50 protein-coding genes and 1 pseudogene are annotated in these 48,563 nt (G+C 63.2%); 13 read left to right on the top strand and 38 right to left on the bottom strand.

Annotated features, from left to right (window positions below; genetic code table 11):
• Nucleotides 1-120: 120 nt before the first annotated feature.
• From CCR94_RS25610 to CCR94_RS03590, 3 genes and pseudogenes are all read right to left on the bottom strand, one after another.
• Nucleotides 121-272: pseudogene (locus tag CCR94_RS25610) on the bottom strand (transposase); the annotation flags it as partial.
• A 429-nt stretch (nucleotides 273-701) separates the two neighbouring features.
• A complete protein-coding gene (locus CCR94_RS03595; RefSeq protein WP_104506506.1) occupies nucleotides 702-944 on the bottom strand; it encodes a LysR family transcriptional regulator in 243 nt (80 codons plus the stop codon).
• Between the two features lie 117 nt (nucleotides 945-1,061).
• Complete coding sequence (locus tag CCR94_RS03590) at nucleotides 1,062-2,114, bottom strand: acetoacetate decarboxylase family protein (protein WP_244593929.1); 1,053 nt, start codon at nucleotides 2,112-2,114, stop codon at nucleotides 1,062-1,064.
• Between the two features lie 340 nt (nucleotides 2,115-2,454).
• On the opposite strand from CCR94_RS03590, the gene CCR94_RS03585 reads away from it, so the two are divergent.
• Nucleotides 2,455-2,934, top strand: a complete 480-nt coding sequence (locus tag CCR94_RS03585) for a nuclear transport factor 2 family protein (protein WP_146089848.1) — start codon at nucleotides 2,455-2,457, stop codon at nucleotides 2,932-2,934.
• Between the two features lie 363 nt (nucleotides 2,935-3,297).
• Here the strand turns inward: CCR94_RS03585 and CCR94_RS03575 are convergent, their stop codons facing one another.
• The 4 genes from CCR94_RS03575 to CCR94_RS03560 form a co-directional block, all read right to left on the bottom strand.
• Nucleotides 3,298-4,101, bottom strand: coding sequence for a cytochrome b (locus tag CCR94_RS03575; protein WP_104506503.1), 804 nt, complete (start codon nucleotides 4,099-4,101; stop codon nucleotides 3,298-3,300).
• A gap of 218 nt (nucleotides 4,102-4,319) precedes the next feature.
• A complete protein-coding gene (locus CCR94_RS03570) occupies nucleotides 4,320-4,751 on the bottom strand; it encodes a cytochrome c (protein WP_206605768.1) in 432 nt (143 codons plus the stop codon).
• A 168-nt stretch (nucleotides 4,752-4,919) separates the two neighbouring features.
• Nucleotides 4,920-5,411 (bottom strand): DUF6644 family protein, encoded by a 492-nt coding sequence (locus tag CCR94_RS03565; RefSeq protein ID WP_104506501.1) that lies wholly within the window; start codon nucleotides 5,409-5,411, stop codon nucleotides 4,920-4,922.
• 56 nt (nucleotides 5,412-5,467) lie between these two features.
• The gene (locus CCR94_RS03560) at nucleotides 5,468-5,965 is read right to left on the bottom strand and encodes a DUF6644 family protein (protein WP_104506500.1); all 498 of its coding nucleotides are present in this window, start codon (nucleotides 5,963-5,965) and stop codon (nucleotides 5,468-5,470) included.
• Between the two features lie 307 nt (nucleotides 5,966-6,272).
• Here CCR94_RS03560 and CCR94_RS03555 point away from each other — a divergent pair, with 307 nt between their 5' ends.
• Nucleotides 6,273-6,926: a TetR/AcrR family transcriptional regulator gene (locus tag CCR94_RS03555; RefSeq protein WP_104506499.1), complete on the top strand. Its 654-nt coding sequence runs from the start codon at nucleotides 6,273-6,275 to the stop codon at nucleotides 6,924-6,926.
• Nucleotides 6,927-6,962: 36 nt separating this feature from the next.
• Here the strand turns inward: CCR94_RS03555 and CCR94_RS03550 are convergent, their stop codons facing one another.
• The 4 genes from CCR94_RS03550 to CCR94_RS03535 form a co-directional block, all read right to left on the bottom strand.
• Nucleotides 6,963-8,174, bottom strand: coding sequence for a hypothetical protein (locus CCR94_RS03550; protein WP_158254604.1), 1,212 nt, complete (start codon nucleotides 8,172-8,174; stop codon nucleotides 6,963-6,965).
• Nucleotides 8,175-8,521: 347 nt separating this feature from the next.
• Entirely contained in the window at nucleotides 8,522-9,370 is an 849-nt protein-coding gene (locus tag CCR94_RS03545; RefSeq protein WP_104506497.1) for a fumarylacetoacetate hydrolase family protein, read from the bottom strand.
• Between the two features lie 42 nt (nucleotides 9,371-9,412).
• Nucleotides 9,413-10,678 carry an MFS transporter gene (locus CCR94_RS03540; protein ID WP_104506496.1) on the bottom strand — a complete coding sequence of 422 codons (1,266 nt, stop codon included), beginning with the start codon at nucleotides 10,676-10,678 and terminating at the stop codon, nucleotides 9,413-9,415.
• Nucleotides 10,679-10,738: 60 nt separating this feature from the next.
• On the bottom strand, nucleotides 10,739-11,683 hold the full coding sequence (locus CCR94_RS03535) for a VOC family protein (RefSeq protein WP_104506495.1): 945 nt from the start codon (nucleotides 11,681-11,683) through the stop codon (nucleotides 10,739-10,741).
• A gap of 172 nt (nucleotides 11,684-11,855) precedes the next feature.
• On the opposite strand from CCR94_RS03535, the gene CCR94_RS03530 reads away from it, so the two are divergent.
• Nucleotides 11,856-12,560 carry an FCD domain-containing protein gene (locus CCR94_RS03530; protein ID WP_104506494.1) on the top strand — a complete coding sequence of 235 codons (705 nt, stop codon included), beginning with the start codon at nucleotides 11,856-11,858 and terminating at the stop codon, nucleotides 12,558-12,560.
• Nucleotides 12,561-12,572: 12 nt separating this feature from the next.
• Here CCR94_RS03530 and CCR94_RS03525 read toward each other — a convergent pair whose 3' ends face one another.
• The 11 genes from CCR94_RS03525 to CCR94_RS03475 all read right to left on the bottom strand — a co-directional run bounded on the left by CCR94_RS03525 (nucleotide 12,573) and on the right by CCR94_RS03475 (nucleotide 23,271).
• Nucleotides 12,573-13,118, bottom strand: coding sequence for a VOC family protein (locus CCR94_RS03525; RefSeq protein WP_104506493.1), 546 nt, complete (start codon nucleotides 13,116-13,118; stop codon nucleotides 12,573-12,575).
• The gene (locus CCR94_RS03520; protein ID WP_104506492.1) at nucleotides 13,115-14,824 is read right to left on the bottom strand and encodes a thiamine pyrophosphate-binding protein; all 1,710 of its coding nucleotides are present in this window, start codon (nucleotides 14,822-14,824) and stop codon (nucleotides 13,115-13,117) included. The genes CCR94_RS03525 and CCR94_RS03520 overlap by 4 nt, the downstream gene beginning before the upstream one ends.
• 64 nt (nucleotides 14,825-14,888) lie before the next feature.
• Entirely contained in the window at nucleotides 14,889-16,385 is a 1,497-nt protein-coding gene (locus CCR94_RS03515) for a benzaldehyde dehydrogenase (RefSeq protein ID WP_104506511.1), read from the bottom strand.
• A 41-nt stretch (nucleotides 16,386-16,426) separates the two neighbouring features.
• Entirely contained in the window at nucleotides 16,427-17,284 is an 858-nt protein-coding gene (locus CCR94_RS03510; protein ID WP_104506491.1) for a fumarylacetoacetate hydrolase family protein, read from the bottom strand.
• A gap of 34 nt (nucleotides 17,285-17,318) precedes the next feature.
• Nucleotides 17,319-18,143 (bottom strand): SDR family oxidoreductase, encoded by an 825-nt coding sequence (locus CCR94_RS03505; RefSeq protein ID WP_104506490.1) that lies wholly within the window; start codon nucleotides 18,141-18,143, stop codon nucleotides 17,319-17,321.
• A 106-nt stretch (nucleotides 18,144-18,249) separates the two neighbouring features.
• A complete protein-coding gene (locus tag CCR94_RS03500; RefSeq protein ID WP_104506489.1) occupies nucleotides 18,250-19,116 on the bottom strand; it encodes a hypothetical protein in 867 nt (288 codons plus the stop codon).
• Nucleotides 19,113-19,541, bottom strand: a complete 429-nt coding sequence (locus CCR94_RS03495) for a DUF6152 family protein (protein ID WP_146089844.1) — start codon at nucleotides 19,539-19,541, stop codon at nucleotides 19,113-19,115. Before CCR94_RS03495 ends, CCR94_RS03500 begins: the two co-directional genes overlap by 4 nt.
• Before the next feature lie 279 nt (nucleotides 19,542-19,820).
• The gene (locus tag CCR94_RS03490; protein WP_104506487.1) at nucleotides 19,821-21,032 is read right to left on the bottom strand and encodes an MFS transporter; all 1,212 of its coding nucleotides are present in this window, start codon (nucleotides 21,030-21,032) and stop codon (nucleotides 19,821-19,823) included.
• A 93-nt stretch (nucleotides 21,033-21,125) separates the two neighbouring features.
• Nucleotides 21,126-21,317: a hypothetical protein gene (locus tag CCR94_RS24395; protein WP_146089843.1), complete on the bottom strand. Its 192-nt coding sequence runs from the start codon at nucleotides 21,315-21,317 to the stop codon at nucleotides 21,126-21,128.
• Nucleotides 21,318-21,537: 220 nt separating this feature from the next.
• On the bottom strand, nucleotides 21,538-22,395 hold the full coding sequence (locus CCR94_RS03480; RefSeq protein WP_104506485.1) for a VOC family protein: 858 nt from the start codon (nucleotides 22,393-22,395) through the stop codon (nucleotides 21,538-21,540).
• A gap of 108 nt (nucleotides 22,396-22,503) precedes the next feature.
• Nucleotides 22,504-23,271, bottom strand: coding sequence for an IclR family transcriptional regulator (locus tag CCR94_RS03475; protein WP_104506484.1), 768 nt, complete (start codon nucleotides 23,269-23,271; stop codon nucleotides 22,504-22,506).
• 463 nt (nucleotides 23,272-23,734) lie between these two features.
• Here CCR94_RS03475 and CCR94_RS03470 point away from each other — a divergent pair, with 463 nt between their 5' ends.
• Entirely contained in the window at nucleotides 23,735-24,877 is a 1,143-nt protein-coding gene (locus CCR94_RS03470; protein ID WP_146089842.1) for a hypothetical protein, read from the top strand.
• Between the two features lie 47 nt (nucleotides 24,878-24,924).
• Here the strand turns inward: CCR94_RS03470 and CCR94_RS03465 are convergent, their stop codons facing one another.
• From CCR94_RS03465 to CCR94_RS03455, 3 genes are all read right to left on the bottom strand, one after another.
• On the bottom strand, nucleotides 24,925-25,650 hold the full coding sequence (locus tag CCR94_RS03465; protein WP_104506482.1) for a response regulator transcription factor: 726 nt from the start codon (nucleotides 25,648-25,650) through the stop codon (nucleotides 24,925-24,927).
• 319 nt (nucleotides 25,651-25,969) lie between these two features.
• Nucleotides 25,970-27,331, bottom strand: coding sequence for an ATP-binding protein (locus CCR94_RS03460; protein WP_104506481.1), 1,362 nt, complete (start codon nucleotides 27,329-27,331; stop codon nucleotides 25,970-25,972).
• 26 nt (nucleotides 27,332-27,357) lie between these two features.
• Nucleotides 27,358-27,825, bottom strand: coding sequence for a response regulator (locus CCR94_RS03455; protein ID WP_104506480.1), 468 nt, complete (start codon nucleotides 27,823-27,825; stop codon nucleotides 27,358-27,360).
• A 213-nt stretch (nucleotides 27,826-28,038) separates the two neighbouring features.
• On the opposite strand from CCR94_RS03455, the gene CCR94_RS03450 reads away from it, so the two are divergent.
• From CCR94_RS03450 to CCR94_RS03430, 5 genes are read left to right on the top strand one after another with little or no spacing between them, the layout of a single operon-like run.
• Nucleotides 28,039-28,710 (top strand): energy-coupling factor ABC transporter permease, encoded by a 672-nt coding sequence (locus CCR94_RS03450; protein WP_104506479.1) that lies wholly within the window; start codon nucleotides 28,039-28,041, stop codon nucleotides 28,708-28,710.
• The gene (locus CCR94_RS03445) at nucleotides 28,707-28,988 is read left to right on the top strand and encodes an energy-coupling factor ABC transporter substrate-binding protein (protein WP_104506478.1); all 282 of its coding nucleotides are present in this window, start codon (nucleotides 28,707-28,709) and stop codon (nucleotides 28,986-28,988) included. Before CCR94_RS03450 ends, CCR94_RS03445 begins: the two co-directional genes overlap by 4 nt.
• Nucleotides 28,975-29,700 (top strand): cobalt ECF transporter T component CbiQ, encoded by a 726-nt coding sequence (gene cbiQ / locus CCR94_RS03440; RefSeq protein WP_104506477.1) that lies wholly within the window; start codon nucleotides 28,975-28,977, stop codon nucleotides 29,698-29,700. Before CCR94_RS03445 ends, cbiQ begins: the two co-directional genes overlap by 14 nt.
• A complete protein-coding gene (locus tag CCR94_RS03435) occupies nucleotides 29,697-30,551 on the top strand; it encodes an energy-coupling factor ABC transporter ATP-binding protein (protein WP_104506476.1) in 855 nt (284 codons plus the stop codon). Before cbiQ ends, CCR94_RS03435 begins: the two co-directional genes overlap by 4 nt.
• A complete protein-coding gene (locus tag CCR94_RS03430; RefSeq protein ID WP_104506475.1) occupies nucleotides 30,538-32,565 on the top strand; it encodes a heavy metal translocating P-type ATPase in 2,028 nt (675 codons plus the stop codon). Before CCR94_RS03435 ends, CCR94_RS03430 begins: the two co-directional genes overlap by 14 nt.
• A 342-nt stretch (nucleotides 32,566-32,907) precedes the next feature.
• On the opposite strand, the gene pobA is transcribed toward CCR94_RS03430, so the two are convergent.
• Nucleotides 32,908-34,080 (bottom strand): 4-hydroxybenzoate 3-monooxygenase, encoded by a 1,173-nt coding sequence (gene pobA / locus CCR94_RS03425; protein ID WP_104506474.1) that lies wholly within the window; start codon nucleotides 34,078-34,080, stop codon nucleotides 32,908-32,910.
• Between the two features lie 103 nt (nucleotides 34,081-34,183).
• Here pobA and CCR94_RS03420 point away from each other — a divergent pair, with 103 nt between their 5' ends.
• From CCR94_RS03420 to CCR94_RS03405, 4 genes are all read left to right on the top strand, one after another.
• Nucleotides 34,184-35,077: a helix-turn-helix domain-containing protein gene (locus tag CCR94_RS03420; RefSeq protein WP_104506510.1), complete on the top strand. Its 894-nt coding sequence runs from the start codon at nucleotides 34,184-34,186 to the stop codon at nucleotides 35,075-35,077.
• Nucleotides 35,078-35,155: 78 nt separating this feature from the next.
• On the top strand, nucleotides 35,156-36,337 hold the full coding sequence (locus tag CCR94_RS03415) for a cytochrome P450 (RefSeq protein ID WP_104506473.1): 1,182 nt from the start codon (nucleotides 35,156-35,158) through the stop codon (nucleotides 36,335-36,337).
• An 82-nt stretch (nucleotides 36,338-36,419) separates the two neighbouring features.
• Nucleotides 36,420-36,743: a 2Fe-2S iron-sulfur cluster-binding protein gene (locus CCR94_RS03410; RefSeq protein ID WP_104506472.1), complete on the top strand. Its 324-nt coding sequence runs from the start codon at nucleotides 36,420-36,422 to the stop codon at nucleotides 36,741-36,743.
• A complete protein-coding gene (locus tag CCR94_RS03405; protein ID WP_104506471.1) occupies nucleotides 36,743-37,975 on the top strand; it encodes an NAD(P)/FAD-dependent oxidoreductase in 1,233 nt (410 codons plus the stop codon). Before CCR94_RS03410 ends, CCR94_RS03405 begins: the two co-directional genes overlap by 1 nt.
• A gap of 95 nt (nucleotides 37,976-38,070) precedes the next feature.
• Here the strand turns inward: CCR94_RS03405 and CCR94_RS03400 are convergent, their stop codons facing one another.
• From CCR94_RS03400 to CCR94_RS03345, 12 genes are all read right to left on the bottom strand, one after another.
• Nucleotides 38,071-38,925 carry a class III extradiol dioxygenase family protein gene (locus CCR94_RS03400; RefSeq protein ID WP_104506470.1) on the bottom strand — a complete coding sequence of 285 codons (855 nt, stop codon included), beginning with the start codon at nucleotides 38,923-38,925 and terminating at the stop codon, nucleotides 38,071-38,073.
• Between the two features lie 25 nt (nucleotides 38,926-38,950).
• The gene (locus tag CCR94_RS03395; protein WP_104506469.1) at nucleotides 38,951-39,310 is read right to left on the bottom strand and encodes a protocatechuate 4,5-dioxygenase subunit alpha; all 360 of its coding nucleotides are present in this window, start codon (nucleotides 39,308-39,310) and stop codon (nucleotides 38,951-38,953) included.
• Nucleotides 39,311-39,427: 117 nt separating this feature from the next.
• Nucleotides 39,428-40,438 (bottom strand): aldo/keto reductase, encoded by a 1,011-nt coding sequence (locus tag CCR94_RS03390; protein WP_104506468.1) that lies wholly within the window; start codon nucleotides 40,436-40,438, stop codon nucleotides 39,428-39,430.
• 68 nt (nucleotides 40,439-40,506) lie between these two features.
• On the bottom strand, nucleotides 40,507-41,457 hold the full coding sequence (locus CCR94_RS03385; RefSeq protein WP_104506509.1) for a Gfo/Idh/MocA family oxidoreductase: 951 nt from the start codon (nucleotides 41,455-41,457) through the stop codon (nucleotides 40,507-40,509).
• Between the two features lie 8 nt (nucleotides 41,458-41,465).
• Nucleotides 41,466-42,323 carry a class III extradiol dioxygenase subunit beta gene (locus CCR94_RS03380; RefSeq protein ID WP_104506467.1) on the bottom strand — a complete coding sequence of 286 codons (858 nt, stop codon included), beginning with the start codon at nucleotides 42,321-42,323 and terminating at the stop codon, nucleotides 41,466-41,468.
• A complete protein-coding gene (ligA, locus tag CCR94_RS03375; protein WP_104506466.1) occupies nucleotides 42,324-42,803 on the bottom strand; it encodes a protocatechuate 4,5-dioxygenase subunit alpha in 480 nt (159 codons plus the stop codon). It abuts the gene before it with no gap.
• 1 nt (nucleotide 42,804) lies between these two features.
• Nucleotides 42,805-43,743, bottom strand: a complete 939-nt coding sequence (locus CCR94_RS03370; protein WP_104506508.1) for an amidohydrolase family protein — start codon at nucleotides 43,741-43,743, stop codon at nucleotides 42,805-42,807.
• An 11-nt stretch (nucleotides 43,744-43,754) separates the two neighbouring features.
• Complete coding sequence (ligK, locus tag CCR94_RS03365; RefSeq protein ID WP_104506465.1) at nucleotides 43,755-44,438, bottom strand: 4-carboxy-4-hydroxy-2-oxoadipate aldolase/oxaloacetate decarboxylase; 684 nt, start codon at nucleotides 44,436-44,438, stop codon at nucleotides 43,755-43,757.
• Nucleotides 44,439-44,462: 24 nt separating this feature from the next.
• Nucleotides 44,463-45,491, bottom strand: coding sequence for an amidohydrolase family protein (locus CCR94_RS03360; RefSeq protein ID WP_104506464.1), 1,029 nt, complete (start codon nucleotides 45,489-45,491; stop codon nucleotides 44,463-44,465).
• Nucleotides 45,492-45,563: 72 nt separating this feature from the next.
• Nucleotides 45,564-46,682 (bottom strand): 4-oxalomesaconate tautomerase, encoded by a 1,119-nt coding sequence (locus tag CCR94_RS03355; protein ID WP_104506463.1) that lies wholly within the window; start codon nucleotides 46,680-46,682, stop codon nucleotides 45,564-45,566.
• A 10-nt stretch (nucleotides 46,683-46,692) separates the two neighbouring features.
• A complete protein-coding gene (locus CCR94_RS03350; RefSeq protein ID WP_158254603.1) occupies nucleotides 46,693-47,505 on the bottom strand; it encodes a DUF1932 domain-containing protein in 813 nt (270 codons plus the stop codon).
• 218 nt (nucleotides 47,506-47,723) lie between these two features.
• Complete coding sequence (locus tag CCR94_RS03345; RefSeq protein WP_170068929.1) at nucleotides 47,724-48,359, bottom strand: hypothetical protein; 636 nt, start codon at nucleotides 48,357-48,359, stop codon at nucleotides 47,724-47,726.
• Nucleotides 48,360-48,563 lie beyond the last annotated feature (204 nt).

The raw sequence follows: 48,563 nt of genomic DNA, 5'->3' as shown, positions 1-48,563 counted from the left end.
GCTGGAGCCGATCGGCAACATCCCGCCAGCCGAGGCCGAGGCGCGTTACTACGCCTCGCTAAATCAGACCGCCATCGCGGCCTGATTTGAACAAAATGGCCTCCGGCAAACCCGGCGCGGTTCAATAGCCTGACGCTTCCAAGCCGCAATCATGGTTTGGTGGATGCCATCTTGGCCCCCAGTTCGGCCAGCGTCTGCTCGCCCCTCACAGCCTCCAAAGCCACTTTCGCCTTGAACTCGGCCTTATGCCGTTTGCGTGTAACCTTGCCCATTTTGTCCCGTCATTCTCAGATCGGGAATAGCTTATCGCCCTGTCCGAATTTCCGGGACCACCTCATCCGAATCCCCCGCCTGCATCTCGTCGGTCGCCCATGCGACGCGGGAAGTGTGCGTCATAGCCGAAGCGATCGCCTCATCTGTCGGCATGCAAAATGAAGCGACCGGGGAAATTGCGAGAAGCGTTCAGCAATCTTCGGACCGCACACAAGCGCTTTCCGAGATGGTGGACACCGTGCGCGCGGCTGCGCAAACGTCAGGCGTCGCCGCCGAGGACGTGCTGCGATTGGCGTCGGAACTGGCTTGCCAGACACAGCGGCTTCAGGATGAGTGCAACGGCCTCCTTGCGCGCGTGAGGGCGGCATGACCGGGGTGTTGAAGCGCTCAGCCTTGCGCTTTTGCCGCCCCTGCGCCTTGAGATTTTCTTAAGAGGCGCCCAACTCGTCGAGCATGGCTCGCGCACGCGGCAGCAGTTCCGTCCTCGCCGGGGTAAGCGGCGCCTTGCGCGTGGTGCGGGCGAATAATTTGACGCCGAGCTCCGCCTCGAACTTGCACAGCCGATGACTGAGCGGCGTTTGCGAAAGGTTGAGATGGGTGGCGGCGCCATTGAAGCCGCCCCGGTCCGCGATGCTCAGGAAAGCTTCGACGCCAAGGAAATCAATGCGCATTGAAGGGTCCGCTGATCACGCCCGAATCAACCGTAGTTCAGCGCGCCCGCATAAGGCGAAGCAACAAGAAATACGGAAAGGCCGCCGCGAGACAGAGCGCTCGCGGCGGCAGCGCGATCAAGCTGGCTCGATGGCGCGCATGGAGTTGAGTGTAACGCCAATCGCAGGGCCGGAGAAGGACACGAATTCGGCGTCGACGAATTCGATGAAATCGAGATCCGCCATGCCGTTAACGATATGGAACGACAAGGGCAGTTGCTCGAACGTCGCGCGACGCCAATTCAGATCGCCTTTGCCGACCCACTTCCGAAATTCGAACGCATCGAAATTGATGTTGGCCGCTTCGCCGCCCTTGCTGGGCGGCGGCGCGGCCGTGGTGGCATAGGCCACGTCCGGCCGCTCCTTGCCAAACGGACTCGTGCGCGGAAAATACTTGTAATAGAGCTGCGCGCCGCTCGAACCCGGAAGCCGCTTTTCGAACGCCGTCAGCTCCACGAGTCCATGCAGTTCGATGTCGAAGAAGGTGTGCTCGAACCAGGATGCCGAGCAGCGCGCCGTGCCCGCCTTTTCGTTCCAATCGATATCGGTGAATTTGGCGAACATTTTGGGGAAGCCGAGTTCTTCGCGTCCGGTCATGATGGCGTCGGGGCTTCCCTCCCAGATGATGGGGCAGAAGGAGCCATCGAGTCGCTCGGTCTTGCCCTGGTACGTCACCGGAAAGTCGATCGAGAGAATGCCGTAACCGCGCCCCGCCAGCCAAAACAGGTTCTTGAACCAGGCGCAGGAGACTGAAACGATGGGCTCGCCCCGAAGCGAAAACCCCGGCGGCAGCAGCCGCTCCAGCTTCTTCGGATCCGTCCGATAGCTGATTTTCATCCAGTCCGAATTCATCCGGCCGGCCTCTTCCGGCGTCCAGGGCCTACCCTCAGGATGTTGGCGCGGTCCGGGGGTCGGGCCGAATACGGCCGGCATCCTGTAACGCACTCCGGGCAAGATGTTCGCGGGCATTCCATGCTCCTGATCTATGAAATCGGACGATTGTCGACGCTTTGAAGCGGGGGGAGCGGCGTCTTGTGCAAAAACCGCGCTAACGCTACCGACTGTCAAGAAATCATGCGCGGTATCGCGAACAGAAACTAGCTTACTCATTTCCCCGCCAGTCCGTTGCAATGCCGCCGGAGGGGGGCGGCGACCGCCGCGCTAATGAGGCAGCTTTTTGCTGCGTCAGAAAAAAGTACACATGCCAATCGGAAGCTCGCGGAATGGATGAGACGGCGCCTCCGGCGAGGCAGGCGTCACTGGAGTTCCCGCCGCAAACGGATCTGGCAGACATGGCCTCGCGTTTAAACGGTGGCGCCAGCCTTCAAGCGTCGGCATTTCTCCCGACCGCGCGCCGTTTCAAGCCCCTGGGTGCTGCCTCCCCACACCCAGGGGCGACCACACAGATTTGTGCGACGAGACAGGTGGGAAGGATCAGGACTGAAAGACAGGGGGAAAAATGAACAAAGGCATGATCACACAAGCCATCGCCGCCGGCGTGGCCGCCGCGACACTTGGCTTGGCCACGCCCGGCTTTGCCCGCGACGAAGCCAAGGAATACGCCAACGCCAAACTTGTGCAGGACTTTTATGCCGAGCTTGAAACGGCGACCGCCTCCGGCAAGATAAAAGATCAGGTCGACGCAATTGCGGTGAAATATCTTGCGCCGAATTACATCCAGCACATGGAAGGCGCGCCAAGCGGGAGGGACGGCTTTGTCCAGCTTTTAGGCAGCATGCAGCCCGGTCCGCCCCTGCCGCCCGCCAAGCTTTTGGCCCTCATGGCCGACGGCGACAAGGTGATCCAGGTCACCTCGCGCGACCTCCCCAACCCAGTCACGCATACGCCGAAAGCGACGCTGATCTGGAACATGTTCCGCATCGAGAACGGTCAACTGGCGGAACATTGGGATTCCACGCCGGGCTTCGGTTTGCCGCCAGCGAAGCCTTGATTTGGTTCTGGCGCCGTCCCGGACGACGCCAGCCTCTTTTGTGCGCCCTACAAACGCTTGTCGCCGGGTGTTCCCTGAGCGGCTTTGGCAAGCGCTGCAGTTCGGCCAATTCGTCCGGATCGAGGCGCGACGTATCCCGCCCGCCGAGCCGATAGGCGCAGGAGGTCGGCCAAGTCAAGGCAGCCGATAATGTTCATCAGCGTCGATTTGCCAGAGCCGGACGGGCCCGATGATTTCGACATATTCCTCCGGATATATGTCGAAATCGACGGCCCTGAGCACGCAGACGTCATCCTCGCCCGAAGGATAGTCGCGGCCCACGCCGCGAAGCTCGATTAAGGCGCCGCGTCCATCCGGAACGGTTCAGACTTTCTTGTCGCGGCCGCCGACGCCCATGCGCTGAAGTTCAGGCTCCTTGTCGATGTACTGATGCTTCAGGGCTCCGGCGATGTGCATGCCCAGCACCAGAAGCAGCAGGTAGGCGCCGATCGAATGCCAGCCGACGAATTCCTCGTGCAATTCGTGCTGCGGCTCGTAGCCACCCGCCGTTTCTCCTATGTCCTGAACAGGCTTGATCGACGAGAACGGGATGAAGCCCCAAAGCTTGATCTCGCGCCGCGGCGGCGCGCCCGTAGCCGCGGCGGGGGCGCCAGGAGCGCCAGACATGGCGGTCGTTTCGGCGCCCGGCGCGCCGGGCGTCGCCTGCGCCACGGTCGGCGCTCCTGGCACAGGTTGGGACGCGCCAGCGGGCCGCCCTGGAATTGTGTTCGGTCGAACGCGCGCCTGCTCCGCGGCGCCGGCGGAGCCCGGACGCGGATGAGCCGAGACGATGGCCCATCCGGTCAGCGGCATCCCGACCATCGCGACATAAAGCAGGACATGAGCCGTGCGCGCGAGTCGGTGCTCCCAAAATTTCAAACTGACGAGATGCGGCGGCGGCTCATGCGTCATCCACCAGATGAGCCGCACGACCGTCAGCGCCAGGACGGTCATGCCCGAGGAGACATGAACCAGAACCATGGGGAAGCGTACCGGCGGCGGAAAACCCTCCATGACGAAGCCGATCGCCAGATTGAAAATGATCAACCCCGCAATGGCCCAATGCAGGATGATTGCGACGCGGGAATACCGGCTTCGGTCGGTCGTCTTTTCGGCTGTCGCCGCCATTGAAACATCGGAAGTTGTCATATGCCACCCCGTGGGAAACCTGGCGGCAGCTTGCGCGGCTCACCGTCGCGCCAATGTGAAGAGAGAACGCCTGAAAAAATAAGCTGTCGATTTCAATGTCTCGCGAGCGGTCAGCGCCACAAAGCAAAAAGGCGGGAACAAGCGCGGGGAGGATCAAGCGCCGGTTCCCGCAGCAATGACAGACGCTCAGCCCGCCATCACTTGAGGTTCGGATACCAATACTGCTTGTGGCAATCCTCGCAAAGGCCGTCGATTTGGCTGGAGCCGTCCTGAACCGCCTGCCCATTACGCGCCTTCGCCCCGGCGACCGTCGCGTCGAGCGCGGTGGCCAGCTTCATCGCCAGCTCCTTGAATCCGCGCGGATCGGCATCGATCGCCTTCTGCACGTCGGCCGCGCCCCAGGCGCCGGGGTTTCCCTCGCTCTGGATCTTGACGCCCGGCTGCGCCGCCTTCAGGCGATCGGCGCCTGCCAAAGCCTTGAGACTTGCGCTGACCGCACTGCCGCCCTCGATGATTTGTTTCCAGTCGTCGTCAGCGAGCCTGGAGGCGTCCGCCTCGCCTTTGTCGTTCATCGCCTTGTTGCCAACGTCCCAAACGATCTGCGTCTTGGGCGCGACCACGTCCTTCATGGCGTCGTTCAAGGTCACATCGGCGGCGCAGGCGGGCAGAGCGGCGATGATCAAAGCCCCGAGGCCCACAGCAAGGGAAACTATTTTCATGGTGCAAAACCTTCCATTCTGGCTGACCAGAATGAGCGTCGAGCAAAACTCGCCGCTCATGAAAGACGTACTTCGGGTTCACACTTCCATGGTGAACCCGATCATGCGACCGCAGGCGACGATCACCACCCAAAGCCCCAGCGAAATCGCGCCGGCGACTTTCGCGGAAACCGGCAGTTGGAAGTCGGCTGCCCAATGATTGAGGTCCTTGCCGGTCAAGGCGTGGAAGACCAGTTGGTTGACGAAAGCCATCGCCATGAAGACAAACTTCCAGACGAACCAGGCGTCATGCCAGTAATTCACGGCATGTGAGGTGAACAGCAGAACGCCAGTGATGACCGCGATCCCGAAAGAGACCCACACAGCCGGCAGCGCATCGCCGATCACTCGGCCGACAGGACGCTTGGTCCAGACGAGATCGACAAGTCGCAAGTCCATGATGATGATGCAACCAACCGCAATGGTGATTGCGATCACATGGATGGTCTCGAAGACCGGAAACAGGTTGCCCTGCTCGCGGACCGCGACCCCCAGCGGCGAATCCTGAAGCCACTGAAAGAACTGTTCCATGCTTCCCCCTTTTGATTGTTATGTGACGAGACCGGGTTGAACGAGGCGCCGATCGGTCACAGACCGATTGCGTAGGCAATCCACCGCCCCGCGGCGATAATCGCGATCCAGAGACTGAAGACGATCATGCCGATGAATTTGACCTGAATTGTACCCGCGGCCGGAGACGGAGCCTCACCGGCGGCGGCGTGGATCTTGCGCCCCAGCGCGACCATCCCCGCCATGGCCGCCACAAGCAGCACCATTTTCGTCTGGAAGATCTTGTTTGACAGCGAGCGCTCCGGCTCAGCGGAAATTTGAAGGAGTCCGCCGATCGCCAGCGTGGGAATGGTGTACCAAATCCAGGGAAGGAAACGCGCAGCGAAAGCTTGCACGGATTCATCCTTGCCGATAATCCCGATTATACGTAACGTCATCATGAGAATCGACGACAGGATGATGGCGACGCACAGAATATGTATCGTTTGCAGCGTCGGAACTACCCAATCGTTTGACTTCACGAACATACTAAGGTCGGTTTTCTCGACCCAAAGGCAAAATTCATGCAACGACATGGGGCGCTCCAACGATTATTGTTGATGAATAGGTAAGTACATATTGGAGACAAAAAAAACGAGCTGTCACTTTATAAGAAGAGGCCCAAATCATTTTCTCAACTTTGCGTTCGATCAATGCGGCCCGTCGCTTCCATCGCCTGAATGAAGCTACACCGAGCTTTGCCAAGAGCATTCTTAGTTTGTGAACAGACTGCATAGGCTTGTTCACAAAGGGGGATCGTCTGGCGCGCAGGCCGGGTCCGCCGCTTCGAGGGCGTGAAACGCGCAAAAAGACAGTGAAGCCGAGGCTCTGTTGGAGTTTTGTATGTCAGACAACCCCACAGAAACCTCATTGCGACGCGGTAACCGACAATGGCAGCGGACGCGCAAAGCTTTGCTGGCCGCAGGACAAAAAGTGTACGCGGGAAAGCCTGCAGACAGCGTCACCATCAACGACATCGCAGAAGAAGCCGAGGTCGCCAAGGGAAGCTTCTACAATCATTTCGCGGACAAGGACGCCTTCGCGAATGAGATTTACGCTGGCGTGCATGGCGAACTCGAACTGGAGATCAGCACCGCGAATTCGGGCGAGCTCGATCCGGCGGTTCGCGTCGCCCGGGCGCTTTGTGTTGTGCTGCGTCACGCGCAAATTCATCCCGAGAAACTTTCGGCTTTCCTGAGCCTTGCAGGCCGGCGCGGCGCCGACGCGCCGCTCAACGATGGCGTCACCCGTGATGTCACGGAAGGGCTAAGCATCGGTCGCTTCAACGGATTGAACACTGAAGCCGGCGTGCTGATCGTGCTTGGCCTGATCATGGAAACGGTCCGCCGCATCATGGCGTGCGACTTCGTTGGACATCCGCCCGCCCTTGCGAGATCGATCGCGATGGCCCTGCTCCGCGCACTTGGAACGGCGGAAGCTGACGCGGAGCCGATCGCGCGCGACGCCATGGAAACCATCCTGGGGCCGGCGCAGTGAAATGAGGTTGGCGTTTCCGCCGAACCTCGCTTTCGTTCAGACGGACGCCGAAGATTGCGCCCAGCCGGCATAGGCCTTCAGCATCGAGGCGAACAGGGCCAGAATAGGGTTGGCCGCGACGTCTTTCACGCCCTCAAGAGCCATTTGCCGTTCGATGACGGTCAAGACATCGACAGCATCGGAATACCCGACGCTCTGCTTGGCGCAATAGGCGAAAATTTGCGGAGACACCTCCTTTTCGGCGGGCTTGCACGTATACAGTCCGCCGTTGCGGCCGAGGCGGCTTTCAATAACGCCCATGTCTTCGAGAATGCGCGACGCCTGCCGCACGACTTCAAGGCTATAGCTGTAACGCTCAGCCATCTCCCATTCGCTGCCGAGGAACACCGGCTTTGCGGCCGGCCGCGCCATGACGTCGTCGAGGATCTTGAAAGCCAGCTGCGCGGAATAGCGGCAATGATTGAGCGATGAATCCGGCCTCAACCAGCCAAACAATTCAAGCCCGTTCTGGCTCTGCGGCGGGGTATAGCTCGTAACCTGGCTGGACACGCCAGGCAGCGCCTCGAAACGAGACTCGACAACGGCGGCGACGAGCGGCTCAAGCCGCGAAGGGTTCACGCGCTCGCCGCCCATGAACCTGCATCCGCCAACCGGGCGGAGTATGCCTTCAACGAATTGGAAGGCGGGATTTTGGGTCGCCTTGGCGAGCGCCGTCAAAACGGCGCGATCGGTGGAGAGCGAGTCCACCAGCTCGTTTGCGAATTGCTGCGCCTCGACGCCGCGACGCGCAATCAGCCGGGCCGCGACGACTGTCAGCAGGCTTTTCGCCTGATTGAACTGCTCGCGCGTGGCGCGATGTGTCAACAGGTGAAGCGCGCAAGGCTTCATGATATTTTCGATGCCGGGATCGGCGATGGTCAGCCCACCGCCCCGGCCCCGCCGCATGATCGCGGAGCCGCGCATCTCAAGGATGCGGATGGCTTCCCGCAAAGCCCAACGCCCGATCTTGTAACGCCGCTGAATGTCAGCCTGAAGCCCGAAGACCTGCCCTACGGACCACCCGGCGGACAGAAACTCTTCCTCCAGCCTCAAGGCGATCTCCGACCCAAGCTTGCGATTGAGAGAGGGATTCGGATCGTCTTTGGCCACTGGCGCGCTATCGATCAAGACATTGGAGTGGAAGCCGATGGCGCCGACGCTTGCGGCGCGAGCCCGATCAGACTTCTTGAGCTTGATTGCCGGCGACACGCCGCCGGTTCTCCCAAAGGAGGCGTCGCCGCCCATGGGCCTTACTGGAATAAGCCGCGATCCCTCGATCACTTGCGAGTGTCTCATATGATCCTCCCCATTCTTCGCGTGCTCGCCGCCCGGCGCGCTTCAGCGCGCTCTTTTGTGCAGCGCTTGACGGGATGAACCGCTGGCTGCTTAAGTTGACTCGCCGCACACTACTTTGATTGCTTCATTCAAACTTAACCGTGTATTTAAAAACAAGGCTGGGACGCTCGGTCATCCTCGCCGTGCAACAAGAAGGCCACGGCGCCAATGTTGGCGACGCATCCGGGGAGCGCTTCAGCGGCCCTCCTGGGAAGCGTTCTTCAGACTTCCGCGACAATGGTGTTCTCGATGGCGCCGAGGCCATCGATCTCGACCCGGACCACGTCGCCCGGCTTGAGCCAGCTTTGATCGACGGCGGCGACGCCCGCCGGCGTGCCGGTGGTGATGAGGTCGCCCGGCTCCAGGGTCATCACCGTGCTCAGATGCGCGATCTGGTCCTCAATTTTGTAAATCAGGTCGTCGGTCAGGCTGCTCTGCTTTTCCTTGCCGTTCACGAACAGTCGCAGCCGCAGGTTCTGGGCATTGGCGACGTCATCGGCGGTGGTGATCCAGGGGCCAATCACGCCATGAGTGTCGAACGATTTTCCGAGCGTGTAGGTCGGGGAACGATGCTGCCAGTCGCGCACCGAGAAATCGTTGCAAACCAGATAGCCAGCGATCACCGACAGCGCGTCTTCGCGCTTGACCTGCCGGCAACGCGTGCCGATGACATAGGCGAGCTCGCCTTCGTAATCGAGCTGGTCGGACACGGAGGGCAGAACGACCTTGTCTGTCGGCCCCGCGATGCAGCTCACCTGCTTGTTGAACCACAATTGCGTTTTCGGGATCGGAATGCCCGCCTTCGCGGCCTCGTCGGCATGCGCCTGATAGTTCATGCCGATGCCGAGAAATTTCTGGGGATCGTCAATCGGCGCCTCGATATGCACCGAAGCGAGCGGATAGGCCGGCTCGGAAACCGCCTCCGCCTCTCCCTTCAGGGCCGGCAGGTCCGTCAGGAATCGGCGCATGGAATCGCAGCCTTTGGTGACGGCGGACAGGTCGACGATCCGGTCGCCATCGACCTTGCCGATCGCGGTCTTTCCATCGCGCGTGAAACGGGCGAGCTTCATATGTCCTCCGATGATTTCGCTTGGTCGAAAAGGTTTGTTTGGTCAGCTGGCGCTCGGCGCCTCATGCGCCTCGAGACCGATGTCGGGCTCGCGGACGCCGAAGAGCACGGCGAAGAAGGCCAGGCCAATCGCCAGCGCGCCGATCTTGATGATGACCGGCAGACCCATGGCGTCCGCCAGACCTCCAGCCACGACCGGCGCCAGCGCGCCGCCAAAGATCTCGCCGACGCCCACCACGAGGCCGGTCGCCGTTGCGGCGATCGCCGGCGGAACCGAGGCGTGGGTCAACGGACCGACCGTGATGGCGACCACGCCGGCATTCATGAAAGTGGCGACGAAAATCGTTGCGAAAAGCGCCAGGGGGCTGGCGCCGACCTGCATCAGCGTCAGCAGCGCCGCGAACTCGACGGCGAGGCTCACAAGCATCACCGGCTTGCGTCCGAGACGGTCCGAGATGGCGGGGATGGCGACCATGCCGATGAAGCTGCCAAGCCCCATGCCGGCGAGGACCATGCCCATCGCATCGACGCCCAGTTTCAGATGATCGGTGAGGTAGCTCGGCATGAAGGCCGACAGCACGATCAGTGTCGCGAGGTAGAGGCACATGCCGAGAATGTTGAAAATGACGTTGCGATTGCCCAGCGCGTGGAGAAAGCCGATCGACTTTTCCGCCGTGTGATCCTCGACCGAATGGGGAGGGTCGTGGCGCAGCACCTTCGCCAGCAGCAGAGCCACGATGAAGCCGGGAATGGCGACCACGCCAAACACGTAATGCCAGCTCGGCAACTCCTTGAGCAGGGCGACCGCGATCAGCGGACCGAAGCCGAGGCCGAACAAGGGCGCCGCCGTCTGCTGGATGCCGACGTTCATGCCGATGCGGCTGGGCTTGGACGCTTCCACGGTCGCGGTGATGCTCGCGGGCACGAAGGCGCCTTCCGCGACGCCCATCATGGCGCGCAGGGCGACGAGGCTGAGGAGGCCGCCAGCGAGGCCCGTGGTCGCCACCAGCACGGAGAAGACGATGGCGGAAACCACAATGACCGGCTTGTGGCCAAGGCGGTCCGAGATCTGGCCGGAGAAAATCGAAGCCGCGCCCCAGGTCAGCGCCAGCACGGCGGAGATCAGGCCGAGGTCCTGGTAGGTCAGGCCGAGCTCCTTCTGCATGGTCGGAAACAGCGGGCTGATGATGAAACGGTCGAGGCCGACCATGCCGAAGCCGAGGGCGAGCAATCCCACAGCCTTGAATTCGTAGTCGCGGCTGTATTCCGCGCTCGTTCGCCGTTCACCGATCTTGCCAACCGCCGCCATGCTGCACACTCCCTGTGGGGCGACTGTTGCGCCCTGTCTATTGCTTGCTTTGCTGCGCCTTCAGGCCATGAAGTCGTCGCCGAGCGGCGGACCCCAGACCGAAAGCTGGGTCTTCGGATCGGTCGGGTCGAACCGGCTGTGCGACGAAGGATAAAGGTCGTTGACACTGTCGCCGTCGGTGAAATGTTCGATCTTGTTGCCGAAGGGATCACGCCAGTAGTCGAAAACATTCGAGCCATCGACGTGGCGGCCGACGCCCCAGGTGTGCTTGTACTTGCCAAGCTCCTTGAGGTGATGGTGGCCCACCACGATGTCGTCCCAGTTGAGCACTTCGAAGGAAATATGATCGAAGCCGGGCTTGGGCAGTTCGACCATGGCCACCGTGTGATGATCGGTCAGCTGGTCGCCAAGACCGCAGCGCAGAAATGCGGCAACCATCTTCTCCTTGTCGTCGAAGAGGTAATAGGTGTCGGCGATTTTCATGCCGAACCGGCTCTCGTAAAAGGCGATGGACTCGCGGATGTCCTTCACGTGCAGGGCCACATGGGCAAGCCGCATCACATGGGCTGGACCGGGCTTGGGCCGCACGACATCGTTGACGCGCACGCGCTGGCCGCCGAAGTTCAGCGCCTGCAGGCGCGGCATGGGCGCAGGCGAGAGCTTTTCGATGCCGTGGACGACCTCGACGCGATAGCCCGAGGGGTCGGTGATGACGACGCGCCGGCCGCCGCCCGGCTCGTTGATGATCTCCACCGGCGCGCCGACCTCTTCGGCAAATCGATCGAGATCGTCGGCGCTCCCGGCCGCCACGGCGAAGCCGATTGAGCGGTTTTCCGTCCCAAGTTCCGCGACATAGGCGTGGTGGTTCTCGCCGTAGCCGCGCAGGTAGAGCGCCTTGTCCGTGCGGGCGCTCGGCAACAGGCCGAAATCCTGCATGAACTCAGAGGCGCGATCGAGATTCACCACCTGATAGCGGGCATAAACCACGTCTTGAATGGAAATCATTTGGCGAGCTCCCGGACGTTTTTCTTGTCGGGAGAAAATAATCGATTAAATTAGCAGCGTCACCGCGAAAAACGATAAAAAGCCGCTGTCAGTTTTGCTCCCGCCTGCAAGCGGGCTTGTGGCCGCCACCTGCGGTTGGTTTTATAATGGCCGATATGAGGATGATTTGAGTATGGCGCGGACATCGACCAGGCAAGAGGACGGAAGCGTCGGCGCAACGCTGAACATGTCGGCGTTCGAACGCTTGCGCGCGGACATTTTGCAGGGCGTGATCGCCCCGGGCGAAAAGCTGCGCATAGAAGCGCTGAAGTCGCGCTACGGCATCGGCGCGAGTCCCCTTCGGGAGGCGCTCAACCGCCTGTCGGCGCTTCATCTGGTCGAAAAGATCGACCAGCGTGGTTTTCGCATCGCGCTGATTTCTCATGAGACATTGGTCGAACTGGCGATGACCCGATGCTGGGTCAGCGAAATCGCCATTCGCGAATCCATCCGCGCCGGCGACGCCGCCTGGGAGGAAAGCGTCGTTCTCGCGCATCATCGCCTCAAGCGCTACCACGAGACTTCGATCGGCCCGGATCCAGAATGGGAGGCGTTGCACCGCCAGTTCCATTTCGCTCTGATCGCCGCCTGCCCGTCGCACTGGCTGCGTGAGTTCCACGAAACGCTTTTCGACCTCGCGGACCGCAGCCGGCACATAGCCGTCCTTCACGACCGCTCGACCCGCGACGTCGCAGGCGAACATCAGCGGATCGTGGATGCTGTCATCGCGCGCGACGTGAGCGGCGCCATCGCCCTGCTCAACCAGCATTTCCGAATCACGGCGGACATCGCGATCTCTGCGATTGAGCCGCAGTTCCCGCCCCAAACAGTCGAGTGACGCGCGGCGGCGTCAGGCGATCTTGATCTCGCGAACCGGGTCGCTTCCGTCCCAGTCGACACTGGCGCGATACATATTGGTGAACATCTCGTCCATCATCGCATCGGCTTCGATCAATTCGATCATGCCGGGCAGCAAACCCTTGGTGTCATAGGCCGCGACGCGCCCGCCCGAGGGCACGACGGCGGTGAACAGCGCCTCAAACCCCCGCCTTTCCAGCCGCGCGGCCTCATGGGTGAAATCGGTGGTCCCCATGCCGTAGTGGTGGAAGCCGACCTTCAGGCCGCCATCTTCCCGACGATAAATCGACGGCTCCTCGTCGAGCTGATGGATCAGCTCGATCTGCATATGGCCGGCGAAGGCGAAGGCGACATCGGCGCGGGCGATAGCGGGCTTGCCGCGAAACAGCGGGTTGAGGCCGGCGAAGCGGCGCAGCGCGAACCAGGGTCCGATGCCGAGCAACTCGGTCCATTCCTTCATGCCCTCGGCGAGATCGCGCACGACATAGGCCTGCTGGATGACGCCGTCATGCGGCTGGCCGAAACCGAAAGTCTTCACGCTTTTGTCTCCGGGGGATTGAAGGGATCGAGGCCGATGAGGAGCATTTCCTCCGGCGGGATCGGATCGAGATCGACTTCGACATTGATGCAGGCGGGCCTGTCCTTCGACAGGGCTTCGCGCAGCGCGGCGTCGAATTCCGCCGCCGTGGCGACATGATAACCATCGGCGCCGAGCGCGATGGCCGCGCCATCGTAGGAGCCGTTGTCGAGCCGGGTGTTGGTGACGCTGTTGGGGCCGACCGCCAGCTCCTGGAAGTGCAGGGTCGCGCCCCAACTGCGGTTGTTCATCACCACGACGATCACGGGCAAGTCATGACGCACGGCGCTGTCGAATTCCGCCAGCGCGAAGCCGAGCGATCCGTCCCCGGTCACCAGGATCGTGCGGCGGCCATCGCCCTTGCCCACGCTCTGCGCGCCGAGCGCGAGGCCGAAGCCGACGCCCATCGAGCCGAGATAGCCGTGGCACAGGAATTCGCCCGGGGCGGCGTCGGCGATGACCTCGCTCAGCCAAAGATAGGTCAGCGCGCCATCAGCCACGACGATCGTGTCGGCGCCGATATGGCGGGCCAGAACCTGCGAGGCCTCGAACGGATGCAGGCGGGGCGTCGCCTTGGTATTGGCCTTGATCTTCTCAACGCGCAAATCGGCGTGGGCGCGCAGGCTTTGCCGCCAGATGGAAAAGTCGGGCCAGTCCACGGCCTCCGCCGCCTGCGCCAGCGCGGCGACCGAGGGCGCGACATCGGCGGCGATCCCGAGTTCGACGCCTTGCAGGCGACCGAGTTCGCGGCCGTCCGGGTCGATCTGCGCCACGCGCGCGTCATGCGGGATCAGCGCGCCCGATCCATGCGCCGTGTTGAGGCCGAAGCGCACGCCGAGCAGCAACACGGCGTCGGGCGCCTCGCCCTTGGCGCCAGCCTCGCCCTTGACTCCAAGGCCCCAGAGCGCCTGCACCAGCCCGATGCGATGGCTCGGCGGAATCGCGCTGATCGTGCTCAGGCCCTCGAAATCGGCGAGCACGGGAATGCCGGTCTTCGCGATCAGCCTTTTCAGCGCGGCGTGCGCCCGGCCCCTCTTCGCCTCAGAGCCGACCACGATGACCGGGCGTTTGGCCTTGCCGAGAATGTCGAGACAGCGCGCCTGATCGTCGGGACCGAGCGCATTGCCGGCGGTGACGAAGATTTCTCTCTTCGATGTCTCCTCGACCTGCGCCGTCAGCAGGTCCCAGGGAATATCGAGCAGCACTGGCCCGCGCGGCGCGGTGTTGGCGATGCGGATCGCCTGGGCGAGCAGGCGCGGAATATGGTCGGCGGCGCGGACGCGATGCGCCCATTTGGTAATCGGCGTGGCAATGGCGACCTGGTCGATGGTCGCCTGCAGCGTGTTGGTCTCGTCGTCCCCGATCGGGCCGGAGCCGGCGATCACCAGGATCGGCGTGCGGTCCATGAAGGCTTGCGCGAGCGGCGTCACGACATTCGTCATGCCGCCCCCCGCCGTCACCAGGGCGACGCCGAGCTTGTGCGCGGTGCGGGCGTAACCCTCCGCGGCATGGCCCGCCGTCGCCTCGTTGCGCGTGTCGATAATCGGCAGGCCCGCGTCCATCGCCGCCTGGAAGATGGAATCAATATGCGCGCCGTGAAGCCCGAACACCCGATCCACCCCGGCGGCTTGCAAAGTGCGCACCACCAATTCACCGCCGCTCGCCATCCATTCCGCTCCAGAACCATGAACCAATTCAAGAGGGGCGCCCGTTCAGGCGCCCCTTGTGTCGTCAGAACGGATAGCGCGTCGGCGTGGCGCCGATCGTCATCCACTGCCATTCCGTGAACTCGTCGATATTGGTCGTCGAGCCGAAGCGCGAGCCATTGCCCGAGGCGCCGCAGCCGCCGAAGGGAATGCCCGCCATGTCGCCGATCGTCTGGTCGTTGATGTGCACGAGGCCGGAGCGGATCTGCTGCGCGACGCGCAGGCCGCGCTCGAGCGAGCCGGTCTGAACCGCGCCCGAGAGACCGTATTCCGTGTCATTGGCGACGCGGATCGCTTCCTCCTCATCCTCGACCACCACCACGGCGGCCACGGGACCGAAGATTTCGAGATCATAGGCGGGCATGCCGGCGGTAACCCCAGTGAGCACCGTCGGCTTGTAGAACAGCCCTTCATAGGAGCCGCCAGCGGCGAGTTGCGCCCCCGCCTGCACCGTGTCGGTGACAATCTGATGCACCCGTTCGAGCTGTTTGGCGTTCATGATCGGGCCGATCGCGACCTCCGCGCGGAAGGGATCGCCAACGGGCAGATGTTTGGCCTTGTTGGCCAGCAGTTCGATGTACTGATCGGCGACCTTGCGCAGCACGATGTGCCGTCCCGTCGCCATGCAGATCTGGCCCTGATGCAGGAAGGAGCCCCAGGCGCCCGCCGAAGCCGCGGCTTCGAGATCGGCGTCGTCGAGCACGATGAACGGGCTCTTGCCGCCAAGTTCGAGCGCCACCTTCTTCAGATTGCGCCCGGCGAGTTCGCCGACGCGCCGACCGACAGCCGTCGAGCCGGTGAACGTGATCATGCGCACGCCCGGCGCCGAAACCAGCGCCTCGCCAACATCCGCGCCGCCATTGACGACGGAGAACACGCCCTTGGGTACGCCGGCGGATTCGAACACGCGCGCGATCACCACGCCCCCGACGATCGCGGTCTGCGGGTCGGGCTTGAGGATCACGGCGTTGCCGAGCGCGATCGCCGGGGCGACCGAGCGCATCGCGAGCAGCATCGGAAAGTTCCAGGGCGCGATCACGCCGACAATGCCGATCGGCACGCGGCGGGCAAGGCTGAGACGCGCCGGATTGGGGCTCGGCAGCAGTTCGCCTTCCGGCTGGATCAACAGCGCGGCCGAATGGTAGAGCTCGTCGATGGAGCCCTGAATCTCGGTTTCGCCCTTGCCGCGCACGCCGCCGGTCTCGCGAATGATGCAATCGACGATCTCCGCGCGGTTCGCCTCAAACAGGCGAGCCGCCTCGCGCATCACCGCGGCGCGCTTTTCTCCTGTCCAGGAGGCCCATTCGCGTTGCGCCTCGCGGGCGCGGGCGACCGTCGCGCCCATCTGCTGGGGATCGGAGGCGCCGACCTGGCCAAGCGCTTCCCCGGTCGCCGGTTCGCGGACGGTGAAGGTTTTCGGCGCGGCTTTCCAGTCGCCATCGAACAGTTTTCCGTCCCAGGCGCCAGGATCGAGCAGCGAAGCGCCTTTTACGGCGCTGGTCTCAAGAGTGACACTCGACATCGCAATCTCCCACTGATTCACGTTTGATTCGCTCACGACCTTCACGCGGCGGGGCGCTCGCATTCGACCGTGTTGACGAGCAGGCCGACCTTTGGAATCTCGACTTCGATCCTGTCGCCGTCCTTCAGCCACAGCGGCGGCTGACGCTTGGCGCCGACACCGCCGGGCGTGCCGGTGACGATGACGTCGCCCGGCGAAAGCGGCGTAAATTGCGAGACATAGGCGATGATCGCGGGGATTGGGAAAATCATCTCCGCGGTTGGCTGCGACTGCACGACCTCGCCGTTCAACCGCGTCGTGACCGAAAGCTGCGCGGGATCGCCGACTTCGTCGGCGGTGACGAGCCAGGGCCCGAAGGCGCCGGTCCCGGGAAAATTCTTGCCGGGTGTGAACTGGTGGGTGTGCCACTGCCAGTCGCGCACCGAGGCGTCGTTGTAACAGGCATAGCCCGCGACATGATCGAGCGCGCGCTCCGGCGCGATGGCGCGCCCGCCCTGGCCGATGACCACGGCGAGTTCGCCCTCGAAATCGAACATGGTGGAGACGGCGGGACGCAGCAGCTTCTGCCCATGTCCGGTCTGGCTGTCGGCAAAGCGCAGGAAGATCGAAGGGTGCTCCGTCTTGGCGCGTCCGGTCTCCTGCCGATGCGACTCGTAATTATGCCCGACGCAAAAGATCTTTCCGGGATTGGGAATGACCGGCAGCAGCACGGCGTCGGAGAGCGAAATGCGTTTCGCCTCGGGCGCGCGCGCCGCCGCCTCCGCAAAGCCGCCGTCCGCGATCAGCGCTTTCAGATCGGCGTAGCGATCCTTCAGCAGCGCGCCGACATCGGCGATCTCGTCGTTCTCGACAAGGCCAAAGCTCGAACGGTCAGCGACGATGAAACTGGCTAACTTCATTCCCGGTATTTCCTTCTCGTGCAGGTAGCTGACTTCAGCCCTGGCCGGTCAGATGCAGGCCGATCGGTTGCAAGGGCGCGAGAGCCTGCAAGATCGGCGGCAGGATCGGGATCGCGTCGACGCCGGCGGGATAGCGCAGCGCGGGGTCGGCGTCGGTGGCGGCCGCGAGCGCCGCGTCGATCACGGGAGTCAAATCCTCGGGGGCCTTCGCCTCCATCGCGTCGAAGGTCGCGTTGAAATGCGCGGCGATCGCCGCATAAGGCGCGCTGGCCTCGCGATCGAGCGACTTCTGCGGCAGCGCGGTCTTGAACGGGCCGGGCATCAGGCAGATCGCGCGGACGCCGAAGCCGCGCGCTTCTATGTCCAGCGCTGCGGTCGCCGTGTCGAGCGCGTGTTTGCTGGCGCAATAGGCGGCCATCAGCGGCGTCTTCAGCACGGCGGCGACAGAGGTGACATTGATGATGCGCCCCCCGCCCTGCGCGCGCATGATCGGCAGGACGAGGCGGGACAATTCCAACGGCCCGAACAGGTTGGTGTCGAACATCGTCCGCCACTGGCTTTCCGGCGTATCCTCGAAAGCCCCGCGCGCGCCGACCCCGGCATTGTTGATCAGCACATCCAGACGACCAAACCGCGTGACCGCGAAATCGACGGCAGCCTTGCGCGAAGCCGCGCTGGCGACATCGAGAGAGGCGAAGAGGAAATCATCCGGCTTTTCATCCGCCAGGGCCTTCAGCTTCGGCGACGCTGCTTCCGGTTTGCGCAGCGTCGCGACCACCCGATACCCGTGCGTCGCGAAAGCGAGGGCGAGGGCTTCGCCGAAGCCCGAGCTGCAACCTGTGATAAGCACGACCGGCATCTGATCCTCATCGTTTTTCGACAGACGAGCCGGAGGCTCGTTTCACATGGCGTCGCTGCATCAGCCCGGGAGAAAACTCTGCGCCATAACATTGCGGATCGAACTCTTATCGGCTGATCGCCTTGTCCTTGACGTTATATTGCAGCTTGCCCGTAGTGGGATCGAGATAGTCCCTGTTGTCAGTGCAGGCCCATTCCTGCGGCTCGTTGCGGCGCTCGATGCCACGCAGAAACCGCCGGGGGGCAAGGGTGACGGGCTGCTTGAAGACGGTGTCGTCGTAGAGCGTGGTCTGGCTTTCGAGCGTCTTGAAGTCGATCAGCTTCATGCGCTCGACAATGCGAAGATTGGGTCCATGCGGCCCAAAGACGACGCCGGACATTGGATTGAAGTCGCCTTGCTTCAGGTTCTTGTCTTTCAGCTTGGCGATCTGGAACAGGGTCTCCGGGTCGAACCCGGTGGAATCGATCACGAGCGTGTCGCCTTCCCAATGCGCAATGGATTCGCCGAGGAAGCTCGGATTGGGTTGGGCGCTGTGCTGACGCCCGTCGGTATGGATGAAGCGCGTCATGCCCGAGGATTCGACGTAGAGCGCGATCATTCCCGGCGACTGGAAAAATTTCATCGGCATGCCGCCGATGTTCATCAGGAAGGGCAAGCCGAGGGGCTTGCAGTTGGCGAAGGGGCTGTCCGCCGCCGGCTTGTAGGTCTTGATGTGGTCGAGGGCCGACTGCGTATAGTCCGGCTCCTGCGGGAAGTCGTCCGCGATCGGGCTGATCGACTGCCAGGTGCCCTGCCAGAAATCCGGCAGGCTCGCCATGTCGCGCCAGGATGCCGCCAACTGCTCCTTCGAGAGCGGAGCGGCGGGCGCGTCGGCGCTTGCCGGAGCGGCCGCCACGATGCCGAGGACGAAAGCGCTGGCGCAGAGGCGCAATGCGGACGCCAGGGCGCGCTCGCGTTTCGGTGTGTTTCTCATTTGTAGGCCTCGCCTTGCGGTTTGCTCGGGAGATTGCTCGGGCCGCTCGCCAGCTCCTCGCCGGGCTTGCCGCCCGGATCGAGCAGGACTTTGCCGCTGGGAAAAAACACGGCGGAAAGCTGGCCTATCGGCTTCCCGTCTACGGCGCGAAACGCATCAACCGTGAGCTGGTCGCCGACCTTGATGTCCGCGGCGTTCCAACCCCAGCGGCTCATCATGTTGGGGCTGGATCCGACGAGCGCCCATTCTTCGATCGTTCCGTCGGCTTTCTTGACGTCCATCATCAGATAGACGTGGGGGTTCGCCCACTTGAACTCTTTCACTGTGCCGACAAGCGAGGTCAGCTTGTTGTGGTCGAACAAAGCATAGGAATGGTGGGCTGCGGCAGGCGCGGTAAGGAAAAGCGCGCCGGCGCCGGCGAGCAAAAGCCTTAGCGCGGTCCGCTTGTCATGGACTGCATGTTTCATTGGTGACCTCTTGTTCCTTCCGCCCCCGGTCAGGCTGTGATGCCAGAGCGCATTCCAAATGGCTCACGATATGCGCCAAGTGCGACTCAGCGCCGCTTGATGGACGCAGCCCCCCCGATGCTCTCGGTCCAGAGTTTGATAGTTCCCCGGAAGGCGGACGAAATAGCTGCCTTTATCTCGTGATATCGGCTTGTCGGAGCCTCCATCTCGCGCGCCTCGCGGCGATAAAGTTCGACTTCAGGCGTCTTCATGGCCGAGGATCGACCCTCCGGATCGCGACGCTCTGGACAGACAGACGAGCGAAAGCGAAAGAATCGCCGATGCGGCCATGGCTACGCCCCACAGCGCGAAGCGCTCCTGCGCGATCAAGTAGCCGGCCGCCAGCGGGCCGATCATGTTGGCGCCGGCCATTGCGGCGCTGTTAAGCCCCAGGGCCTGTCCGCGGCCGCTGCTGTGCGCTGCGCGCGCAATGTAATCGAGCAGATAAGGCCGCGAGATCGACGAACCGAAGCTCACCATCAAAACGCCGAGCGCGACCGTGATCGGCCCAACGCTGCAGAACATGAGGAAACCGGCTCCGAGCACGGCCAGTCCAAGCAAGGGAATGAGCTCGGGATCGAGAACCCGTTCCGCCTGCCTCATGCCCAGCAACTGAACGTAGATGGAAATCGCGCCCATGACCGCGAACACGCTTCCAACCTCTTGCAGCCCGAAGGCGTGGGATCGCCAGGTGAGCTGGCTGGCGGCGAAGAGCGCAAATTGCGCCATGAACATGGTGAAGCTCAGGTGGAAGAAGGCGCTGGCGGCAAGCGGCCACGCAACCTCGCGCAGGACTGACCAACGCGGAGCCGGTTCTTTCGCAACGACCGCCGCCGAATCGGCTCGACCATGATCGGCTGGCAACAGAAGGGCGCTCGCAATCAGCGTCAGTCCAGACAGGGCCACGGCCGCCCAGATCGGCGCGGTTGCTGAGAGACCGGCCAAGGCCGCAGAAAGCGCCGGGCCGATCATTACGCCGACGCCAATGGCCGCGCTCAGCGCGCCGAGGGCGTGCCGATACAGGTGCGGCGGCGCGCGGTCGGTTGCGAGCGCGGCGGCCACCGCCATGTTCCCGGCCGTGAAGCCGTTGACGACCTGCGCCAGAAAAAGAAGGGCGATCGTATTCGCACTGCCGAGGAGAATGAAGCTGATGAACGATCCGGTCTGGCACAACATCAGGACGCGCTTGCGTCCGAGCCGATCCGACAGCCGTCCGAGCCATGGACCCGCAACGAATTGCGCGAGCGAAAATGCGGCGACGATGGCGCCCAGCGTGACCGGCGTCGCGCCAAACCGCGTCGCGAAAAACGGCAGGAGCGGAAGAATGATGGCGCCGCCCGCGACATCAATGGCGACGACCGCGAAGAGCGGAGAAAGGTGCCATAACGATGAAGATTGTTCATGCGGCATGGATCGGCCCCACCAGAATGAAGAAGGAGCGTTCCGGCAGGAACGCTCCTACAATTCGTTGTCGATCAACCTTGCGCGGGAGGCGCGGCTGAATTATTGCGACGGCTTGGCGCCCGGCGGCATGCAACGCGGGTCAGGCTTGAAGCCGGGAGGTGGCGGGTCGCCCGGCTTGAAGCCCGGCGGCGGCTCGCATCCGGGCGGCGGCTTGAAACCCGACGGCGGCTTGGGCGGTTCGTCCTGCGCCATGGCTTCCCCAACCATCGCTCCCATGAAGCCGGTGATCATGACGGCTCCGACCAAACGAAACGCCTTCCGGCGTTTTGATATTGCCATCAACACTTCCTCCGTTGAGGGCGCCCTTGGCGTTATTGCTTGAATCCGTCCAAAGCCTTTCGGACTGAATGTGGCGCCATGTTCGACAGACCACGACCGTTGCGCACGAAATAGCCGTCAATATTCCACCAGGCGAAGGGTCGTGCAGGCGAAGGGTCGTGGGATCGCAAGATCAGCTGCGCAAACGCCCCAGACCCCATTCGTTCAAGGTCCGGTGTTCGTGCGGCCATTCGCCGACCGGCCGCCCCTCGCCGATGATTTCGAGATCGGCGGAAAGCTCGATCCAATTGCCATCGGGATCGTGGACGAACATGAACAGATTGTGGCCGGGTCCATGACGGCCGGGACCCCACTGGAGCTGAATATGCTCCCGCGCCATATGGTCGGCCCAGTCGCGAATGTCATTCCAGCTGGAAAGCTCATAGGAATGATGATCGAAGCGGCTTTCGGCCGCCTTGAAGACCGCGACATTGTGATGCTCGTTATTGCAACGCAGGAACGTCACGCGCATGTCGCGCTGGTCGTCCAGCACGATGTCGGTCACGCTGAAACCCACGACATCCACCAGAAACTGGACAATGGCGGCGGGATTGGGGCTCGACGAGACGACATGTTGCATTCGCGCCTGCGGATGAGCCGTGACGATTCTCTGCTCCGCTTCGGGAATGCCGAACGCATAGCAATTGCCGTCGGGGTCGCGGACGATGACGCTATCCGAGAAAAAGCGCGTCGGCCCGTTGCTTGCAGCCCAGCCTGACTTGCGGATGCGCTCGCGCAGATGTTCGAGTGCTTCGCGGGTGACGGCAAAACCCGAAGACACCAGCTTGCGGCCAGCGCCCGGAAGCAGAACGAGCCGACGATCAGGACCGCGCCCGATCCACGCGTCGCCCTGTTTCGAGAAAGTAAACCCGAGCGCCCGCTCATAGAACTGGGCGCTCCTTTCGACGTCTGCACAGCCGACTTCAAGATAGTGCAAGTCGGCGACGACAGCGTCCTTGTCTCTGCCCGCGTGGTGAAGATTTCCAGACATTACTCCTCCCTGATCACGCGAGGGCGCTCATCCCTGGCTTATACAAAATTCCTATTATTTCGGAATTTTGCTGTCAACTTGGCATGGAGGCAGAATGCGCTGACTCTTTCAGGGCGCAAGAAGGGCGCGCGTCACCGCTTGCCCGGCGGCGCCCACAAGCGTTCTAAGACTCTCGATCCGCGCAGAATCCTCGCGCACGGCCTCGGCCGACAAAACCAGCCCTATGCTCCCGAGGATGAGATCATTCTCGCCGAACACGGGCGCGGAGACGCCCAGCGCCCCTGCGTCGAGTTCGCCGATGCTGACGAGCGGCGCGCTGCGACGAAGGCGCCGCGTCTCCGCCTTGAACGACTCCCAGTCGCGCCCCAGCCCCATCGCGGCGACGGCTTCGCGCTCGAGATCGAAGAACCGACGAAGCGTCCGCGCCGGCAGATTGACGAGGATCGCCTTGGACGCTGAACCGCGGATCAAGGGCATGGGCCGGCCCCGCTCGTAGCTCGTTTCGATTGGAGGAGGGTCGATGGAATACTCGTCAACGCACATGACCTGCAGCTGATAGAGCCGGCAGAGCAGTCCGATGGTCCCGGCCCCGCTCTCTTCGACGAGTTTTCGGAGAATTTCGCGCGCGTTGCGGGTCAGCGGATCGACTCGTCGCGCAATAAGGTCAAGCTCGATTGCGGCGGGTCCAATGGTGTAATGGCCCGTGCGTCCGGCCACCAGAAGCCCCGCGCCAACCAGGCTGCCAACATATTCGTAAGCCGTGCTGGCGGAAAGCTGAAGTTCGGCGCCGAGGTCCTCCACCTGCCATTCCGGTCGCTCCGTAGAAAACAGACGAAGGATCGAGAGAACTCTGTCCGCTGTAGCGACCTTCTTCATATTGGTTTCCTGTTGCGCTCTCCCGTCCGGCGCGCCGCCGTTATAGCTGTCCGCGCTTTGTCGCGCGACTGTTCGCCCTGCCGAGCCGCCCTCTCGCCTCCGCCCTGAACGAGGCCCATTCACGGCGCGGCGCGCCAAGATACGCAAATGTGTATCAAATATGTCAGAGCTTATACTCGACGGTCAGCTTTGTAGCGTATAGTCATTATTTCGTCGGATTCAGAAAAATTCCGATGTTGCAACGCAACGCGACAGGCCAAAGCGCCAAAAAGATCGCTGCACAAGCAAAACGTAAGCGCAGACGCGACGCGAACTGACGCACACAAATAATCAAAGGGAGGACGGCCGCATGAGACACATGCGCATTGCCGAAGGGCATGCTATTGCTTTTTCAAATCCGAACCCCGCCACGGCGGATTCTTTCATAACGCAGCGCGCCAAGACGCCTGTTCGACGTCTGGATGTGATCCCGACCGCCGAGAAGGGGCAAGTCCAAGCCAGCGGAGCTTCGGAACAAGACCTCGGCCGCGAGAACAAGCTCGGCCTGGAGGTGGCGTTGATGATCGAAAGAGAATTTCACAGCGCGGGATGGCCAACGGGTCTGCTGTTTGGCGTGCAATCCGAGATTCAGCAGCGCTACAAGATCGGCAGATGGGCGGTGCGCGAGGCGATCCGCATCCTCGAAATGCGCGGGTCGGCGGATATGCGGCGGGGACGCGGCGGCGGCCTCGTGATCGCGCAGCCCAGGTTGAAAAACGTACTGCAATCTTTCGCGCTCTATCTGCTCGCCGAAAAGGCGACGCGCGCCGATCTGGACCGGGCCGCCCGCACGTTGGCCGAGATCGCGGCTTGGCTGCTCTTGCAACGTTTTCATGAAGAAAGGGCGCTCGCCGTTGAACTCTCGGCGACCTTTGCCGAAACCGGCGACCTGCTGAGCGCGCTGGTGAAAATGACGGGCAATTCGGCTTTATCGGTTATGGCCAGCGTCCTGGACGTTCTCGCCGGACCGCGCGCCGAGACGACCAACGCGTTCGATCCGCGCCGTCTTGCAGCGATTTCGAAATCTCTCGTGGCGGGCGACATGGCGGGCGTGGCCGACTTCGTCTACAGCGCCGCCCCCGCGCAAACCAGCGGCGATCTCGATCTCATGCGCTGGATCAGACCTACGACCTCGCTGAACGCCTGCCGCTATTCAACCCAGCTCGCTTTCAAAATGCTCGGCGACATCATGCGCCTGCCTCATGTGCAATCGACGTTTCTCGGCTCCGAACGGGATATCTCCGATCAATACGTTTTCAGCCTCGAAAGCGTGCGGCAGGCCTCCCGAATTCTGGAAGACATGGGCGTGCTTGAATCCAGGCTGGGCCGCAAGGGCGGCCTTTTCACCCGCAAACCTGTTCTTGCCGAGATCCTTTCCCAGACCTTCGCCTATCTCATTCACCAGCGCGTCACCATCGCCGACGCTCAACTGGCGGCCGGCATGCTCGACAACGCCTTGGCTCGGACGGAGCGTCCCTGCGGATCGCAAAACGCTCTGACCAAGCTTTTCATCGCCATGTTCGACGCCTTCGGGCATCGAAAGAACAACGGAGCCGTCAAGCATTGAACCTGAGCGCCATCGAGGCGGCGTCGCGTCGCTTCGATGGCGCTGGTTCAATCCTCGGGATTGAAAACGTAGCCGTCGCTTCTCACGGTCTGGATGATTTCCAATTGCCGTCCGCCAAGCGCCAGCTTTCGCCGCAACCGGCTGACCAGAAGGTCGACGGCGCGGTCCGACACATCTTCGCCTTTCCCGCGCGTGAGTTCGATCAGTTGCGGTCGGCTGAGAACCTGATGCGCATTCTTTTGAAAAGCCTGGAGGAGGTCCGCCTCCGCGGCGGTCAGCGTGATGCGCACGCCTTTGGGCGAATAAAGAATGCGCCTTTTGGCGTCGAACCGCCATCCGCCGAACCGGATGACGCCGTCGTTTGATTGATCCGGCCCATCCTGCCCGCGGCGCGAAACGGCGCGAATGCGCGCTTCAAGCTCGGGCAAGGCAAACGGCTTGCTGACATAATCGTCCGCGCCGGAATCCAGTCCCGCCACCCGATCCGACAGGCTCGCCAAGGCGGTCACCATGATGATGCGGGCGCCGCACGTCGCTCGGATCTGCTTGCAGAGATCCAAGCCGCTGTCGTCAGGAAGCATGAGGTCAAGCAACACGATATCAACCGCCTGCGCCGCAATGACCGCGCGCATGGCCTTCCCGTCGCCGACCGCGGTGACGTGATAATCCTTGTCCCGCAGAAACTGCGCCACGAGCCTGCTGATCTCGGGATCGTCCTCGATAATGAGGATGCGCAGCGCGGCATGCGGCGCGGCCTGAATTTCAGCGTTCATACACGCAAGGCTTTCCTCGGATCGATATGGCTCCGACAGAACCAAGCTACCGGCGCTACAAAACCTTGGCAAGACGAAGAACAGCGTTGATGCAAGGGGATCAGGCCCATAGGCGCTAGGATTAGGTTTGGCGGCTGCTGCACGATGCGTGTGTGATACCCTCGTGCTTCGAGACGGCGAGCTTCGCTCGCCTCCTCAGCATGAGGGTATCAATGGAATCAACCCAGTAGCCCTCACCCTGAGGAGCCCGCGCAGCGGGCGTCTCGAAGGGCGAGGGCGGTCCACGGCTTTTTCAGCAGACTAACTAGCGCCTATGGGATCACACCCCTTCCAGCGCGATCGACGCCTGATTGTCTCCCGCTGCGTTCATCGGGAGCGTGATGCGCGCCAGCAATCCCTGAGGCTCGGCGTCCAGCAGAACCAATTCGCCGCCGTGCCAACGAACAATGTCGGAAACGATCGACAAACCCAGGCCCAGCCGCCCCTCCGCCGCTCGCGCTGGATCGAGACGTTCGAACGGCGACAGCACGCGTTCCCGCTCCCCTGCGGGGATCCCCGGTCCGTTGTCGCTGACGTTGATGACGACCTGCTCGACGCCGGCCCTCACATCGACACGGGTCTGCGTCGCGTAACGGCAGCTGTTCTCGATCAGGTTCGCGACGGCGCGCGTGATCGCCGTGGCCTGGCAGCGACACTCCAGACCGTAGGCGCCGGTGAAGGACACGTCATGGCCATCGTCCTGGAATTCGAGAGCAACACTTTCAATCAGCGATCCGAGATCGACGATCTCGAAAGGCTCTCCGTCGGGCTCGTCATTGAGATAGGCCAGCGCGCCATTGACCATTTTCTGCATGAGGTCGAGATCGCGCGAAATGTCGCCACGCCCTTCCAAAGCAGGTTCGAGCTCGACGCGCAGCTTGAGGCGGGTCAGGGGCGTGCGCAGGTCGTGCCCAACCGCCATCAGCATGCGGCGGCGCTCCTCCATCAGTTCGGTAACACGCTCCTGCATGCGATTAAAGGCCTGAATGAGCTGACGGATCTCGACTGCGCCTCTCACCGGCAGCGGCTTGTTCGCCACATCCTGTCCGAATTTCTCGACAGTGCCGGCGAGTTCGCGCAACGGCCTGTTGATCCGCGCCAGGGTCCAGACCGAGAGCGCAATCACCAGCAGGAACAGAAAGGAAACCGTCAGCAAAACCGGAAAGGTCACGATGATGAGTTGCGACAATCCTTCCTGCAGAGTGGTGTCGATCGTGACAAACTCACCCTCTACAGTTGTTTCGACACGAAGCATCCGGCTGACGCCGTCTTCGCGCATACAGACCTTGACCGACAATGAGCCCACGCGATCGTGAAGCCCCTCTCTCAGAAGCGATGTCAGGCTGTCCGTCCAGTAGCCTGACGCAGATGCGGAGCAAGGCTCGGCGCGTTCAAGCCGAACGCGCAGATCGTCGGACGAAATGGAGCGGGCGATTGCAGGCCGCTCCGCCGCCGGCGCGCCGGCGAGCGCCTTCACCAGCGTCATGATCTGGAGCGTCGGCGGCCAGGGACCGGGCGGCAGGGGTGGATTTGCCGGCTGGGAAAGCGCGGCGAGGATGACCACAACGACAAACGTCGCCAGAAGCGCGCCGCAAGCGATCGCTATGATCTGACCCCGCGCCGTATCGAGAAAGCGCAACATCCGCAAACCTTTTGTCTGTCACTGTTTTAGCAGATCGAACGCGGGCGAGCCACCGAGCGGTGATTGGCGCTACGCAAGATTGACCGAGGAAGTCGGCTGGCGCCGTTCCCCTTGTCCCAGGCCGTCTTCATGGCTTTGGCGATCACGGAAACTGGGCAGGGTTTCGCCAGGAACTGCGCGCTGCGCAGATCCGCCGGAACGCGCGCGGGATCGCTGCCGGAGACAAAGACGAACGGGACGTTTTCGCGGCTAAGCCTCCGCGCCAACTGGTAGGTGTTTCCGTCGACAACATTGACGTCCAGGAATGCGAAGTCGACCGGCTCGCCGAGCGCCATTTCAGCCGTCGCTAAACTGGCGGCGAAGCATGTTTCCACGTCGTATGCCTCAAGGAACGACGCCATGGCGATCGCCACCAGCGCGTCATCCTCGACGACAAGAACCATGGGACGATTTTGGCTTGCCATCTGCGGGCGCCTCCAGATTTGCAACTCCATTCAAGACTATCGCTGGCGCCAGGACCGAATAAGCCGCCCTTTTTCGCTTCCAATCAACGTAATGCCGCGCAAACAGGTGGCTATTTTCGCCGGTCGCCGGAGGCCAACATTTCCGCCGGACAAAAAGGCAAGTCTTTGAAGCGCGGACTTGGCGGCATGACACGGCGCGCCGTTCCTGTCTTACGGGAGCTTGCAAATACCGGGAGGTCAGAAATGCACATTATGGAAGGGTTTCTCCCAGTCGGCCATGCCGTCGGGTGGTTCGTGATTTCATCGCCGTTCGTCATCGCCGGCTGCCTGTCGACGCGCAAGATCCTGCGCGAGCGGCCCGAGGCCCGTCTAAATCTGGCGGCCTCCGGCGCCTTTGCCTTCGTGCTCTCGGCTCTGAAAATGCCCAGCGTGACCGGCTCCTGCACCCATCCGACCGGCGTCGGCCTCGGCGCTGTGATCTTCGGCCCGTCGGTCATGGCGGTGCTCGGCACGATCATCCTCCTGTTCCAGGCTCTGCTGATCGCGCATGGCGGCCTGACCACGCTTGGCGCCAATGTGTTCTCCATGGCGATTGTGGGACCCTGGGTCAGCTATGGCCTCTGGCGTCTGCTGCAATCCTTCGGCGTTTCCGTCGCGGTGTCCGTGTTCGCCGCCGCCGCGCTCGGCGACCTCTCGACTTACGTCACCACCGCCGTCCAATTGTCGCTCGCCTATCCCGACGCCGAGAGCGGCGTCGTCGGCGCCTTCGTCAAATTCGCCAGCATTTACGCGGTTACGCAGATTCCGCTCGCCATCGCCGAGGGATTGCTGACGGTCGTGGTGATGAACGCCCTGTCCGGAAGCGCGGGAAAACCCGACGAAATCGCAATTCTCGCCGGTGAGGTCCGCCAATGAAAAACCGTTCTCTGTGGCTCGTGGTCGCCGCTCTCGCCATCATCGCCGCGCCTCTCGTCATTCCTGGCCTCGGAGGCGAGTTCAAGGGCGCCGACGATCGCGGCTCCGAAGCCATCAGCGACGCCAGGCCGGGCTACAAGCCCTGGTTCGAACCCTTGTGGAAGCCGCCGAGCGGTGAAGTCGAGACCGGCCTGTTCGCCTTGCAGGCGGCGATCGGCGCCGGCCTGGTGGGCTATGTGATCGGACGGCGCGCCGGACAGAAGAATGTCGCCCATTGACCGCGAGGCCCATCTGAACCGCTGGCGGCGCAAGCCGCTGGCGGAAAAAACCTTGCTCGCGCTCGGCCTGCTTGTTCTCGCCCTGGCGCTCAAGCCCGCCGCCGCTGTGCTTGTCGCATCCACGATGTCGGCGGCTGCGCTCGTCGGCGCGCGCGTTTCTCCCCGCCTCTGGTTCGGCTGCATGGCCGCGCCGCTCGGCTTTCTGGCTGTGGGCGTGGTGACGCTCGCGCTGCGCGTCGACGCGCACGGCATTGGCCTCGCGCCAGGCGGCTTCGCTGAGGCGGGCGCGCTCGTCGCCCGTTCGGTCGCCGGCTTGACCTGCATGCTGTTCCTGGCGCTGACCACGCCGGCGAGCGACCTGGTTGGAGGTCTGGGCAGGCTCGGCCTTCCCAGCGAAATCGTGGACCTTGCGCTGCTGATGTACCGGTTCCTTTTCATCCTCGGAGACTCCGCCGTGGCGATGGACGCCGCGCAGGCGGCGAGGCTCGGCCACGCCACCGCGCGCCGCCGCGTGATGTCCGCGGGCCTGATCGCCGCCAACCTGCTGCCGCGCGCCCTCGACCGCGCGCGCCGCATGGAAATTGCGCTCGCATCTCGCGGCTGGCGCGGCGAGATGCGTGTGCTGGCCGACCGAACCGCCGCCACGGCTTCGGGATTGGCCGCCATCAGCGCAACTCTCGCCGCCATCGCCCTGGTAGGACTGTTCGCATGACGCCGCTGATGGATGTTTCCGGCCTCACCTATCGCTACCCGGGTGGCGTCACTGCGCTCGACGGCCTCGATCTGCGTATCCCTCGCGGACGCAAACTGGCGATCCTCGGACCGAACGGCGCGGGCAAGACCACGCTGCTGCTGCATCTCAACGGTTCGCTGCGCCCGGCCTCCGGCGAGATCCGGCTCGACGGCGCGCGCATGAGCTATGGCCGGCAAGCGCTCAACGACTGGCGCAGACGCGTGGGGCTCGTGCTCCAGGACGCCGACGATCAGCTGTTTGCGGCGTCGGTGGCCGAGGATGTGTCCTTCGGCCCGCTCAATCTCGGCCTTGGCGAGGACGAGGCGCGCCAGCGCGTCGCGGAGGCGCTCGCCGCGCTCAACATCTCCCACCTGGCCGACCGCCCCACGCACATGCTGTCCTTCGGACAAAAAAAGCGCGCGGCCATTGCGGGCGCCATCGCCATGCGCCCGGAAATCCTGATGCTCGACGAGCCGACCGCCGGTCTCGACCAACAGGGCTCGGCCTTGCTGACGGAGGCGTTGCAACGCCTCTCCGACGCCGGAACCACGCTCATCTTCACGACCCACGAAGTCGATTTCGCCTGGTCCTTTGCCGACGAGGCCGCCCTGTTCCGCAACGGCGGCGTCATCGCTCAAGGGCCGGCGACCGAACTGCTCACCAATGAGCGCGCCCTTGCGGAGGCGCGGCTCGCCCCGCCCCTGCTCGCCCGTCTGGCCGGCGCCCTGAAAACCCGCGGCCTGCTCGCGCAAGACGCCGCGCCGCCCCGCACTGTTGACGACATGCTGGTGTTGATCGCCGAACGGAGCCCTGCCTATGCTGGATCATGACCAAAAGCCGCTGACCGACGCCCAGTCGCAGCGCGATCGCCACGCCGACGATCATCACCATGATCACGATCATGATGATCACGATCACGACCATCATGATCATGACCACGATCACAACCACGCCGTTTCGCTCGCAGAAGTTCTGAGAATCGGCTTTGTCGCGCTCTGCGCTCTCGCCATTCAGTTGGACCTGCCCGACAATACGGTTCTGAGCATCGACAGCCAACTGTACCTGGCCTTCAGCTGGTACGGCTGGATCGGCTTGTACATCGGCGTCCAGCCCCTGTTCCGCGCGGCCTATGAAGGCCTCAAGCAGCGGCGGATGACGATGGAGCTGTCGATGGCGATCGCCCTGCTGGCGGCCGCCTACACCGGCTATTTCTTCGTCGCTTTGTTCATCACCTTCTTCGTGCTGATCGCGGAAATGCTGGAGGGCATGACCTTTGAACGCGGCCGCCGCGCCCTGCGCGAACTGATGGATCTGCTGCCGAACGACGTGACGGTGCGGCGCAACGGCGCGACCTTCGTCATGCCGATTTCGGCGCTGCACATCGGCGACATCGTGGTGGTGGCGCCGGGCGCGCGTATTCCCGTGGACGGCCCTGTCACCGCAGGCAATTCGTTCGTCGACGAATCCCGCATCACCGGCGAATCCATGCCGGTCGAAAAAGTCGCGGGCGCCCATGCCTATGCCGGCACGGTCAACCAGTCGGGCGCGCTCGACATCCAGACCGAACGCTTCGGCCGCGCGACCAGCTTCGGTAAGATCATCGAGGCCGTGGAACAGGCGGAAAAGACTCGCGCGCCGATCCAGCGCGTCGCCGACCGACTCGCGAGCTATATCGTCTATTACGCGCTTGGCTTCACGGCGCTCGCCTATTGGATGACCAATGGCGACGTGAACACGACGATTTCGACCATCGTGGTCGCCGGCGCCTGTGGCGTCGCCGCCGGGACGCCTTTGGCGATCCTTGGCGGCATGGGCCGCTGCGCCAAGCTCGGCGCGGTGGTGAAAGGCGGCGTCCATCTTGAGACGCTCGGCAGGATCGACACGGTGCTGCTCGACAAGACAGGCACGCTGACCTATGGCGTTCCCGATGTTGTCGGCGTCCACGCCATGCCGGGCGTCGGCGAAAAGGCTCTGCTGCAGGCCGCCGCCGCGGCGGAGCTGTGCTCGGAACATCCGCTCGGGCGCATGATCGTTTCCCATGCGCGCGCGCTCGGCGTGCAGCCGGAGGAACCGGCGCACTACGCTTATCTTCCTGGCAAGGGCGTCAAGGCGCAAGACAGTCGCGGCCTGCTGTTCGTCGGCAGCCGCGTCTTTCTCGAAGAGAGCGGGCTGTCGCTTGTTGGCGTCCCGGACGCCATCGCCAACGCCTCGGTCATTGTCGCGCGTGAGACCGTGATCCTCGGGGGAATCGTGGTCGAGGACCGGGTGCGGCCTGAAGCGCAGGAAGCCGTCGCCGCCCTCAAGGCGCTGAAGCTGAAGACCGTGCTGCTCACGGGCGACGTGCGCGCCGTGGCGGAACGGCTCGGCCGTCAGCTCGGCGTCGATGAGATCGAGGCCGAATTGCTGCCCGAGCAAAAGCTCGCGCGCGTCAAGGCCCTTCGTGCGGAGAAGAAGACGGTCGCCATGGTCGGCGACGGCGTCAACGACGCGCCCGCGCTCGTCGCCGCCTCCGTTGGCGTCGCCATGGGCTCGGGCTCGGAAGTCGCGCGCGAAAAGGCCGATGTGATGCTGGTGAGCGACAATCTCAACCAGTTCGTGGAGATCCTGCGCGTGGCGCGGCGCACCCGCAACATCATCTGGTTCAATTTCGTCGGCACGATTCTCGTCGATGTCATTGGCTTGCTGCTGGCGCTGTTTGGCATGATCAGTCCGATGTGGGCCGCGATCATCCACACCTCCTCGGAACTGACCTTCATCCTCAATTCGGCGCGGCTGCTGCCGAGCCCGGTGTTCTGGAAAAAGCTGGAAGCCTACCTGCCAGCGCCCGCCGCCGCGCGGGCCTGAAGTTGTCAGTCTTTGGAGGCGGGCGTCGGAGCGATGCCCGCCTCGTTGCCACAGGCGCCGGGCGGAACGAGTTGATAAAAGCCGGAAAGCCGTGCGTCAGTCGCTATTGTCGGACCTCTGTCCCTTCTTCGACCGACCCAGTTCTACATCGACGACGCCTTCGCTCCGCCTCCCCTCGCCCCGCGAGCGGGGAGCGGGAGTAGATCGAGGCTCAGCGGGGCCCCACCCATAACGAGTTTTTCGCCATTGCATCGAGCGCGCGCCCCATCCTGTGCCGTGGGTCTGCATCAACCGGATCGGCGTGGTCTGATCGTCCCCGGCTTCCGCCGGGGACGCGTTCGATCAGAATGGCAGGCCAACGTAATTTTCGGCCAGCGAGCCCAACGCGTTTTCCGACGACAGGAGATAGGCGAGGTCGACGTCCTGCAGCTTGTCCTCGTAGGACGAGCGGTCGGGGAACTTGTGCAGCAGATGCGTCATCCCCCAGGAGAACCGCTGCGCCTTCCAGATGCGCGCCAGCGCCTTGGCGGAATAATTTTCGAGACCGTGATCGTCGTGCTTGAGGTAATGGTCGATCAGACCGTGGTAGAGGTAATAGATATCGGACGCCGCGCTGTTGAGGCCGCGGGCGCCCGTCGGGGGCACGATATGGGCGGCGTCGCCGGCGAGAAACAGTCGGCCGTAGCTCATCGGCTCCGCCACGAAACTGCGCAACGGCGCGATGCTCTTTTCGATCGAGGGACCGGTGACCAGTTTCGCCGCTGTCTCCGGCGGCAGACGCCGCTTCAATTCGGCCCAGAAGGCCTCGTCGGACCAGTCCTCGACCTTGTCTTCCAACGGAACCTGGATGTAGTAACGGCTGAGCACCTGCGAACGCAGCGAACACAGGGCGAAGCCGCGCTCGTGCCGCGCATAGATCAGTTCCGGCGACACCGGCGGCGTGCTCGACAGCACGCCAAGCCAGCCGAAGGGATAGACGCGCTCATATTCGCGCAGCACATCGGACGGAATCGACTTGCGGCTCACGCCGTGAAAGCCGTCGGCGCCGACGATATAGTCGCACTCGACCCGGAAATCTTCACCCGCCTTGCGGTAGGTCACGTGCGGCGCATCGCTCGTGAGCCCGTGCAGAACCACGTCTTCCACCTGGAACACGGTCTTCACACCGGCCTTTTCCCGCGCCTCATAGAGATCGCGTGTCAGCTCGGTCTGGCCATAGACGATGACCGAATTGCCGCCGGAATGTTTGTGCAGGTCGACGCGGTCGAGCCGCCCATCATTTGCGATGTAAAAGCCGTGGTGAATCTCGCCTTCGCGATCCATGCGCTCGCCGCATTGCGCTTCGCGCATGAGGGCGGCAAACCCATGTTCCAATACGCCCGCGCGGATGCGCGCCAGAACGTAGTCGCGGGTTTGCCGTTCGAGCACGACATTATCCACGCCTTTGAGATGCAGCAATTGCGACAGCAGCAAACCGGATGGTCCGCCCCCGATGATGCAAACTTGAACCTTCATATTTTTCACGCTCGGGCTATGGTTGTTCTGAAGCCTTCAACTTTAGCCTTCGGTTCGCGTGCTCCGAATGGAGCGAACGATCAAAGACTTGCAGAAACACGACATGGCGCTGACGACTTCTGAGATCGCCAATTTCAACCTGTTCGGCGAGACGGGCGATCTGCCGGACGTCGTGCATTGCGAAACTATTTTCGATCGCGCCTCGCTGCACGACTGGGAGCTGACGCCACACCGGCACACACGGCTGCATCAGATCATCCTGGTCACCAGCGGCGGGGGCCTCGCGCGTTTTGACGACAGGCGCGAGGACCTCGTCGCGAACCGCCTGGCCAATGTGCCCGCAAGCGTCATTCACGCCTTCAGTTTCGCGCCGGGAACGCAAGGCTTCGTGGTCACGCTCGCCAGCGAATTTCTCGATGAAAATCTCCCGGCGAAAGAGGGGTTGCGCCGCTACCTCAACGCCGCTTTCGCCGCAAACGTGGACGATGTCGCCGCCGATCTGATGACGCAGATTTTCCGGGAATTCGCCGAACGCCTTTTCGCCCGCGCGCAGGTGTTGCGCTCGCTTTGCGGCGCGCTTCTGGGCGCCGCGGCGCGCGCTGGCGCGGAGCAGAGCGAAGCGCAGACGCCGCGAGATCTGAACCCGCTGGCGCGCAGGTTCGAGGAGCTGCGGGAAGAACACTACCGTCAGCACTGGAAAGTGCAGGACTACGCTCGCGCTCTGGGCGTCAGCGCCACCCATTTGAGCAGAGCCCTGCGCGCTGCGACCGGACTCTCGGCGGCGCAACTCATCCAGGAGCGCCTCATTCAGGAGGCGCGCCGCAACCTCGTTTTCACCAACCTGCCAGTCTCCACGATTTCCTACACGCTCGGCTTTGAGGATCCCGCCTATTTCAGTCGCGTCTTCACCGCCGCAAGCGGCGTATCGGCGAAGCAGTTCCGCGCGCGGCTGAGCGGAGAGCGTGAACCGCGCGGACTGCGTCCGGAAACTGCATGAATCAGAAAAAATCATCCATTCCGTCTGCCGCCTCGCGCTCTTACCGTCGCCGGAAAGAGCAAAAGAGGAGGAGACTTCATGTTCTCATTCGATCCCTATTCGCCGGCGGTGGACGCCGACCCCTTCCCTTTTTACAAGCGCCTGCGCGACGACTTCCCGTGCTACTGGAGCGAGGAAGCGAACATCTGGGTGCTGACGCGCTACGCCGATATTGTGACGGCGCTGAACGATTGGCGGACCTATTCCTCGGCCAAGGGCAACCTGATGACGGAACTGCCCAACCGCGCCGGCGCGACGCTCGGCACCACCGATCCGCCACGGCATGACCGCCTGCGCGGCCTGGTGCAGCGCGCCTTCCTCAAGCGCAATCTGGAAGGACTCGCTGAGCCGATCCGAGGCATCGCGCGTGACGTCGCCGGCGACCTCAAGGATTCCGCGCAATTCGATTTCATCGCCGACTTCACGTCCAAATTTACGGTGCGCGTTCTGTTTGCGGCGCTTGGCCTGCCTCTTGGCGATGAAGCGGTGGTGCGGGAAAAAGCGGTGCTGATGGTGCAGTCAGATCCGCGCACCCGCACCAAGGGGCCGGAGCATATCGCCGCCTACACCTGGATGCAGGACTATGCGTCCAAGGTGATCGCGGAACGCCGCGCCAATCCGCAAGACGACCTGATCTCGCATTTCAGCCTGGCTGAAATCGACGGCGACCGGCTCGACGAACGCGAGGTGTTGCTGACCACCACGACCTTGATCATGGCCGGCATCGAGTCGCTCGGCGGCTTCATGTCGATGCTGACGCTCAATCTCGCCGACCACGCCGACGCGCGCCGCGCGGTCGTCGCCGATCCGGCCCGGCTTCCGGACGCCATCGAGGAATCGCTGCGCTACAACACATCGGGCCAGCGCTTCCGCCGCTGCCTGACGCGTGACGTGGACATCCACGGCAAGACCATGCGCGAGGGCGATTTCGTATGCCTCGCCTATGGATCGGGCAATCGCGACGACCGGCAGTTCGCCAACGCCGATGTTTACGATCTGGCGCGTCGCCCCAAAGGACATCTGGGCTTCGGCGGCGGCGTCCACGCCTGCCTCGGCAATGCGATCGCGCGCCTCGCGCTGAACATCGCTATGGAGGAATTCCACGCGGTCGTTCCCGATTACGCGCGCGTGCAGGAGCAACTGCCCTGGATGCCCTCCTCCACCTTCCGCAGCCCGTTGCGTCTCGAGCTTGCGCGCGTGACGTCCGCCACCGCGCGCTGACCGCACGCCACGCCTTAACTTGCAGATACACGCCGGCGCCTCACCCCGCGCCGGTGGCTCGACAACATGAGAGACGTTCAGAATGACCAGGATCACCTTTATTGAACCCCAAGGCGCTGAAGTCGAAATCGACATCGCCGATGGCTGGACGCTGATGCAGGCGGCGACGTCTCAGGGCGTCGAGGGCATTGAGGCGGAATGCGGCGGCTCCTGCGCCTGCGCCACCTGCCATTGCTATATCGAGGGCGAGCCCGCGGCCCACCTCCCGACACCGACGCAAACAGAGCTCGAAATGCTCGACAACGTCGTCGCCGCGCGCCTGCCCAACAGCCGCCTGAGCTGTCAGATCAAGATGGCGCCCGATCTCGAAGGCCTGATCGTGCGCATGCCGGAGGCGCAGAGCTGATGGGGGAGCCGATCATTATCGTCGGCGCAGGCCAGGCGGGCCTCGCTGCCGCCGAGGCCCTGCGCGCGGAAGGCTGGCGGGACGAAATCGTGATCTACGGCGCCGAAAAGCACGCGCCCTACAACCGCCCGCCGCTCTCCAAGGGCTATTTGCTCGGCGAGACGCCCGCCGCCCAACTCACCATTCGCGGAGCGGAATTTTTCGCCAAGAAGCGGATAGAGCTGTGCGCCGCACACACGGTCAGCGCCATCGAACCCGACGCGCACTCCATCGTGCTGGACGATGGCAGTCGCCGGCAATGCGCGGGCCTCGTGCTGGCGACCGGTTCGCGTCCGCGCGAACTTGGCATCGAAGGCGCGCGCCTCAGCGGAGTCGCCTCGCTGCGCACGCTTGAGGATTCCGCGGAGATCGGCGCACGGATCGACAGGGCCGATAATGTCGTTGTCATCGGCGGCGGCTTCATCGGCCTTGAAGTTGCGGCCGCCGCGCGCAAGCGTGGACGTTCCGTGATCGTGCTCGAAGCCATGGACAGGCTGCTGGCGCGCGTCGCCTCGCCTGCGGTCTCGGAATATGTCGCGCGCCTGCATGCCGGTCATGGCGTCCACGCGATCACCAACGCCAAGGTTTCGCGCCTCGTCGGCGAGAATGGCTCCGTGCGCGCCGTGGAGACCGCCGATGGTCGGTCCTTCCCGGCCGATCTCGTCGTGGTCGGCGTGGGCGCGGTCGCCAACGACGAGCTGGCGCGCAGCGCCGGGCTCGCCTGTGATCGCGGCGTGATCGTGGACGCCTGTTCTCGCACCAGCGACCCCGCGATTTTCGCCGCGGGCGATTGCACGGCCCGCCGTCACGGCGATGGCGCGCTGTCGCGACTGGAATCGGTGCAAAACGCGGTCGAGCAGGGCAAGTCGGCGGCGGCGGCCCTGATGGGCAAGGACCGGCCTTTTCATGCCGCGCCCTGGTTCTGGTCGGACCAGTACGACGCGAAGCTGCAAATGGCTGGAACCTCGGCACAGGCCGACAAGGCGGCGCTGCGCGGCTCGATGGCGCAGAATCACTTCTCCCTGTTCTATTTCAGGGGAGGCAAGCTGATCGGCGTCGATACGGTCAATCGTCCGGGCGATCACATGCTCGCCCGCAAATTGCTCGACGCCTCGTTATCGCCGACCATCGAACAGGTTTCCAATCCCGATTTCGATCTCAAAAACCTGCTCGCTGTCGGCGCGCCAGCCTGAAAAAGCGTCCCCGCGCTTTTCTGCGCTGGCGCCATTCAACGATCATTACGAACAGCAAAAGCGCCCGCCGCATTCCGACGACGGGCGTTCCTGCTTCATTCCGTCGCGATCAAATCCTTCGCGGCCATCGCCATCGTGCCGGCGGCCGTATTGCTGATGGGGATGTGATAGTTGCGGTGAACCTCGCGCACGGCGCCCGGCACGGCGGCGCGCGCGGCCAACCACATCAACAGCTCGACGCCCTGCGTCCCGGTCTTTTCGACAAGCTGCGGAATGGTGTATTGCGCCGCCCATTCGGGATCGTCGATCAGGCTCCGCATGAAGGCGAGATCGAAGGGCTTGTTGATGAAGCCGGCGCGCTCGCCTTCGAGCTGGTGGCTGAGGCCGCCCGAGCCAACCATCACCACCTTCTTGTCGCTGTTCCACGCCGCCACAGCTTCACCGATCTCCCGACCCAGCGCGATGCAGCGTTTCGCGCTCGGCAGAGGAAACTGAACAGTGTTGATGCAGACCGGCACGGTGACGATGGTCTGGAACGTCTCGGGCCAGAACAGTTTCAGCGGCAAGGTGAATGCGTGGTCGACCAGCATTTCCTGGCAAGTGGTCACGTCGAAATCGCTGGCGACGAGCCGCTCGATGATCGCCCACGACAGTTCGGGAATACCCGGAATCGGGGGCAGGCTCGGGATGCCCCAGCCCTCGTCCTCATTGACATATTGTTTCGCTGCGCCGACAGCGAAGGTCGGCAGCTTGTCGAGGAAAAAATTCAATCCGTGATCGTTGTAGAAGACCACGGCGACATCGGGCTTCACTTCGTCGAGCCAGGCGCGCACCGGCTTGAAACCGTCGAAAAATGGCTTCCAATAGGGCTCGTCCTGCGCCCCCCGGGCGAGAGCGCCGCCGATGGCCGGCACGTGGGATGTGGTGAGGGCGCCGAGAATCCTGGCCATGATGATAATCCTTCGCGATCGCGTTTCAGAGATGATCCGGCTGATTGTTTTGCGCGACGAGACGCGCTTTGAATTCATCCTTGCTCACGCCGGTTTGCGCCGCGCCGAGATCCTGCACGTCGAGCTTAAGGATGCCGGCGAATTTGGCGAGGTAATAGACGTTGCCGCCGGCGTGCAGCAGGCCCAGAACGTCGCGCGCGCGAATGGCCTGCGCTTGCGCTTCATTCAGACCGTAAGCGCGCATGTAGCCTTCCTCGCCGGCGAGGAAAGCTTCGCGATTGGCGGCGCTGTTGAAGGAATAGCACATCTTGTTCAGCGCGTAGCCGCGCTGTGCGGCGGCGCCGTCGAAAAGATAGGTTCCGAAAATCTGCGGCTGTGCGTTCAAGGCGTCCTCCCCTTTTGTCAGAAGCTTCTTTTTCTAACGTTCATACGCGGCGCGAACGCTCTGGCGATGGCGAAGGTTGAGGCCTGCGCCCGCAGGCTGCGGCGCGGCCCCAGGCCTTTAAGCGGGCGCAAATGTTTCCGTGTTCACTTCCGTTTCGCCCTGCGTATTGTAGCGCGCGCCCGTCACCGTCTTTTCATTGATGAGCGCATCGGCGGCGGCGAGAAGATCGGGCGGCAACGCCAGATCGGCCGCAACGAGGTTTTCACGCAAATGCGCGACGCTGGTCGTGCCGACGATCGGCAGGATGTGGTCATCCTGGGCGAGCAGCCAGGCGAGCGCCAGTTGCGCTGGCGTGCAGCCCGCCTGTCGCGCCAGCGCCTTGAACGGTCCGAGCAGTTTCAGATTCTCGGCGTAGGCGTCGGACGCAAAGCGCGGCATGGCGCGGCGGATGTCGGTGGCGTGAAGCGTCGTGACATCGGTGAGGGCGCCCGTCAGGAAGGCGCGGGCGAGCGGGCTGAACGCGACAAAGGAGGCGCCGATTTCACGCGCGGCGGCGAGCACGGCGATCTCGGCGTTGCGGGTCCACAAGGAATATTCCGTCTGCACGGCGCTGATCGGAAATTCTCGATGCGCGCGGAGCAGGATTGGCGCAGAGACTTCCGACAGGCCGATGGACCGAACGACGCCCTTGCGCACGAGATCGCCCAGCGCGCCGACGCTGTCTTCGATCGGCACGCTGCGGTCATAGCGATGCAGATAGTAGAGGTCGATCGCATCCGTCTGCAGGCGACGAAGGCTCTGCTCGCATTGTCGCGCCAGCGTGGAGGGGCGCGCGTCGATGGCCTTGCGTATCACGCCCTGCGCGTCGGGACGCCCCTCCATGCCGCATTTGCTGGCGAGCGTGATCTTGCGTCGATGCGGTTTGAGCAGGCGTCCGACCAGTTCCTCGTTGGCGCCGAAACCATAGAGCGTCGCTGTATCGAAATGATCGACCCCGGCCTCGATCGCCGCCGCGATCACCCGATCCGCCTGGTCCACGCTGACCGGCGGTCCGTAAGCATGACTGAGATTCATGCAGCCGAGGCCAATAACGCCGACGTTGAAGGGACCGAGCTTGCGAGTCTGCATCCTGTTCTCCTCAAGCAATCGGTGCGGTTCAGCCGCACCCAAAGGATCGTTCGCAGAGGGAGGAAGCGTCAGATCAGTTGCCGCTCAAGGTCTTGAAGAACCTTGTAGCAGGGCAGCACCTGTGCAACGCTGGCGTTGGGCTCGCGCCCTTCGCGGATCGCCGCGACGAACTCGCGGTCCTGCAATTCGATGCCGTTCATCGAGACATCGACTTTGCTCACGTCGATCTTTTCGTCCTTACCGGTGACGAGATCATCATAGCGCGCGATGTAGGTGGCGCTGTCGCCGATGTAGCGGAAGAAGGCGCCGAGCGGCCCGTCATTGTTGAAGGACAGCGACAGGGTGCAGATGGCGCCGTTTTCCGCCTTGAGCTGGATCGACATATCCATGGCGATGCCAAGCGTCGGATGGATCGGCCCTTGAATCGCATTGGCTTTCACGATCGGGCTGCGGGTTTGATAAGCGAAGAGATCGACCGTATGGGCCGCGTGGTGCCACAGCAGGTGGTCGGTCCAGCTGCGCGGCTCGCCGAGCGCGTTCAGATTGCTGCGGCGGAAGAAGAAGGTCTGCACATCCATCTGCTGGATGTTGAATTCGCCGCCGACGATTCTGTTGCGCACGAACTGGTGCGACGGGTTGAAGCGACGGGTGTGGCCGCACATGGCGACGAGGCCCGTCTCCCTTTGCAGGGCCACCACCTCTTCGGCGTCCTTGAGGCTGTCGGCGAGTGGAATTTCCACCATCACATGCTTGCCGGCCCTGAGCGCCTGGATCGATTGGGCGGCGTGGATCGGCGTCGGCGTGGTGAGGATGACGGCATCCACCTCGTTGAGCGCCAGCGCATCGGCGAGATCGGCGCCGGTATGAGCAATGCCGAATTTCTGCGCCAAGCCTTTGACCTTTTCGGCCTCGGGGCTCACCAGCGCCACCACCTCGGCGTCAACGATCGCCTGGAGCGCTTCGATGTGCTTGACACCGAAGGCGCCGGCGCCTGCGAGCGCGATTTTGACCTTGCTCATGATCAGCCTCAAACGTTGTTTTCGAGAATGAGATGGCCGACCGCCGTGTTGGAGGCCGGGACATGGTAGAAGCGATGTTTGAGGGTCGGGGCCGGGCCGCCCGCGACATCCGCCATGGCGCCGCGCGCGATCAGCCACATCACCAGTTCTATCCCCTCGCTGCCGGCTTCGCGCACATAGTGGATATGCGGGACCTTGGAGAGCCCGGCGGGATCGGCGATCAGTCGGTCGAGGAAACGATTGTCCCAGTCCGCATTGATCAGGCCGGCGCGCGCGCCCTGAAGCTGGTGGCTCATGCCGCCGGTGCCCCAGATCTGCACGTTGAGATTGTCGTCGAAACTTTCGACGGCGCGGCGGATCGCCTGACCCAGCGCGAAGCAGCGCGCGCCCGAAGGCACGGGATATTGCACCACATTGACAGCGAAAGGGATGACCTTGCACGGCCACGCCTCCGGCTGCCCGAACATCAGGCTCAGCGGAACGGTCAGGCCGTGATCGACTTCCATCCTGTTGACGAGGGTGAGGTCGAAATCGTCTTGAATGACCGATTGCGCGATATGGGACGCAAGCTCGGGATGGCCGACGACCTTGGGAACGGGGCGGGGGCCCCAGCCCTCGTCGGCCACAGCGAATTCCGCGCCGGTTCCAATGGCGAAGGTGGGAATGAGATCGAGATTGAACGCCGTGGCGTGGTCGTTATAGACAAGGAAAACCACGTCGGGCCTGTTGGCCTCGATCCATTGTTTCGATGGCTCGTAGCCGGCGAACAGGGGCGCCCAATAGGGTTCCGCGGTTTTGCCGCCGTCGATGGCGACGCCAATGGCCGGAACGTGCGACGTGTAAACCGACGCAGTAATTTTCGCCATTCAGGCGCCTCCGTTCTTCGCCCGCGCCAAGCAACCCGCTTCGCGGAACATTCGGCTGGCTTCGCCTTGCGGCTGGTTGTGCGGTTGCGCGTCGCCCTCCTCGCCGAGGACTCGGTTGCCCTCCGGCGAGCGGCCGCCCGCCACCATCATGGCGCGGTATTCCTCTTCGCTCATGCCGGTCATGCTGCCGGCCATCTGCTGAAAGCTCTTGCCGTCGGTCGCGCCGATGCGGGCGAGGAAATAGATGTTGCCGCCGAGCGCGATGCAGCGGTTGAGGTCTCGCGCCAGCACCGCCAGTTTCTGTTGCTCGCTCATGGGCCATTGATCGAGATAGGCGCGCTCGCCCGCAAGGAAACGCGCGCGATTCTCCGGCTTCATCAGCGAGGTGCAGAACTGGTTGAGCCAATAGCCCTTGCGCGATTGTTCCGCGTCAAAGATCGTCGTGCCGGGCACGTCGAGATAGGGTTTGTCGAGCGCCACATCAGCCTCCGATTTCTTCGGGCCAGTAGAGCCGCATCGGATTGTCCACCAGCAGCTTGCGCTGCAACGCCGCCGTCGGCGCGATATGCGGGATGAAGTCGACCAGCAGGCCGTCGTCGGGCATGTGATCCTTCAGATTGGGATGCGGCCAGTCCGTGCCCCACAACACGCGATCGGGAAATTCCTCGACCACGCGGCGGGCGAAGGGAACCACATCGCGATAGGCCCCCTGCTCGCCATTTAGCGCGCGCGGTCCGCTCACCGAGAGGCGCTCGGGGCAGCTCACCTTGCTCCAGACATTTTGGTGCTCGCGCATGAATTTGAGGAACAATTCGAATTCCGGGCCGTCGATCGCCTTCGATACGTCCGGACGCCCCATGTGATCGACCACAACGGTCGTCGGCAGGGCGGTGAAGAAATCCCACAGTTCTGGCAGATCGACCGCCTCGAAATAGATGACGACATGCCAGCCGAGTTCGGCGACGCGGCCGGCGATCTCCAGCAATTCGTCCTTGGGGGTAAAATCCACCAGACGCTTGACGAAATTGAAGCGAACGCCGCGCACCCCGGCGGCGTCGAGGCGCTTCAGCTCCTCGTCGCTCACCGAGCGGCGCACGGTGGCGACGCCGCGCGCCTTGCCTTGCGAAGACAGGCAGGCGTCCACCATCGCCTCATTGTCCGCGCCGTGGCAGGTCGCCTGGACGATGACATTGCGCGAGAAGCCGAGATGGTCGCGCAGTGCGAACAATTGCGCCTTGCTGGCGTCGCAGGGCGTATATTTGCGCTCCGGCGCGTAGGGGAATTTCTCCCCCGGCCCGAACACATGGCAATGGGCGTCCACCGCGCCCGGCGGAGGCGCGAAGCGCGGTTTGCTCGGCCCCTCATACCAATCGAGCCAGCCCTTGGTTTTCTCGAAGGGTCCGCTGGTGGACTTGGACATGCTCACTCCCGTCAATCGATATATTTGAGGCCGGCTTTTTCCAGCGGCTCGCGCATCTTGTACATGTCGAGGCCAAGCACGCCGGAGGCGAGCTTCTCGCGCTTCTCGCCTTCAAAACTCTCGCGCTTCTGCGCGGCCTCGGCGATGCGCGGCGCCCAGGCGGCGGGAACGACGCAGACGCCGTCATCGTCGGCGACAATGGCGTCGCCCGGATTGACCAGAGCGCCGGCGCAGACGACGGGGATATTGACGGAGCCGAGCGTCGCCTTGATCGCGCCCTTGGCGCTGATGCATTTACTCCAGACCGGAAAGCCCATTTCCTGCAACACGCGCACGTCGCGCACGCCAGCATCGATGATCAGGGCGCGGGCGCCGCGCGCCATGAACGAGGTGGCGAGCAGGTCGCCGAAATAACCGTCCGTGCATTCTGCGGTGATGGCCGCGACGACAATGTCGCCAGGCTGGATCTGTTCGGCGGCGACATGCATCATCCAGTTGTCGCCGGGATGCAGCAGCACGGTCACTGCCGTTCCCGACACGGCGCAGCCCGGATAGATCGGCCGCATATAGGGCTTCATCAAGCCGACGCGCCCCTGCGCCTCGTGAACCGTGGCGGCGCCGAATTGCGCCATGGCGTCGACGGCGGCGCGTTCGGCGCGGGTGATGTTGCGCTTGACGATTCCAAGTTCAGTCATGGGAATGATCTCCAGGCGGTCCCGTCAGCGGCCCTTGGCCTTCAGCGCGGCGTCGAGGCGCGGATAGACGCGGCGGGCGTTGCCTTCGTAAATCTTGAAGCGCTCGGTCTCGTCGAGGTTGAGCGTCGCCTCGATATAGCGCTTGGTGTCGTCGTAATAGTGGCCTGTTTCCGGATCGATCCCGCGCACCGCGCCGATCATTTCCGAGGCGAACAGGATATTGTCGACGGGGATCACCTTGGTCAGCAGATCGACGCCCGGCTGGTGATAGACGCAGGTGTCGAAGAACACGTTCTGCAAAAGATGCTCGGACAGCAGCGGCTTTTTCAGCTCCTGCGCTAGACCGCGATAGCGGCCCCAATGATAGGGCGCGGCGCCGCCGCCATGCGGCACGACGAAGCGCAGGGTCGGGAAATCCTTGAACAGGTCGCCCTGGATCAGCTGCATGATCGCGGTGGTGTCGGCGTTGATGTAATGCGCGCCGGTGGTGTGGAAACAGGCGTTGCAGCTGGTGGATACATGGACCATGGCGGGAATGTCATATTCGACCATCTTCTCGTAGATCGGATACCAGTGGCGGTCGGTCAGCGGCGGGCTGGTCCAGTGGCCGCCGGAGGGATCGGGATTGAGGTTGATGCCGACGAATCCATAATCCTTGATGCATTTCTCCAGTTCGGGAATGCAGGTTTTGGGATCGACGCCGGGGCTTTGCGGTAGCATGGCGGCCCCGATGAAACTGTCGGGAAACAACTCGGCCACGCGGAAGCACAATTCATTGCAGATCGCCGCCCAGGTCGAGGACACCTGGAAGTCGCCGATATGGTGGGCCATGAAACTGGCGCGCGGCGAGAAGATGGTGAGGTCGCTGCCGCGCTCCTTCATCAGGCGCAGCTGATTCTTTTCAATCGTCTCGCGCAATTCATCGTCGGAAATCTTCAGCTCGGAAGGTTTCGGCGCCTGCGAAGGGTCCTTGATCGCGGCGATCTGGCGGTTGCGCCAGTCTTCCAGCGCCTTAGGCGCCGTGGTGTAATGGCCGTGGCAATCGATGATCATGAGCGTCCTCGTTTTTGCTCGTCAGTGAAGGGTTGCTTGCGCCGCGCCTTCAGGGCGCGCCCTGCCCCAGCTTCAGTCCTGCGGCCACAGGCCGCGCGGGACCATGACCTCGCCCCGCATGATCAGACGCGCCGTGCGCAGGAGCGCCGCCTTGGTCACCTTGGTCGGGTCGTTGGGATCGGTCTCCAGCGAGACCGAGAATTCGCCGGTCGGATGTTCGACCGAAACCGTCGGCGCGCCGCCCTGCGGCATGACCGCGACGCCTTCGCACACCGACCCCGGCAAGACGCAGGCGGTGGCGACCGTGACCGCCGCGAGCACGCCGATGGCGTCGTGGCAGACATGCGGGATGAAGCTGCGCGTTGTCAGCGCGCCGCCCGCGCGCGGCGGCGCGATCAGGGTCATTTTCGGATAGTTCTTCGCGCTGACGTCGCCGAGGCCCATCTGTTTGGAGACGATGAGCCGCAGCGCTTCGATCCGCTTTTTCAACTCGGCATCGGCGTTGAGATCGGCGACGCTCTCATAACCGGTGCGCCCCAGCGCGTCGGCGCGGAAAATCACCAGCGGCATGCCATTGTCGATACAGGTGACATCGATGGCGAAGGGATCAAAACCTGCGCCGGCGACCTCGATGCGGTCGCCCACCGCGCCGGTTGGCAGCAGACCGGAGCAAACCGACCCCGCCGTATCCAGAAAATTGATGGTGATGGGCGCTGAGGTCCCCGGCGCGCCATCGATGCGCGCTGTCCCTTCGTAATTCACTGGGCCGACCGAGGTCTCGACGGTGATGTCGCATTGCATGTCGGTGTTGCGGGTGAGCACGCGAAACGTGCTGGTGTCGCCCTGCGCCGCGATCATGCCGGTTTCCAGTGCGAAGGGCACGACAGCGGCCAGCATGTTGCCGCAGTTGGGCGTCGTATCCACATTATCCTTGTCGGGCTGCAATTGCGCGAACAGGAAATCGAGATCGACGCCGGGCGTTGCGCTCTTGCTGACGATGCCGACCTTGCTGGTGAGCGGGTGCGCGCCGCCGAGCCCGTCGATCTGTCGGCGGTCGGGCGACCCCATGGCCGCCAGCAAAACCTTGTCGCGGGTCGCAATGTCCTGGGGCAGATCGCTCGCGTTGAAGAACGGTCCCTTGGAGGTGCCGCCCCGCATCAGCAGGCAGGGAATGGCGCGCTGTGAAGACATGGCTCAAACCTTATTTCTGTTGGGCGCGAAATGCGTGGCGGTCGGCGACGGCGAGCGCCAGGGAGGGATCGCGCCCCATATCCATGAGCATGGCCGCGGCTTCGCGCATTTCAGCGGCGCGGCGCACGCCGTGCTTGGCGACACGCGCGTCCATCTTTTTCGCCAAATCGGCCCAGTCGGCGCCCTGGAAGCTGGCGTTGAGCGAGGCGAACACATCCTCGGCGACGCCCCAGTGCGCGCAGGCGTTGGCGCTGTCGATGATCAACGCCTCGATGCCCTTGATCATGATCGACCGGCAGAGTTTGGTCGCCGAGGCGCGCCCCACCTTCTCCGCCACCGCGCGCAGGTTCATGCCGAGCGCGTTCAGCCTGTCCGTGAGTTCCGCCGCGCGCGGGCCGCCGGTGAGAATCTCGACCTCGATCCCCGGTTCGACCACCGGAGCCATCACCGCGCCCTCCACATAGTCGAGACCTTTTTCCGACAACGCCTGGGCGACGCCGGTCTTGGTCGAGGGCGAGGCGGAATTGATGTCGAAGAAAATCTGACCCGGTTGCAGATAGGCGGCGGATTCTCTCGCCACCAGTTCGGCGGCGTCGGCGGTGACGGTCGAAAAGATGATGTCGGCCCCTGCGGCGGCGTCGGCCGCGTCCTTCGCCAACACGACGCCGCTCGCCTGCGCGGTGGCGATCAGCGGCGCGGCGCTCTCATCCTTATCAAGCTTGAGGTCGTAAGCGCGGATGGCGACGCGATGCCCTTCGCGCAATTGACGCGAAAACAGCTGACCAACTTCGCCGTAGCCGATGAATGCGATCTTTGCGGGCAAATCCAGGCGAGCTCCAATGGGTTGCGGCCTGAAAATGCCGCGCCGAACGCTTTGAAAAAAATGATCAAAATGGCGCCATTGCTGAATATTTCTCATCAGTCCGGCGCGCCTGCGCGCGACGCGCTTGGCAAGCAAAGAGCGCGGTCGGTGGTCGGGAATTCACCGAATACGCTCTGCTTTCTCTCTGGCCGGAACCCGTGCTGGCGCCGTTGTCGGGATCAATCCTTCGGTTCTGGCGCGAGACCAGACTGTTTCAGGTAGTCCTTGTTGCCGATTTGCTCTTCGCAATTGTACTCGGCGAAAATGGCCTTCCACGGCATCCAGCCGTAAGTGCGCACGAAGGACCAGGACCGCGTGAAATAGGTTGGGTCGTCAACCGTGTAGACGATTTCCAAGAACCAGTGTCCGTCATAGACCTTGCGTATGCGCTCGGTCAGCTTGACGTTTTCCGAGGCGGGCGTCCCGTTGACGTCGAGCCAGAGCGGTTGGCGATAATCCTTGGTTTCGACCACCAGCGTAGAGCCATCCCAATGGCCGAACGACCGTCCCATATAGGGCTTGGGTCCGTTTTGCGCCTCGGGCTTGTCGTTCATGGCGATATGCCATGCCGAATGATATTCCTCATAGACGAGATCGATGCGCGCTTCCGACTGGAAGATGCGGAACGGCATGTTGAGTTCATGCAGCCAGGGCTGACCGGGCGGGCGGCAGACCGAGGATGCGTTGATGAAGGGCGCGCCGTCGCGAAGGGAGGCGAGCCGCCGCGCCAGCACTTTTTTGCCGGCCTCGTTGATCGGGATCGCGTCGCCGTACATATCGGCCAGGATTTGCGGCGCCAGAGGCAGATCATGCACCCATACGCCTTCAAGATCACGCGGATCGGCCGAGGGAACAGGCAATCCGGGCCAGAGCGGCCCGTGAGCGCGCATGGCGGCCAATATGAGGTCTTCGTCCTCGGGCGGCGGCCCGGGCGGAGGGCCGCCAGCAAAGCCAGGAGGAGGGCCGCCTGGAGCGCCGGGGGGCGGGCCGCCGGGAAAGCCAGGCGGCCCTCCTCCTGG

This window comes from Rhodoblastus sphagnicola, assembly GCF_002937075.1.
Taxonomy (GTDB): domain Bacteria; phylum Pseudomonadota; class Alphaproteobacteria; order Rhizobiales; family Beijerinckiaceae; genus Rhodoblastus; species Rhodoblastus sphagnicola.
Note: the sequence above shows the minus strand (reverse complement) of the source record. Positions and strands in the feature narration are given on the sequence as shown.

Bases quoted from the DNA above. Each gene is read 5' to 3' on its own strand.
- CCR94_RS03595 (WP_104506506.1), bottom strand. From the start codon at position 944: ATGCGCATTGATTTCCTTGGCGTCGAAGCTTTCCTGAGCATCGCGGAC.
- CCR94_RS03585 (WP_146089848.1), top strand. From the start codon at position 2,455: ATGATCACACAAGCCATCGCCGCCGGCGTGGCCGCCGCGACACTTGGC.
- CCR94_RS03575 (WP_104506503.1), bottom strand. From the start codon at position 4,101: ATGGCGGCGACAGCCGAAAAGACGACCGACCGAAGCCGGTATTCCCGC.
- CCR94_RS03570 (WP_206605768.1), bottom strand. From the start codon at position 4,751: ATGAAGGACGTGGTCGCGCCCAAGACGCAGATCGTTTGGGACGTTGGC.
- CCR94_RS03565 (WP_104506501.1), bottom strand. From the start codon at position 5,411: ATGGAACAGTTCTTTCAGTGGCTTCAGGATTCGCCGCTGGGGGTCGCG.
- CCR94_RS03560 (WP_104506500.1), bottom strand. From the start codon at position 5,965: ATGTCGTTGCATGAATTTTGCCTTTGGGTCGAGAAAACCGACCTTAGT.
- CCR94_RS03555 (WP_104506499.1), top strand. From the start codon at position 6,273: ATGTCAGACAACCCCACAGAAACCTCATTGCGACGCGGTAACCGACAA.
- CCR94_RS03545 (WP_104506497.1), bottom strand. From the start codon at position 9,370: ATGAAGCTCGCCCGTTTCACGCGCGATGGAAAGACCGCGATCGGCAAG.
- CCR94_RS03540 (WP_104506496.1), bottom strand. From the start codon at position 10,678: ATGGCGGCGGTTGGCAAGATCGGTGAACGGCGAACGAGCGCGGAATAC.
- CCR94_RS03535 (WP_104506495.1), bottom strand. From the start codon at position 11,683: ATGATTTCCATTCAAGACGTGGTTTATGCCCGCTATCAGGTGGTGAAT.
- CCR94_RS03530 (WP_104506494.1), top strand. From the start codon at position 11,856: ATGGCGCGGACATCGACCAGGCAAGAGGACGGAAGCGTCGGCGCAACG.
- CCR94_RS03520 (WP_104506492.1), bottom strand. From the start codon at position 14,824: ATGGCGAGCGGCGGTGAATTGGTGGTGCGCACTTTGCAAGCCGCCGGG.
- CCR94_RS03515 (WP_104506511.1), bottom strand. From the start codon at position 16,385: ATGTCGAGTGTCACTCTTGAGACCAGCGCCGTAAAAGGCGCTTCGCTG.
- CCR94_RS03510 (WP_104506491.1), bottom strand. From the start codon at position 17,284: ATGAAGTTAGCCAGTTTCATCGTCGCTGACCGTTCGAGCTTTGGCCTT.
- CCR94_RS03505 (WP_104506490.1), bottom strand. From the start codon at position 18,143: ATGCCGGTCGTGCTTATCACAGGTTGCAGCTCGGGCTTCGGCGAAGCC.
- CCR94_RS03500 (WP_104506489.1), bottom strand. From the start codon at position 19,116: ATGAGAAACACACCGAAACGCGAGCGCGCCCTGGCGTCCGCATTGCGC.
- CCR94_RS03490 (WP_104506487.1), bottom strand. From the start codon at position 21,032: ATGCCGCATGAACAATCTTCATCGTTATGGCACCTTTCTCCGCTCTTC.
- CCR94_RS24395 (WP_146089843.1), bottom strand. From the start codon at position 21,317: ATGATCACCGGCTTCATGGGAGCGATGGTTGGGGAAGCCATGGCGCAG.
- CCR94_RS03480 (WP_104506485.1), bottom strand. From the start codon at position 22,395: ATGTCTGGAAATCTTCACCACGCGGGCAGAGACAAGGACGCTGTCGTC.
- CCR94_RS03475 (WP_104506484.1), bottom strand. From the start codon at position 23,271: ATGAAGAAGGTCGCTACAGCGGACAGAGTTCTCTCGATCCTTCGTCTG.
- CCR94_RS03465 (WP_104506482.1), bottom strand. From the start codon at position 25,650: ATGAACGCTGAAATTCAGGCCGCGCCGCATGCCGCGCTGCGCATCCTC.
- CCR94_RS03460 (WP_104506481.1), bottom strand. From the start codon at position 27,331: ATGTTGCGCTTTCTCGATACGGCGCGGGGTCAGATCATAGCGATCGCT.
- CCR94_RS03455 (WP_104506480.1), bottom strand. From the start codon at position 27,825: ATGGAGTTGCAAATCTGGAGGCGCCCGCAGATGGCAAGCCAAAATCGT.
- CCR94_RS03450 (WP_104506479.1), top strand. From the start codon at position 28,039: ATGCACATTATGGAAGGGTTTCTCCCAGTCGGCCATGCCGTCGGGTGG.
- CCR94_RS03445 (WP_104506478.1), top strand. From the start codon at position 28,707: ATGAAAAACCGTTCTCTGTGGCTCGTGGTCGCCGCTCTCGCCATCATC.
- cbiQ (WP_104506477.1), top strand. From the start codon at position 28,975: ATGTCGCCCATTGACCGCGAGGCCCATCTGAACCGCTGGCGGCGCAAG.
- CCR94_RS03435 (WP_104506476.1), top strand. From the start codon at position 29,697: ATGACGCCGCTGATGGATGTTTCCGGCCTCACCTATCGCTACCCGGGT.
- CCR94_RS03430 (WP_104506475.1), top strand. From the start codon at position 30,538: ATGCTGGATCATGACCAAAAGCCGCTGACCGACGCCCAGTCGCAGCGC.
- pobA (WP_104506474.1), bottom strand. From the start codon at position 34,080: ATGAAGGTTCAAGTTTGCATCATCGGGGGCGGACCATCCGGTTTGCTG.
- CCR94_RS03420 (WP_104506510.1), top strand. From the start codon at position 34,184: ATGGCGCTGACGACTTCTGAGATCGCCAATTTCAACCTGTTCGGCGAG.
- CCR94_RS03415 (WP_104506473.1), top strand. From the start codon at position 35,156: ATGTTCTCATTCGATCCCTATTCGCCGGCGGTGGACGCCGACCCCTTC.
- CCR94_RS03410 (WP_104506472.1), top strand. From the start codon at position 36,420: ATGACCAGGATCACCTTTATTGAACCCCAAGGCGCTGAAGTCGAAATC.
- CCR94_RS03405 (WP_104506471.1), top strand. From the start codon at position 36,743: ATGGGGGAGCCGATCATTATCGTCGGCGCAGGCCAGGCGGGCCTCGCT.
- CCR94_RS03400 (WP_104506470.1), bottom strand. From the start codon at position 38,925: ATGGCCAGGATTCTCGGCGCCCTCACCACATCCCACGTGCCGGCCATC.
- CCR94_RS03390 (WP_104506468.1), bottom strand. From the start codon at position 40,438: ATGCAGACTCGCAAGCTCGGTCCCTTCAACGTCGGCGTTATTGGCCTC.
- CCR94_RS03385 (WP_104506509.1), bottom strand. From the start codon at position 41,457: ATGAGCAAGGTCAAAATCGCGCTCGCAGGCGCCGGCGCCTTCGGTGTC.
- CCR94_RS03380 (WP_104506467.1), bottom strand. From the start codon at position 42,323: ATGGCGAAAATTACTGCGTCGGTTTACACGTCGCACGTTCCGGCCATT.
- CCR94_RS03370 (WP_104506508.1), bottom strand. From the start codon at position 43,743: ATGTCCAAGTCCACCAGCGGACCCTTCGAGAAAACCAAGGGCTGGCTC.
- ligK (WP_104506465.1), bottom strand. From the start codon at position 44,438: ATGACTGAACTTGGAATCGTCAAGCGCAACATCACCCGCGCCGAACGC.
- CCR94_RS03360 (WP_104506464.1), bottom strand. From the start codon at position 45,491: ATGATCATCGATTGCCACGGCCATTACACCACGGCGCCTAAGGCGCTG.
- CCR94_RS03355 (WP_104506463.1), bottom strand. From the start codon at position 46,682: ATGTCTTCACAGCGCGCCATTCCCTGCCTGCTGATGCGGGGCGGCACC.